This window comes from Nonomuraea deserti, assembly GCF_004348685.1.
Classification (GTDB): domain Bacteria; phylum Actinomycetota; class Actinomycetes; order Streptosporangiales; family Streptosporangiaceae; genus Nonomuraea; species Nonomuraea deserti.
This window is the reverse complement of record NZ_SMKO01000004.1, coordinates 54,562-110,808: the sequence shown is the minus strand read 5'-3', so window position 1 is coordinate 110,808 and position 56,247 is coordinate 54,562. Positions and strand designations below refer to the sequence as shown.

At 70.4% G+C, this 56,247-nt stretch carries 56 protein-coding genes and 3 pseudogenes (1 of these 59 only partly in view); 22 read left to right on the top strand and 37 right to left on the bottom strand.

Features of this window, described 5'->3' with window-relative positions; all coding sequences use genetic code 11:
- Window positions 1–2 precede the first annotated feature (2 nt).
- Window positions 3–1,211 (bottom strand): MFS transporter, encoded by a 1,209-nt coding sequence (locus E1292_RS03135; RefSeq protein WP_132591762.1) that lies wholly within the window; start codon window positions 1,209–1,211, stop codon window positions 3–5.
- 59 nt (window positions 1,212–1,270) lie between these two features.
- Between E1292_RS03135 and E1292_RS03130 the strand changes: the two genes are divergently transcribed.
- On the top strand, window positions 1,271–2,269 hold the full coding sequence (locus E1292_RS03130) for an ArsR/SmtB family transcription factor (RefSeq protein WP_132591760.1): 999 nt from the start codon (window positions 1,271–1,273) through the stop codon (window positions 2,267–2,269).
- Window positions 2,270–2,468: 199 nt separating this feature from the next.
- Here the strand turns inward: E1292_RS03130 and E1292_RS54775 are convergent, their stop codons facing one another.
- Window positions 2,469–2,621 (bottom strand): cytochrome P450, encoded by a 153-nt coding sequence (locus tag E1292_RS54775; protein WP_281284000.1) that lies wholly within the window; start codon window positions 2,619–2,621, stop codon window positions 2,469–2,471.
- Entirely contained in the window at window positions 2,590–3,216 is a 627-nt protein-coding gene (locus E1292_RS03120) for a hypothetical protein (RefSeq protein ID WP_132591758.1), read from the bottom strand. Before E1292_RS03120 ends, E1292_RS54775 begins: the two co-directional genes overlap by 32 nt.
- A 210-nt stretch (window positions 3,217–3,426) precedes the next feature.
- Between E1292_RS03120 and E1292_RS03115 the strand changes: the two genes are divergently transcribed.
- Window positions 3,427–4,632, top strand: coding sequence for a sensor histidine kinase (locus tag E1292_RS03115; protein WP_165974340.1), 1,206 nt, complete (start codon window positions 3,427–3,429; stop codon window positions 4,630–4,632).
- Complete coding sequence (locus tag E1292_RS03110; protein WP_132591754.1) at window positions 4,629–5,267, top strand: response regulator transcription factor; 639 nt, start codon at window positions 4,629–4,631, stop codon at window positions 5,265–5,267. The genes E1292_RS03115 and E1292_RS03110 overlap by 4 nt, the downstream gene beginning before the upstream one ends.
- Before the next feature lie 112 nt (window positions 5,268–5,379).
- Here E1292_RS03110 and E1292_RS56310 read toward each other — a convergent pair whose 3' ends face one another.
- A complete protein-coding gene (locus E1292_RS56310) occupies window positions 5,380–5,613 on the bottom strand; it encodes a hypothetical protein (RefSeq protein ID WP_500690519.1) in 234 nt (77 codons plus the stop codon).
- A 99-nt stretch (window positions 5,614–5,712) separates the two neighbouring features.
- On the opposite strand from E1292_RS56310, the gene E1292_RS03105 reads away from it, so the two are divergent.
- Together E1292_RS03105 and E1292_RS53410 are read left to right on the top strand one after the other, a co-directional pair.
- Window positions 5,713–6,249 (top strand): RDD family protein, encoded by a 537-nt coding sequence (locus tag E1292_RS03105; RefSeq protein ID WP_132591752.1) that lies wholly within the window; start codon window positions 5,713–5,715, stop codon window positions 6,247–6,249.
- Between the two features lie 61 nt (window positions 6,250–6,310).
- A complete protein-coding gene (locus tag E1292_RS53410) occupies window positions 6,311–6,556 on the top strand; it encodes a Clp protease/crotonase-like domain-containing protein (protein WP_246089888.1) in 246 nt (81 codons plus the stop codon).
- Between the two features lie 378 nt (window positions 6,557–6,934).
- On the opposite strand, the pseudogene E1292_RS55645 reads toward E1292_RS53410, so the two are convergent.
- From E1292_RS55645 to E1292_RS03050, 9 genes and pseudogenes are all read right to left on the bottom strand, one after another.
- Window positions 6,935–7,177 (bottom strand): annotated as a pseudogene (locus tag E1292_RS55645) (TetR-like C-terminal domain-containing protein); the annotation flags it as partial.
- A 185-nt stretch (window positions 7,178–7,362) separates the two neighbouring features.
- Window positions 7,363–12,234 carry a DUF4132 domain-containing protein gene (locus E1292_RS03095; RefSeq protein ID WP_132591748.1) on the bottom strand — a complete coding sequence of 1,624 codons (4,872 nt, stop codon included), beginning with the start codon at window positions 12,232–12,234 and terminating at the stop codon, window positions 7,363–7,365.
- A 13-nt stretch (window positions 12,235–12,247) separates the two neighbouring features.
- Complete coding sequence (locus tag E1292_RS50805; protein WP_165974338.1) at window positions 12,248–14,665, bottom strand: glycoside hydrolase family 2 protein; 2,418 nt, start codon at window positions 14,663–14,665, stop codon at window positions 12,248–12,250.
- A 94-nt stretch (window positions 14,666–14,759) separates the two neighbouring features.
- Window positions 14,760–14,999 carry a tautomerase family protein gene (locus E1292_RS03075; protein WP_220446637.1) on the bottom strand — a complete coding sequence of 80 codons (240 nt, stop codon included), beginning with the start codon at window positions 14,997–14,999 and terminating at the stop codon, window positions 14,760–14,762.
- A gap of 336 nt (window positions 15,000–15,335) precedes the next feature.
- Complete coding sequence (locus E1292_RS03070) at window positions 15,336–16,088, bottom strand: hypothetical protein (protein ID WP_132591746.1); 753 nt, start codon at window positions 16,086–16,088, stop codon at window positions 15,336–15,338.
- A 497-nt stretch (window positions 16,089–16,585) separates the two neighbouring features.
- Window positions 16,586–16,822: a hypothetical protein gene (locus E1292_RS03065; protein ID WP_132591744.1), complete on the bottom strand. Its 237-nt coding sequence runs from the start codon at window positions 16,820–16,822 to the stop codon at window positions 16,586–16,588.
- Window positions 16,819–18,012, bottom strand: coding sequence for a cytochrome P450 (locus tag E1292_RS03060; protein ID WP_132591742.1), 1,194 nt, complete (start codon window positions 18,010–18,012; stop codon window positions 16,819–16,821). The genes E1292_RS03065 and E1292_RS03060 overlap by 4 nt, the downstream gene beginning before the upstream one ends.
- Window positions 18,013–18,141: 129 nt before the next feature.
- Entirely contained in the window at window positions 18,142–18,588 is a 447-nt protein-coding gene (locus tag E1292_RS03055; RefSeq protein WP_132591740.1) for an ester cyclase, read from the bottom strand.
- A gap of 1,076 nt (window positions 18,589–19,664) precedes the next feature.
- Window positions 19,665–20,126 (bottom strand): MarR family winged helix-turn-helix transcriptional regulator, encoded by a 462-nt coding sequence (locus E1292_RS03050; RefSeq protein WP_132591738.1) that lies wholly within the window; start codon window positions 20,124–20,126, stop codon window positions 19,665–19,667.
- Between the two features lie 704 nt (window positions 20,127–20,830).
- Here E1292_RS03050 and wrbA point away from each other — a divergent pair.
- The 3 genes from wrbA to E1292_RS52170 all read left to right on the top strand — a co-directional run bounded on the left by wrbA (window position 20,831) and on the right by E1292_RS52170 (window position 22,189).
- Window positions 20,831–21,442, top strand: coding sequence for an NAD(P)H:quinone oxidoreductase (wrbA, locus tag E1292_RS03045; RefSeq protein WP_132591736.1), 612 nt, complete (start codon window positions 20,831–20,833; stop codon window positions 21,440–21,442).
- A 32-nt stretch (window positions 21,443–21,474) separates the two neighbouring features.
- On the top strand, window positions 21,475–21,918 hold the full coding sequence (locus E1292_RS03040) for a hypothetical protein (RefSeq protein ID WP_181958176.1): 444 nt from the start codon (window positions 21,475–21,477) through the stop codon (window positions 21,916–21,918).
- A 133-nt stretch (window positions 21,919–22,051) separates the two neighbouring features.
- Entirely contained in the window at window positions 22,052–22,189 is a 138-nt protein-coding gene (locus E1292_RS52170) for a hypothetical protein (protein WP_181958175.1), read from the top strand.
- 72 nt (window positions 22,190–22,261) lie between these two features.
- On the opposite strand, the pseudogene E1292_RS53405 reads toward E1292_RS52170, so the two are convergent.
- The 8 genes and pseudogenes from E1292_RS53405 to E1292_RS03005 all read right to left on the bottom strand — a co-directional run.
- Window positions 22,262–22,366, bottom strand: a pseudogene (locus E1292_RS53405) (NAD(P)-binding protein); the annotation flags it as partial.
- Window positions 22,363–22,761 carry an ArsR/SmtB family transcription factor gene (locus E1292_RS03035; RefSeq protein ID WP_132591734.1) on the bottom strand — a complete coding sequence of 133 codons (399 nt, stop codon included), beginning with the start codon at window positions 22,759–22,761 and terminating at the stop codon, window positions 22,363–22,365. The pseudogene E1292_RS53405 and the gene E1292_RS03035, both read right to left, overlap by 4 nt.
- Window positions 22,762–22,793: 32 nt before the next feature.
- Entirely contained in the window at window positions 22,794–24,032 is a 1,239-nt protein-coding gene (locus tag E1292_RS03030; protein ID WP_132591732.1) for an MFS transporter, read from the bottom strand.
- A complete protein-coding gene (locus E1292_RS03025) occupies window positions 24,029–24,301 on the bottom strand; it encodes a hypothetical protein (RefSeq protein ID WP_132591730.1) in 273 nt (90 codons plus the stop codon). The genes E1292_RS03030 and E1292_RS03025 overlap by 4 nt, the downstream gene beginning before the upstream one ends.
- 14 nt (window positions 24,302–24,315) lie before the next feature.
- Window positions 24,316–25,737, bottom strand: a complete 1,422-nt coding sequence (locus tag E1292_RS03020; RefSeq protein ID WP_132591728.1) for an FAD-dependent oxidoreductase — start codon at window positions 25,735–25,737, stop codon at window positions 24,316–24,318.
- 27 nt (window positions 25,738–25,764) lie between these two features.
- Window positions 25,765–25,914: a hypothetical protein gene (locus E1292_RS50800; RefSeq protein WP_165974336.1), complete on the bottom strand. Its 150-nt coding sequence runs from the start codon at window positions 25,912–25,914 to the stop codon at window positions 25,765–25,767.
- Window positions 25,915–26,171: 257 nt separating this feature from the next.
- Window positions 26,172–26,813: a response regulator gene (locus E1292_RS03010; protein WP_132591726.1), complete on the bottom strand. Its 642-nt coding sequence runs from the start codon at window positions 26,811–26,813 to the stop codon at window positions 26,172–26,174.
- Window positions 26,810–27,904 (bottom strand): sensor histidine kinase, encoded by a 1,095-nt coding sequence (locus E1292_RS03005; protein ID WP_132591724.1) that lies wholly within the window; start codon window positions 27,902–27,904, stop codon window positions 26,810–26,812. Before E1292_RS03005 ends, E1292_RS03010 begins: the two co-directional genes overlap by 4 nt.
- A gap of 114 nt (window positions 27,905–28,018) precedes the next feature.
- Here E1292_RS03005 and E1292_RS03000 point away from each other — a divergent pair, with 114 nt between their 5' ends.
- Together E1292_RS03000 and E1292_RS02995 are read left to right on the top strand one after the other, a co-directional pair.
- Window positions 28,019–28,711 (top strand): ABC transporter ATP-binding protein, encoded by a 693-nt coding sequence (locus E1292_RS03000; RefSeq protein ID WP_132591722.1) that lies wholly within the window; start codon window positions 28,019–28,021, stop codon window positions 28,709–28,711.
- Window positions 28,708–29,451 (top strand): ABC transporter permease, encoded by a 744-nt coding sequence (locus tag E1292_RS02995; protein WP_132591720.1) that lies wholly within the window; start codon window positions 28,708–28,710, stop codon window positions 29,449–29,451. The genes E1292_RS03000 and E1292_RS02995 overlap by 4 nt, the downstream gene beginning before the upstream one ends.
- A 492-nt stretch (window positions 29,452–29,943) precedes the next feature.
- Here E1292_RS02995 and E1292_RS02990 read toward each other — a convergent pair whose 3' ends face one another.
- Together E1292_RS02990 and E1292_RS50795 are read right to left on the bottom strand one after the other, a co-directional pair.
- Window positions 29,944–31,455, bottom strand: coding sequence for an RICIN domain-containing protein (locus E1292_RS02990; protein ID WP_132591718.1), 1,512 nt, complete (start codon window positions 31,453–31,455; stop codon window positions 29,944–29,946).
- Window positions 31,456–31,556: 101 nt separating this feature from the next.
- A complete protein-coding gene (locus tag E1292_RS50795) occupies window positions 31,557–31,727 on the bottom strand; it encodes a hypothetical protein (RefSeq protein WP_165974335.1) in 171 nt (56 codons plus the stop codon).
- 561 nt (window positions 31,728–32,288) lie between these two features.
- On the opposite strand from E1292_RS50795, the gene E1292_RS02985 reads away from it, so the two are divergent.
- Complete coding sequence (locus E1292_RS02985) at window positions 32,289–32,525, top strand: hypothetical protein (RefSeq protein ID WP_132591716.1); 237 nt, start codon at window positions 32,289–32,291, stop codon at window positions 32,523–32,525.
- Window positions 32,526–33,330: 805 nt separating this feature from the next.
- Here the strand turns inward: E1292_RS02985 and E1292_RS55375 are convergent.
- The 4 genes and pseudogenes from E1292_RS55375 to E1292_RS02965 all read right to left on the bottom strand — a co-directional run bounded on the left by E1292_RS55375 (window position 33,331) and on the right by E1292_RS02965 (window position 35,624).
- Window positions 33,331–33,750, bottom strand: coding sequence for an RICIN domain-containing protein (locus E1292_RS55375; protein ID WP_342775598.1), 420 nt, complete (start codon window positions 33,748–33,750; stop codon window positions 33,331–33,333).
- A 48-nt stretch (window positions 33,751–33,798) separates the two neighbouring features.
- Window positions 33,799–34,266: pseudogene (locus E1292_RS55370) on the bottom strand (alpha-amylase family protein); the annotation flags it as partial.
- Window positions 34,161–34,841, bottom strand: a complete 681-nt coding sequence (locus E1292_RS53395; protein ID WP_281283999.1) for a glycoside hydrolase family 27 protein — start codon at window positions 34,839–34,841, stop codon at window positions 34,161–34,163. The gene E1292_RS53395 and the pseudogene E1292_RS55370, both read right to left, overlap by 106 nt.
- Before the next feature lie 525 nt (window positions 34,842–35,366).
- Window positions 35,367–35,624 (bottom strand): RICIN domain-containing protein, encoded by a 258-nt coding sequence (locus tag E1292_RS02965; protein ID WP_246089887.1) that lies wholly within the window; start codon window positions 35,622–35,624, stop codon window positions 35,367–35,369.
- Between the two features lie 736 nt (window positions 35,625–36,360).
- Between E1292_RS02965 and xynC the strand changes: the two genes are divergently transcribed.
- From xynC to E1292_RS02950, 3 genes are all read left to right on the top strand, one after another.
- Entirely contained in the window at window positions 36,361–37,665 is a 1,305-nt protein-coding gene (xynC, locus tag E1292_RS02960) for a glucuronoarabinoxylan endo-1,4-beta-xylanase XynC (RefSeq protein WP_132591712.1), read from the top strand.
- On the top strand, window positions 37,662–37,808 hold the full coding sequence (locus E1292_RS53390) for an RICIN domain-containing protein (protein ID WP_246089886.1): 147 nt from the start codon (window positions 37,662–37,664) through the stop codon (window positions 37,806–37,808). The genes xynC and E1292_RS53390 overlap by 4 nt, the downstream gene beginning before the upstream one ends.
- A 140-nt stretch (window positions 37,809–37,948) precedes the next feature.
- Window positions 37,949–40,732, top strand: a complete 2,784-nt coding sequence (locus E1292_RS02950; RefSeq protein ID WP_246089885.1) for a glycosyl hydrolase family 95 catalytic domain-containing protein — start codon at window positions 37,949–37,951, stop codon at window positions 40,730–40,732.
- A 430-nt stretch (window positions 40,733–41,162) separates the two neighbouring features.
- Here E1292_RS02950 and E1292_RS02945 read toward each other — a convergent pair whose 3' ends face one another.
- Window positions 41,163–41,933 (bottom strand): FadR/GntR family transcriptional regulator, encoded by a 771-nt coding sequence (locus E1292_RS02945; protein ID WP_132591706.1) that lies wholly within the window; start codon window positions 41,931–41,933, stop codon window positions 41,163–41,165.
- A 150-nt stretch (window positions 41,934–42,083) separates the two neighbouring features.
- Between E1292_RS02945 and E1292_RS02940 the strand changes: the two genes are divergently transcribed.
- The 4 genes from E1292_RS02940 to E1292_RS02925 are packed head-to-tail and all read left to right on the top strand — an operon-like array spanning window position 42,084 to window position 46,323.
- On the top strand, window positions 42,084–43,322 hold the full coding sequence (locus E1292_RS02940; RefSeq protein ID WP_220446634.1) for an ABC transporter substrate-binding protein: 1,239 nt from the start codon (window positions 42,084–42,086) through the stop codon (window positions 43,320–43,322).
- Between the two features lie 4 nt (window positions 43,323–43,326).
- Window positions 43,327–44,322, top strand: coding sequence for a carbohydrate ABC transporter permease (locus E1292_RS02935; protein ID WP_220446633.1), 996 nt, complete (start codon window positions 43,327–43,329; stop codon window positions 44,320–44,322).
- Entirely contained in the window at window positions 44,322–45,149 is an 828-nt protein-coding gene (locus E1292_RS02930; RefSeq protein WP_132591702.1) for a carbohydrate ABC transporter permease, read from the top strand. The genes E1292_RS02935 and E1292_RS02930 overlap by 1 nt, the downstream gene beginning before the upstream one ends.
- Before the next feature lie 25 nt (window positions 45,150–45,174).
- Window positions 45,175–46,323 carry a mandelate racemase/muconate lactonizing enzyme family protein gene (locus E1292_RS02925; protein ID WP_220446632.1) on the top strand — a complete coding sequence of 383 codons (1,149 nt, stop codon included), beginning with the start codon at window positions 45,175–45,177 and terminating at the stop codon, window positions 46,321–46,323.
- Between the two features lie 77 nt (window positions 46,324–46,400).
- Here E1292_RS02925 and E1292_RS02920 read toward each other — a convergent pair whose 3' ends face one another.
- The 5 genes from E1292_RS02920 to E1292_RS02900 all read right to left on the bottom strand — a co-directional run bounded on the left by E1292_RS02920 (window position 46,401) and on the right by E1292_RS02900 (window position 50,722).
- Window positions 46,401–46,736, bottom strand: a complete 336-nt coding sequence (locus tag E1292_RS02920) for a FadR/GntR family transcriptional regulator (RefSeq protein ID WP_220446631.1) — start codon at window positions 46,734–46,736, stop codon at window positions 46,401–46,403.
- A 69-nt stretch (window positions 46,737–46,805) separates the two neighbouring features.
- Entirely contained in the window at window positions 46,806–47,480 is a 675-nt protein-coding gene (locus E1292_RS02915; protein ID WP_132591696.1) for a hypothetical protein, read from the bottom strand.
- A gap of 77 nt (window positions 47,481–47,557) precedes the next feature.
- Window positions 47,558–48,244, bottom strand: a complete 687-nt coding sequence (locus E1292_RS02910; protein ID WP_132591694.1) for a response regulator — start codon at window positions 48,242–48,244, stop codon at window positions 47,558–47,560.
- A complete protein-coding gene (locus E1292_RS02905) occupies window positions 48,241–49,326 on the bottom strand; it encodes a sensor histidine kinase (RefSeq protein ID WP_132591692.1) in 1,086 nt (361 codons plus the stop codon). Before E1292_RS02905 ends, E1292_RS02910 begins: the two co-directional genes overlap by 4 nt.
- A gap of 10 nt (window positions 49,327–49,336) precedes the next feature.
- Entirely contained in the window at window positions 49,337–50,722 is a 1,386-nt protein-coding gene (locus E1292_RS02900) for an alpha/beta hydrolase (RefSeq protein ID WP_132591690.1), read from the bottom strand.
- A 75-nt stretch (window positions 50,723–50,797) separates the two neighbouring features.
- Between E1292_RS02900 and E1292_RS02895 the strand changes: the two genes are divergently transcribed.
- Entirely contained in the window at window positions 50,798–51,340 is a 543-nt protein-coding gene (locus tag E1292_RS02895; protein ID WP_132591688.1) for a site-specific integrase, read from the top strand.
- 217 nt (window positions 51,341–51,557) lie between these two features.
- Window positions 51,558–51,845, top strand: a complete 288-nt coding sequence (locus E1292_RS02890) for a hypothetical protein (RefSeq protein ID WP_132591686.1) — start codon at window positions 51,558–51,560, stop codon at window positions 51,843–51,845.
- Here the strand turns inward: E1292_RS02890 and E1292_RS02885 are convergent.
- The 4 genes from E1292_RS02885 to E1292_RS02870 form a co-directional block, all read right to left on the bottom strand.
- Complete coding sequence (locus E1292_RS02885) at window positions 51,800–52,243, bottom strand: hypothetical protein (RefSeq protein WP_132591684.1); 444 nt, start codon at window positions 52,241–52,243, stop codon at window positions 51,800–51,802. The two genes, E1292_RS02890 and E1292_RS02885, sit on opposite strands and share 46 nt — an antisense overlap.
- Before the next feature lie 264 nt (window positions 52,244–52,507).
- The gene (locus E1292_RS02880; RefSeq protein WP_220446630.1) at window positions 52,508–52,987 is read right to left on the bottom strand and encodes an SDR family NAD(P)-dependent oxidoreductase; all 480 of its coding nucleotides are present in this window, start codon (window positions 52,985–52,987) and stop codon (window positions 52,508–52,510) included.
- A gap of 440 nt (window positions 52,988–53,427) precedes the next feature.
- Window positions 53,428–54,000 carry a dihydrofolate reductase family protein gene (locus E1292_RS02875; RefSeq protein ID WP_132591682.1) on the bottom strand — a complete coding sequence of 191 codons (573 nt, stop codon included), beginning with the start codon at window positions 53,998–54,000 and terminating at the stop codon, window positions 53,428–53,430.
- A 236-nt stretch (window positions 54,001–54,236) separates the two neighbouring features.
- The gene (locus E1292_RS02870) at window positions 54,237–54,743 is read right to left on the bottom strand and encodes a pyridoxamine 5'-phosphate oxidase family protein (RefSeq protein ID WP_132591680.1); all 507 of its coding nucleotides are present in this window, start codon (window positions 54,741–54,743) and stop codon (window positions 54,237–54,239) included.
- Window positions 54,744–55,083: 340 nt separating this feature from the next.
- Between E1292_RS02870 and E1292_RS52495 the strand changes: the two genes are divergently transcribed.
- Window positions 55,084–55,977 carry a helix-turn-helix domain-containing protein gene (locus E1292_RS52495; protein WP_220446629.1) on the top strand — a complete coding sequence of 298 codons (894 nt, stop codon included), beginning with the start codon at window positions 55,084–55,086 and terminating at the stop codon, window positions 55,975–55,977.
- Between the two features lie 183 nt (window positions 55,978–56,160).
- Window positions 56,161–56,247, top strand: the 5' end (the start) of a protein-coding gene (locus tag E1292_RS53385) for a DNA glycosylase AlkZ-like family protein (RefSeq protein ID WP_246089884.1). 192 nt of this gene lie beyond the right edge of the window; 87 of the gene's 279 nt are visible here — the first part of the coding sequence; its start codon is at window positions 56,161–56,163; the stop codon falls past the right edge of the window.

The following is a 56,247-nucleotide window of genomic DNA, read 5'->3' as shown; positions in this document are numbered from 1 at the left end:
TGCTACGCCCTCGGCGGCGCGAGCACGCGCCAGAGACCCCATACGGCCAGCAGGGACGCCGCGCCCGCCGCGCCGACGACCAGGCCGGGCGCTGACACCTCGCCCAACGCCCCGCCGCCGGCCGCGAACAGCCCCTGCAACGTCATGGTCCCTGTCAGCGCCAGCCCGAAGGCCTGGCCTCGGTTCGCCTCCGGCACCGCCTTGAGGAAGCGCCGGGCCAGCCCCAGCTGGTACGCGACCCCGGACCCGGACACGGCGAGCAGCAGCGCCGCGGCGACCGGCCCGGGCGAGAGCACGAACCCGAGCAGCGGCGCGCCGAGCAGCAGCGCCAGCGGCCCGGCCAGCCGTTCCCTTCGTTCCGGGGTGACCAGCCGGCCGATCACGAGGTCGCCGGTGAGCATGCCGAGCGCCACCGCGGTGAACAGCAGCCCGGCCGCGTCCGGCACGCCGATCTGGACGGCGTACGGGACGAGCACGCCCTCGGCGCCGACCACGAGCGCGGGCGGCAGCCACTGGGCCAGCAGCAGCGAACGGACCGCCGGCCGGCGCAGCAGTTCGCGATTGACGCGCCAGGTCTCGCGTACCGCGTACCCTGCGGCCGTGCCGCGGCCCGGCCGCTCGGCCAGCCGCAGGCGCAGCAGCGCGGCGGACAGCAGGCAGCTCGCCACGGTGATCCAGAGCGCGCCGTACGGGCCGAGCGCCGCGATCAGTATCCCGCCCACGGCGAAGCCGAGCACCTGCGTGCCGCCGGCGGCCATGGAGAACACGGCCCGGCCGAGCACGTACCGGTCGCCGTCGAGCAGTTCGGGCAGCAGCGCGCTGCGCGCCGCGGAGGCGACCGCGCTGGGGATGCCGGTGACGAACACCAGCATCAGCATCGCGGTGGGGGACAGCAGCCCGGCGGCGAGCACGGCGGCGACCGCGGCGCGGACCAGGTCGTAGCCGACCATCACGGCCCGCGGCGGCCACCGGTCGGCGTACGCCAGCAGCAGCGTGCCGCCGAGGGCGTAGGGCAGGAAGCCGGCGACGTAGGCCAGCGCGGCCAGCAGGGGCGAGCCGGTGCCCGCGTAGACGGTCACCGAGAGCGCGAGCATCTTCACCGTCTCGCCGCCGAGGAAGAGCGTGTAGCCGGTGAACAGCACGCGGAACTGGCGTACCGCGAACACCTCGCGGTAGGTGGCCGTCGCCGGTGCGGCCTGGAGTGTCGTCATGCGGGCCAGTCTCGGGGCGCTGCAGGCGGAGGCGTTAAGCTTTCGTGTGGAGGCGAAAGATGCTTGCCATCAAGGTAGGGCCGGTCGACGTGGCGCACACCCGCTACGCGATCTCGCCGCTGGGTGAGGCGATGAACGCGCTGCGGGTCGCGGCGGGCAAGCAGCCGGCCGGGCCCCTGCGGCCCTGGGTGGAGCGCATCGCGCCGCGGTACGCGCGGCTGCTCCGCGAGACGCCGGCGGTCGGGGCGCTGACAACGCTGTTCCGCCGCGGCGGCTACAACGCCGACTTCATCCATCCTCCGCCTTCTGGCCCGGGCGGCGACTTCGCCGTCGAACTCGCCGCGGTGCGGGCGACCCCGCCCCGCCAGGTTCGCGCGGAGATCGCCCGCAACCTGGTCGGGCTGCGCACGCCGCCGCGCCACGTCCAGCGGATTCTGGCCGCCCCGGACGTGCTCACCCGGCTTTCGGACGCGATCGAGGCGACCTGGCACGCGCTGGTCGAGCCCGACTGGCCGCGGCTGCGTACGGTGCTGGAGCGCGACCTGGTGCTCCGCGCCGGGCACCTCGCCATGTACGGCTGGGCCGCGGCGCTGTCCGACCTGGATCCGCGGGTGGGCTGGCGCTCCGAGGGAGCCGACGGTGTGATCGAGGTACGCACCGGCCCCCGGAACGCGTGGGAACGGCACCGGCTGGGCGGCAAGGGACTGCTGCTGATGCCGACCGTCTTCGGCACCCTCATCAGCTACGTCGAGCCGCCCTGGCCGTACGCCCTGGTGTATCCGGCGCGTGGCGTCGCGGACCTGCTCGGGCCGCCGCCCCCGCAGGGTGGTGCGGCGGCGCTGGCGCGGCTGGTCGGTCCGCACCGCGCGCAGGTGCTGCGGGCGCTCGCGGCGCCGGCGACGACCACGCAGTTGGTCCGCCAGCTGGGTCTCAGTCTGGGCGCGGTCGGCGGCCACCTGGCCGTGCTGCGCGAATCCGGCCTGGTCACGCGGACGCGGACCGGCCGATCCGTGCACTACGAGCGCACCCCGCTGGGCGAGAGCCTGGCCCGCGACTGAGCGCGGCCACCGGTGGCGGGCGGGCTGGATCCCACCCGCCCCATGAGTGCTGATGCGAAACACCGAGAGCACAGGTGCCGAGATCGCCGGCGATGCGGGGTGCTCGCCCGCTCTCCGTCCTCGGGCCGATCGGCTACGTTTGCCAGATAACCGGGAAACGAAGGTCTCAGCTACCGTCGCCCTCCGGTCGAGGATTCGGTCAGGACGCATTGGCCGGAGCCGACGCAAGCTCCATCCTGGCGAGGTTCTGGCCGAGGCACTGGTGCGGGCCGAAGCCGAAGGCGATGTGGTGGCGGGCCCCGCGCTCACCCTCGCCATGATCAGGGTACTCCTGCGCGCCCTGCCGACCCAGGGCGCGTGTCCCTCATGGCGGTCTGCTGATCTTGTAACCGCGTCATAGCCCGGGATCGGCTCCTGGAGCCGCGACCCCCTCGGGTGCGTCCCCACGGCTTGACGACGGACAACACCGTAGCGAGGAACAGGACGACCAGCATCACGACCGACCCCACGAGCAAGCCGGGCTCCAAAGGGCCGATGTCGGCCCCCGGGTCGGCCAGGGTCGCCGCGAGCGCGGCCTTCACTCCCTGGGCGGTGTACGCATACCCGAAGATCATCGCCAGGACGGTGAGCACCAGTTTGGTGACGACCCACCAGTGGCGCAGGACGCGCCACTTGGTGTACAGCGCCAGCACCAACCCAGTGACCAGGGCCCCTAGGCTCCCGGGAATCATGATCGCTGTGTCGCTGATGTGCAGCAGGTCGTAGGCCGCGGGCCGCAGCGGCTTTCCCGTGCGGCTCAGCGCCACGGCGCCCATGACAAGCATGGCGTAGCTGCCGCCAAGCCAGCCCACCGAAAGGCTCACGTGCAGCACCAGCCACACCCTGCGCCCGGTGGGCTTCATCGGCCAGGTGAGCGATCGTCTTGGTGTGGCGCGAACCGGCTTCACGAGGTGCCCTCCGTTGCGGTAGACGACGATGTCTCCAGCACACAGGTGACCGGCAGGTGGGCGAATCACGGCAGGTACGACATTTCTTGGTATAGGTGGCTGTCATGGCACCAGCGGAAAAAGGTTCTAAGCTCCGGCGGTGTGGAGAGCATGCACCCGCGAGAGGCGCTAAGGTCTCGTCCGTCCAGGCTCCTGGTCTCCTCCGCGCCCTTGCGCGCCTGGGCGTACGCGACGACCGGCGCCCTGCTCGGCGGCTGCACCATGGCGGTGGTGCTGATATTCGTCCTGGTGGGTGCGACACTGGCGCCTCTTGTCATCGGGTTCGTCCCGTTGACGGCGGCCGGACTGGCGGGGATCCCGGTCGGCGCCATCGAACGCCGGCGGCTGCGGTTGCTCGGTTTGCCGGCACACCCCAGCCCGCACAGGATCCTGCGCCGAACGGGACCCGTGGCCTGGGCGGGCACCAGGCTCCGCGAGAACGCCTCCTGGCGCGAGTTCGGCTACACCATGGCGCTGATCACCGGACTGTGGTTGCTCGACTACGTCGTCGCGGCCGTCCCGCTCGTCTGTCTCGCCTGCCTCGCCGCGCCAGTTGTCCACCTGGTGTCCGGCCCGGTGGACGTCCTCGGCTCCCACCTGGCAACGCCGGCGGACTCGCTCCTGGTGGCGGGATTTGCTGGGCTCGGACTGGTCGCCGCGGCCTATCTGGCCGTCGCGGTCGCGAGCATGCGCGTCTCGATCGTCCAGGCGCTGCTCGCGGCTCCCCCATACGAGGTCCCCGACATGGAGACGGTCGGCTCCAGCGGGCGGCTGCTCGACGCGTTCGACGCCGAACGGCGACGCATCGAGCGTGATCTGCACGACGGCACCCAGCAGCGGCTCGTCGCGCTCGGCGTGATGCTGGACATGGCGCGGATGAACGTGGAAGAGCCCGAGCTGCGCAGCCTGCTGTCCCGCGCCCATCGAGAGACCATCACGACGCTGGAAGAGCTGCGCGAGCTCGTCCGCGGCATCCATCCGCGTGTGCTGACCGAGCGCGGCCTCCCCGAAGCCGTCTCCGAGCTGGCAAGAGCCCATCCCATGAGGATCCGGGTGAAGATTAACGTACCGGGCAGGCTTGTGCCCAGCGTGGAGAGCACCGCGTATTTCATGGTGAGCGAGGCTCTGGCGAACGTCGCCAAACACGCCGAAGCCAGCGACTGCTGGGTCAGTGGCTGGATCGTACGTGACATGCTGATCTTGGAAGTGGGCGACAGCGGCAGGGGCGGCCTTGACTCGCGGACGGACGGAGGCGTTCAGGGCATGGCAGACCGGGTGGCCGCGGTGGGCGGCCAAGTGAAGTTCACCAGCCCCGGCGGCGGGCCGACCATCCTGCGCGCCGAGATCCCCTGCCTGCCGCAGACGGCGACGGCATGAGAGTCGTGCTGGCCGAGGACTCCGGCCTGCTACGAGAAAGCCTGGTCAATCTCCTTACTCACTTCGACCATCAGGTGGTGGCCACTGCGGCCACCGCCGGTGAGCTCCGCACCGCGACCGCGGTCTTTCGGCCTGACATCGTCGTCACCGACGTACGCATGCCTCCCGACCACACCGACGACGGTCTGCGGGCCGCGATCGCGCTGCGCCGCGATCGCCCTTCGCTGCCGGTGCTGGTCCTCAGCCAATACGTCGACAGCGCCGCACTTTCCGAGCTGCTGCGCAGCGGCGATGCCGGCACCGGCTACCTGCTCAAGGACCGGGTGGCCGACGGCGCCCAGTTCGTGGCGACCATGCGGGAGGTGGGTGGCGGCGCAACGGTGATTGACCCGGACGTGGTGCGGCGGCTGCTCAATCGCCGGGACGACCCGATGCTGCGGCTCAGCGCCCGCGAGCTCGAGGTGCTGGCCCTGATGGCGGAGGGCCGGTCCAACGCCGCCATCGGCAGGGAACTCGTCATCTCCGAGGTGACCGTCTCCAAGCACATCGGCAGCATCTTCACCAAGCTGGACCTGCCCGCCGACGAGATCAGTCACCGAAGGGTCCTGGCGGTCCTCAGCTACCTGCGCGGCTGATCACTCCGGGCGACTGCGCCGGTCGGCCCCGCCGCGGCGGCCCGGGTCGTCGCCCGGAGGCGGGCCACCGCCCCCGCCGAGGTGCGGAGCACCACGGGCGGCCACGGAGCCTTCACGACGGAGACCAGCATCCCGGTTCCACGAACCGGATAGCGTGGAGCCCGGCTCCCGTCGCGAACGGCAGGCATCGTGCCCCTGGACGATCCACGCCCGCCAGGACCTGCGGGACCCGGGGAAGCCGCATCGCAACCAAAGAGGCCACCAGCGGCTCCGAGCACGGCCGGGGGAACAGCAGGCGAGTCAGGAGTACCGGTGTGACGACCGAGCACAGGCCGTGCCAGGGCAGGATGTACAGCGCCCAGGGGATCCGCAGCCGGGCCACGACGCCCGAGGTCCCGTACGCGTAGGAAGCGTTGCAGGTGCAGGGCGGTAACGGGAGGTTGGGATGATGGCAGTCGAGGCGGCTTCCGGCAGGCGCCGCGTGGCCGCGTTGGGATGGGACTACCTGCTGATCGTTGGCTGGCTGGCGCTGCTGGCCGGGTCGTATCTGCTGGGGTTGCGACCGCTGGGCTGGTTGGCGGGCGCGCCTCTGATCGTGGCCGACCTGGCGATCACTGGGCTCACCGTGTTGCCCGTGTGGGTCTATCTGCTGGTGACCGAGGCCGGCACGGCGCAGGCTACGTGGGGAAAGCGGCGCGCGGGGCTGATCCTCACCGCCGCCGGCGGCGGCCGGGCGGGGCTCGTCCGGGTGATGGCCCGTAACGCCGTGAAACTGCTGCCGTGGGAGCTCGCTCACCTTGCCGTGCTGCGCTTGTGGACAGGAAAGGGCGACTCTGCGGTCGTGGTGCCCTCGCTGGTGCTCTGCTATGGACTGGTCGGTGTCACTGTGGCGCTGGTGCTGTCGCGCGGCGATCGGGCGGCGCTGCACGACCTCGTGGCGGGTACTCGCGTGGTCACCGGTAGTCGCGCAGCCGACAGTTGAGGGCGAGTGATGGCCGACCAGATGATTGGTTCCATGGGGTCGGGATCGGTGGTCGTAAGCGGTGAGTGAGCGGCCGGTCTGCGAGGTGCTGCCCGCGGCGACCGCGTTCGCCCGGCGCCTGGCCGCCGGCGCGCCGCTCGCCGTGCGCTACACCAAGATGGCCGTCAACCGGCTGCTCAAAGACGCGATGGCCGGGGCGATCGAGCAGGGCCTCGCCCACGAGTTGCTGACGTTCACGAGTGAGGACATGGTCGAGGCGCTCACCGCCGCACGCGACGGCCGGACGCCCACCTTCCACGGCAGGTAACCCCGCGGCAGTCCTCAGAGGGCCCGTCCAGGCAGCTCTCCAGAGCCGTACGGAGATGTTCGCTCGCTTCACCCCGACGGAGCGGGAAGGCCGGATGCGAGCTGCACCTCCGCTGGTTTCCACGGACGTGCCTTCTTCGAGCTGGACGGTTTTCCCCCGGTCCGTTCTCCACGAGGACGCCGTGGCCGGCCAGGCTCTGAGCTTGGCGCGGACGTTGTGGATGGTGTTGCGTCGCCATGGGAAGCCCTCCGCCGACAGGCCGTCGGCCTGATCCGCGCCGGGTTGTGTCGCGTCAGCGGTTGTCGTGCACGAGGGGGAGGAACACCTGGTCGATGATTCGACGAGGACGTTGGGAAGGACGGAGTTCGCCCCGTTGAGCGCATATTCGTTGCGCAGCAGGTCAACGGCGACGGTGGCCACGCGCGGCGTCAACGCCTCGGTGCCGATCTCGCCTCGCGCCGCAGCCCGGCTCAGGATGGTCGGCCACGGCGAGACCCCGGCTCGCGTGACCTGCTCGCGGATCTCGTGCAGCAGCTCCGGCTCGTTCCGCACACTGGACAACAGTTCGCGCACGACCTTCCCCACCGGGGACGTCATCCGGTCGTTGGCGCGGTTGAGCAGCGCAAGTCAGTGAGTCGGACCAGCGGTGGCGGTGTGCAGGCGACCAAGACGACCCGGCGGCGCGGTGCCGCTCTCGAACAGGCGATCTTGCAAGCGGGCCGCCGCCGAAAGCCCGCCGCGGCCGGATTACACCGGGCCCCGGAGCACCGGACCGCCTGCCACCATCCGCACCACCTCCGGGAACGTCACTCCAGCCGGGCCGCTGCCTCCAGCGGCTCGGACGAGCGGAGGAAGCGCAGGTCCTCCATGACCAGGGCGGCGTCGGTGGCGCCGCCGCGGCGGAGGGCCGGGGCCAGCGCGTCCAGGTCGGACCAGCGGGACGGGCGGAGGTGGACGCGGTAGCCGTCTCCGGCGGGCTCCAGGGTGAGGGCTTCGCCGATGGCGAGCCCGCTCTCCGGGAGGTGGGCCGCGGTCGCTCCGGCGGCCCGTTCCAGGGCGGCGACCGAGGTGACCCCGGCGGCGATGGGCAGCGTCGTGTCCGGGACGGTGACGTGTTCGTGCAGGTCACGCAGGCGGGCGGCGGCGGTCGTCCGGGCGGGGTGGTCCTCGGGCAGGCGGTCGGCCAGGAGCCTCGCAGCGCGGGCGATGTGACCCAGCGGCGGTACGGACGGACGCTCCCCGAGCAGGGCGATCAGCGCCTCCAGAGCGTCCTCGGCGCCGGAGGCGAGGGTGACCCACTCCTTGGTGGCGAGCGGGGTGAGCCTCGGGTGGCGTTCCGTCCAGTACGCGACCGCCCGGTCCAGGTCGGGGCCCGTACGCCAGAGGTCTGCGGGGTCGTCGGGCATGAGCAGTTCGACGACTTCGACGGCCTCGCCGGTGGTGGTGAGCGCCTCCAGGGAGAGCGCGGCGACGCGCAGTTCGGCCTCGGTCAGGTGGAGTTCCCGGGCGCGGGCGGCGTCGTTCTTGCCGAAGGCGGCGACGCGGCCCCGCGCCCAGCCGTCCGGCCAGGAGAGCGTGCGGGCCGAGGTGGACAGCAGGATCAGGCACTGGGCCGGTGACAGGCCGGTGGCCTCGGAGAACGCCTGTACGGTCGCCTCCCGGTCCACGGGCGGCGGGCCGTTCTCGGCGAGCAGGTCGAGCGCGCGCCGGAGCCGCTCCGGGTCGCCCCAGCCGCGGCAGGTCCGCAGCTCGACGACGCGGTTGCGGGTGAACAGGAGCGGGTCGGGGCCGTCCGGGGTGTGGAGGAGCGCCGTGACCGCGGAGCCGTGCCCCACCTGCTCGTGGTCGGCGACGGCGGCGGCCGCGATGGGGCCGCGGCCCGAGTGGATCTGCCCGAGTTCGTACTCCGGGCGCAGCCGGGCGACGTGCCAGGTGCCGTCGGTGCGGAGAAGCGCGGGGACGGCGGCCAGTTCCGGAAGTCGCGCGCGCCCGCCGCCCCACGCGGCCTCCATGACGGCGGCGCCGAGCCGGCCCAGCGTGTTCTCGACCCCCTTGACGGCGGAGGCGTCGAACAGCGCGATCTTCTTGTCGTACGGCACATCGACGGCGGCGCGGGTGAAGTGGACGATCCTCTCGTACACGTTCTCGGGCCCCGGATCGTCCGGCACGGGGGCCTTCCCGGACGGGACGGCGGGAGCCGCGGACGCGGGCGCCGGGCACAGGTGCGGCGGCGGGGTCAGCGCCAGGCGTTCCAGCAGGGCGAATGCGCGTTCGCGGCATTCGACGGCCGTCCACACCAGGAACGTGACGCCCTTCCGGAGCGACTCGTCGGTGATCTCCGGCAGCAGCGGGCGGAGCCGTCCCGCCAGCTCGTCGCGGGCGGCGTCCTTCTTCAGGTAGTCGTACTCGGGGTCCAGCGCCCGCATGAGGCGGGCGCCGAGCGCGGCGTCCGCGACGTCGATCAGGGCCTGCGCCTTCTTCTCGTCGACGGCGCGCAGCGCCGCGGAGCCCTCGGGGTCGCGCGGCCGCATCGCCGACCACCAGCCGGGCGGCGCGACCAGGCGGGTCCCGGACGCGTAGCGGTGGTGTTCGACCGTGCTGATGTTCTCGGCGCCGTGGTGCTCGGGCACCCTGCCCCAGCCGCGGACGTAGCGGCCGATGGTTCGCCCGGCCGGGTCCCGCAGCTCGATGATCCGCCCCCGGCCGCGCCACACGGTGGCCTCGGCGCCACCGGGGAAGGCGACCCGTTCGCCGTCGGCCGGTACGACGCGGCGGGCGGCCGGGTGCGCGCCCCCGTGCGGGCAGTGCGGGCCGCCGTGGTCCAGTACGGTCACCCGGCCGTTCACGGCGATCAGGCAGCGGTCGTAGAGGTCGCGCGCCTCGGTCCGCTCGTGGGACCTGCTGGAGACGTACTCGTACGTGCCGAAGCCGTGGGGCGGACCGACTCGATCCGGTGTGACGACGCTGGCGCGGAACTGGTGCTCCCAGAGCCGGCCGGACTCGATCAGGAGCAGGTCGGCGCCACTCTCTTCCAGGTAGTTGGTGATGGTGTCGACGTGGCCGGGGACGAAGGCGGGCAACTCCAGCTCGTCGAGGACGCCGCCGCTCAGCGTGGCGGCGAGGGCGCGGGCCGGGTCGGTCCCGGTCGCGATCGCCCGGACGCTGTCCAGGAGGGGGCCGGGGACCCCGGCGATGGTGAACCGTCCGGCGTCGCACAGGGCGGCGTGCGCGTCCGGAAGCCCTTGACGGGGGACCCGCTCGGCATGCTCGGCCAGGATGGCGGCGACGATCCGCGCCGTTCCCGGTGTCGCGGTCAGGGCCCGTACGGTCTCGGGGGCGGTCTGCTTCGGGACGGCGGGCTCGGTGACGTTGAGCTGGTTGGTCACGTTGCCCACGATCGCGGCGCGCAGCAGCGGAGCCCAGTCCGGGTCGGCGGCGACGGCGGCCAGGTCGGTGCCCGCTCCGGAGGCGAGCCGGTCGTACAGCTTGAACGTGTGCAGCAGCCGGGGCCGCGCGAGCGGGACGCCGCGGTCCAGGAGGAGGTCGAGGAGCGGGAGGTCGGCGGCGGTCTCCTCCCAGCGGTTGACCTCGTCCTCGTCCGCTCCCAGGACCGCCTCGTGGTCGTCGCAGGTGAGGCCCTCCGCGCGCAGCCGCGTACCGGCGTCGTGCAGGAGGTCGCCGAGACCGGCGACGGGGAGTGCGAGCCCCGCGTACCGCTTCAGGAAACGGCCGAGCCAGCCCTTCGCCGCCGCCCCCGCCAGCCCGGGAGACGTGGTGAACGGGGCGGTCAGGCCCGCGCCCGCGAGGTTGCCGAGCAGGAGCGACACTGCCGCGCTCTTCGCCTTGGAGGTGTCCTTGGCGGGCAGCGGCAGGATGCCGAGGAGCGCGCGGCCGATGCCCGCGTCCGCCCGTGCCATCGGGCCGAGCAACGGAAGGACGAACTTCCACAGGGCCTGCGGTGCCGACTCCATGCAGCCGCTGGCCAGCAGGGCCCGTACGGCGCGTTCGTCCTCGGGTCCGCCGAGCGCGTGCCCGGCGGCCTTCGCCAGCGCCGCCCAGCCGTCGGCCAGGGCCAGCGCGCCGTCCGCGCCGTCCGGGACTTCCTCGCACCACTCGGTGAGCAGGGCGCGGTGCCAGCGGTACGCGCCGGGGGCGGGGTGGCGGGCGGCGAGCCGCTTGCCGTGCTTCTTGAGCGTGGCCGGCCCGGCGGCGTCCGGTCCTGCGGCGAGGTGCGCCGCGACGAGCGCGGCCTCGTCGACCGGCAGCGCGTGCGCGTCCTCGGCGGCGCGGGCCTTCTCGAAGAAGGCGGCGGCGAAGCGGGCGCTGCCCGCGGCGGCCATGATCCGCGCGCACTCCTCGTAGAACGGCGGCAGCAGCTCGGGCGCGTGCGTCTCCAGGTCGTCGCCGGTACGGGTGAGCGCGGTGCGCGCGAGGCCGGGCTTGCGGGCTGCCAGGCCGCGGGCGGCCCGCAGGTCGGTGTGCGCGGCGAGGATGCGGGCGCGGTGCGCCGGATATTGGCGCAGGGCGGACGCGAGGAAGCCGAGCGGTCCCGCGTGCATGGCGCCGACGCGGGTCTCCGCCACCGGGTCCAGGTCGTAGAGCGACTTCTCGGCCTTGTCGCCGTCGACGGCCGCGCGCCGGACGAGCTCGACGACCGGCTCGTCCAGGACGGAGTGCTCGTAGCGGACGGCGACGCACGTGTCCTCGCCGGAGCCGGCGGGCGGGCCCGGCAGCACCGCCCCGGCGCGCAGCAACACCTCGCGCGTCGGCCCGGTGATGCCGGAGGGCGCCACGGTGCCGGGCTCGCCCTGGTGGGCGTCGCAGTAGTGGGAGTACGCCTCGGCGGCCTCCATCACCGGCTCCGTCTCGTCCACGGTGCGGTCCGCGTGCAGAGCCATGAGAATGCGGACGCCCTCGGACCAGGCGATGTCGCCGATCTCCCGGCCGCCCGCGGTGAAGCTCAGCCACGCCATGTAGGCCGGGCTCATCGGCCCGCTCCAGTCAAGGTCGATCTCGATGCCGAGCGGCTCGGGCGCGTGCACGGTGAACCGCGCCCTGTCGCCTCTGATGCGCCCGCCCAGCTCGTGCACGCGGCGCTCGAAGGCGGCGCCGCTCTCGTAGCGGGCGTCCAGGTAGCTGAAGGTGTCGACCACGCCGAACGTACGGTCCATGCTCGCGGGACGTGTCCACACCTCGCGGCGTACCTGCTCGACGACCTGCGTGAGGTGCCGTGCCCGCCAGATGGGCAGCTCGTCGCCGAGCAGCAGCGGGTGCGGGATCGCGAAGGCGTCCGCGGCCGTCCACGCGCCCTCGCGCAGGAGCGCGCAGCGGCCGAGGTCGGGCGCGCCGTCGACGATCGGGGCGATGACCAGGTCGGTGAGCGTCTCGCGCCACACCGGGTCGTCCCACACGGCCGCGAACACCGCGGCCGGGACGGGCAGCGACCGCACCATCCAGGACTCGACCTGGTCGTGCACCGCCCGCGCGCGCTCGCCGAGCCGGTCGCGGAGGGCGGCGAGCCGTACCGCGATCGGATCCTTCCTGACGTTGGCGGGCACCTTGGCCAGCACGCTGCCCGCGGCCGTCCGGCAGGCGAGCACCGGCCGCCGCGTCCCCTCGACGGTGAGCTCGTGGCCCGTCGCGATCCCGATCCATCCCATGGTGCCATTCTTGATCATCCCTAGGACATTGCTAACTGCCCGGCCTCTCCGGAAGGTGCCCTTGGTGCGGGGTGATCAGCTGAGGACCGACGTTCCAGCCGTCGAGCAGCACGCGGCGCTCCTCCGACGGTACGCCGTCCCACTCGCAGCGGAGCACCCGTTCTTCGCCGGGCAGCAGGTCGACGGCGTTGTCGTCCCAGCGCATCCAGCCCCGTGCGGCGGCCGGCCGGGCGTCGAGCAGGCGCAGGAACGGCGCCGCCGGCCCGTCCTCGTGCCGCACGCGCAACGTCCACGTCGTGCCGGCGGTCTCCAGGTGCGTGGAGACCCTGGCCTGGCGGAGGGTGAGCAGCTCGGCGAAGTCGGGGCCGGAGGTCAGCAGGTAGCGGTTGCCGGTGGACAGGTCCAGGAGGAGCAGCTCCCCGTCACCGGCGCACCGGATCTCGCCGAGCGGCCGCGGCGGGCCGCCTTCGGTCGTCCAGTGCTCCTTGGCGAGCTCGCTCCCGTCCAGGCGGAGGAAGCGGGCCGTGACCTCCGCCGGGCCGTCCGACCAGGCCCAGACCGTGGCGGCGACCTCGCCGTCCACGCGCTGAGCCGGGAGCGCGGCGCAGACGTGGACGTTCCGGTACGCCCGGCGCACGTAGTGGTAGACGGCCTTGGGCTCGCCGAAGTAGTCGACGGCGGCCGTGCACCAGCCGTTGGGGAAGGACTCGTTGAGCTGCCACGGCAGCACGCCACAGCTCTCGGGCCGTCGCAGGTTGGCCTCCACCGCGTACCGCAGCCCGTCGGCCTGGAGGAACTGGCTGGCCCTCGACATGGTCGCGAGGTCGCCGATGGCGCCCCCGAACGCCTCCTGGACCAGCGGCTCGTTGTTCCACCACCGGCCGAGGTGGTCCCAGACGGGGTGGCGGGTCGTCGGAAGGCGGCGCGCCTGCTCGGGCACGACCGACTCGATCGCCCGTACGTTGCTCATCCCCTCGACCCCGAACTCGCTGAGCAGCAACGACCGGCCCCGGTCGTAGAAGCCGTAGTGATCGGACAAACCCTGGTGCTCCCACGGGCCGTGCGCGTCGTGCGGGCTCGGGCCTTCGAAGGTGTTGCCGAACACCGGCCCGGACGGGGAGGTCGGCAGCCAGTGCCGGTCGGGGTCGAGCCGCGCCACGACGTCATGCAGGGCCTGGAGCACCGGGGATTCGGCGTCGGTCAGCGGGACGCCGTCGGCTCGCTGCAACTCGTTCCCGCCGCACCAGACGGCCAGGCTGGGGTGGTTGCGGCGGGCGGGCACGATGCGCTCGGCCTCCCACGCCATCCGCGCGACGAACGCCTCGTCCTCGCTGGGCACGCTGCGCATGCCGGAGCTGGACTGGGCGAACTCCTGCCAGACCAGAATCCCGTACTCGTCGCACAGGTCGTAGAACATGCCGCTCTCGATGAGCCCGCCGCCCCACACCCGCAACATCGTCACGCCGGCGTCGCGGGCCAGCGTGAGGAGGTGCCGTACCTTGGCCTCCTCCACCGCGCCGTAGAGAGCGTCGGCGGGCACCCAGTTCCAGCCCTTGATCGTGACCGGCTCCCCGTCGACGGTCAGCCGGTACGGGAGCGTGCCCGCCTGGTCGGCGCGGAACCGTACGTCGCGGAAGCCGACGCGTACCCGGCGCTCGTCGCCCTTCACCGCGGTGGTCAACTCGTAGAGGTGGGCCTCGCCGTGGCCGTTGAGGTGCCACCGGCGGGGCTGCCCGACATCGAGGACCGCGTGCTCGCCGGTGGCCGTCGCGACCACCCGGCCGTCGGCGTCCCTGAGCGTGTGCTCGACGTCCGCTTGCGGGCCGTCCAGCTCGGTTCTCACGACGATCTCCGTGCCCGCGGGCCGGGCCCAGACGTCGGCCAGCCTCGTGGGCCCGGTGACGCGCAGCCGTACGGGCCCCCACAGTCCTTGGTGCACGATTCGCGGGCAGAAGTCCCACCCGTACCCCATCCGCCCCTTGTGCACACTGACCTTGGCCGTGTAGCCGACCTGCGGCTCGCTGACGGGCGCCGGGTCCACGACCACGGCCAGGCTGTGTTCGCCCGTGATGAGCCCGGTCACCTCGACGACCAGCGGGACGTACGTGCCCTCGTGCGTGGCGATGCGCTCGCCGTCGAGGTAGACGGAGGCGGAGTGGTCGATGCCGTCGAACTCCAGGTACGCCCGCTCCCCGGGCGCCATGTCCGGCGCGCTCAGCCGGGTCCGGTAGACCCAGGTCCGCTGCGACACCCACTCGGAGAGCAGGCTCTGCCTGCCGACGTACGGGCTCGGCACCTGGCCGGCGGCCAGCAGATCCGCCAGCACGCTGCCCGGCACGCTGGCGGGAACCCACCCACCCGCGCCGCGGCCGTCCCTGGCGTGGAGCTGGGCCCGGTGCAACTGCCAGTCGTCCCCGAGGAAACCCCGAAGCTCCCATCGCTGATCCATGAGCGCCTTCCGTCCGATGTATGGGATCGTTCCCACAAAGATCCTAGCCTCGCCCGTACGGACGCTGGAGGCGAGGCTGTGTCGGCGAACCCCGTCACCCGGGTGGCGCACCGGCGGCCATGGCCTTCACGTCCGCGGTCGTCACCAGCCTCCCCCCGATTCCCCAGTCGCCGCTCTTGACCTCCTCGAGAATGACCAGGGTCAGGGAGCGCATGTTCTCGCCCTCGATCTCGACCATCGCATCGGTCAGCTTCTGTACGATCTCGGCCTTCTGCGCCTCGCTGAACACCCCTTCGATGACCTTCACATTGATGAGCGGCATGAGTTCCTCCATTCGACGCGATACGCGAACTGCACCCAGACGCCCGGAACCTGAGCTGAACGGTCTCTTCGAAGACCCATGACGTGCGCTGCGCGCCCGGGAGTCTGCAGGTGTACGAGATCCGGCTCGGCCCGCTCATCGAGAGCGGGTCATCGTGGTTCCCCTGAGCGGGCCCCCACCCGCTCGCCGATCGTTTCCCGCCGGACTTGTCTCTCAAGGCCAACATGCTCACGAACGCCTCCGGCAAACGCGGCCGTCCATGGGATAACCTCGGCAGGCCGCGCAGGCGGGCGCTACCAGCCTCCGACGGACCTCACTGCGGCTGGACAGGCCATCCTCGGTACGACGTCATGTCAGCTGCGAGGAGTGCGCCGGGCGGCGGCTTGTGCCGAGCGAGCTGGGCGTCGGGCTGCGGCATGCTAGCCGGTAGATCGCGGTGTCGAGCCCGTCGGCGAACAGTGCCAGCGGCGGCCCGTCCGCAACCTGCGCCAGACCGGACGGGCAGACGGTCATGCCGCCGGTCAGGCTGCGATGTTCTCCTGGTGAGCCGATCTCGGGCACGGCGAGGTCGAAGACGGCACGCCCCCCGACCGGGCTGGGCGGGGTCGTCGCCAGGTAGCACAGGTGCCAGCAGCCGTCTGTGTTCCACCAGGTGGGCGCGGACGCCTCCAACGCGGCCCGGCCGAGCGCCTGGACCTTGCCGGTCTCCAGGTCGACCGCATGCAACTCGCAGGACAAGCAGCCGGGGTCGAGCTCCGGGGTCGCCCAGCTGAGTACTGCGAGGGGGCCGCCATCCGGACGCTGCGCCATTTCGACGACGTGCCTGTCGCCGAGTCCCTCCACCATTCGCGCCCGGCCGGACTTCAGCTCGAGCAACCACAATCGGCCATAGGGCACCTGCTCTCCCCATACCTTGGCGTCGTCGCGTTCGGCCGTCCTGCGCTCGTCCTCATCGGTCGGCGGCGCCGCGGCCACTACCGCGATCCGCCGGCCGTCGGCGAGTGGCAGGTAGTCGAAGATCCCTGCCTGCCAGGTGGTCAGCGGCTCCGCCTCGCCGCCCTCAAGGGATATCCGATGCAACTGGATGGTGCCTCGCTGCATCCGATCCGATCCGAAGTAGAGCAGGTCGAATCCGGCGCCCAGCGCGGGATGAAGTCTTTCGCCGTTCCCTCGGTCAGCTTCCTGGGTGATGAGCTCTCGTCAGTCGCGGCGATCCAGATCGCACTGCTGGGATGGTCCTCAGTCCGCCCGACCGGGGCGACCGGGTAGGCGACCCAGCGACCGTCCGGGGAGATCACCGGATGCAACGGTATGGCACCTTCAACGACCAGTTGCGGCGTGATCTTACTCAGCAATCTCGTCCTCCAGCGTCAAAGGCGGCGATCGGGGCAATAGCGATCATGCCTTCCGTCTCGCGGCATAGACGGCTGGATGCCTCAGCTCGGCGGCTTCTACGCCCGCCGCGGTCTCGGCAAGCTCCGGGCCCGGCGCGAACGCGACGTCAGCTGCCCTACTTCGCCGGCCGCCGGCTCACCGCGGTGGGTGGTGGCCTGCCTGGTGCGTTGCAGACGCCACCACTCCACCGCAGGGTCACCTCATCAGTCCCAGGCGGGGTCGCGTCGCATCGTCCACACCTCCTTCCAGGACAGGCCGCCGTCCGCCGGTTGCGGAGGGCAAGATTCGGGCTGGTACGTCCGGGCGCCTCGGCGTGGTCGCACCATCGACGCGCCCCGCCAAGCCGCACCGAGCCCGCCGGAGTGCCGGTAGCGGGTCCTCGCCACCCGCAGCCGGTCATCGTCGCGGGCGGTGTCCACCTTCACAACCCGTGAGCTCACCAGGTCACCCGGAGCGAGTTCACGCCGTACACGACGCTGAAGACCCGGAAGTCCACCTGCTCGTCCGGGTCGGCCAGGGCGAGGCCGGGGAACCGCTGGAGCAGGAGGGGGAAGGCGATGCGCATCTCCATGCGAGCCAGCGGCGCCCCGAGACAGTGGTGCACGCCGTGGCCGAACGCGACGTGGCCGGCGGCTCCCCGGCTGATGTCGAGGGTCTCGGGATCGTCGACGAAGGCAGGGTCGCGGTTGGCGGCGGGAAACGAGCAGAGTACGAACGATCCCGCGGGAATGACCTGCCCGGCGATCTCCACCTCCGTCGTGGTCGTGCGCGGCGGCAGCAACTGCACGACGGACAGCCAGCGCAACAGCTCCTCGACGGCGGGCTCGACCTGGGCCGGATCGTCGCGGATCATGGCGAGCTGGTCCGGGTGCCGCAGCAGGGCCAGCGTGCCCAGGCCGAGCATGTTCGAGGTGGTCTCGTGCCCGGCCAGCAGCAGCAGTTTCGCGATGCCGATCAACTCGTCGGTGCTGAGGTCGTCGCCGTGTTCGCGTACCAGCATGCCGAGCATGTCCTCGCCCGGGTCGGCCTGGGCGCGGGCGACCAGGCCGGCCATGTAGGCGTGGTCTTCCCGCTGCGCCGTGACGCGCTGCTCCATCGGCAAGGAGGTGTCCAGCATGCGCACGGAGCGATCCTGGAACGCGGCGCGGTCGGCATGCGGTACGCCCAGCAGCTCGCAGATCACCAGGGAGGGCACCGGCAGAGCGAAGTGCGCCACCAGATCGGCCGGCTTGCCCGCCCGCTCCAGATCGTCCAGGGCCGCCCGGACGATCTCGGTGATGCGCGGCTCCAGCCGGCGCATCCGGCGTACCGTGAACTCCGGGGTGAGCATCCGGCGCAGCCGGGTGTGCTCCGGCGGGTCCAACCCGATCAGCTGCCCGGCCTGCATCTTGGCCAGCTCGTCGGGGCTCATCTGCCCGGATCCGGGGAACGGCGTCAGGGCACTGCTGAACCGGGCCGGGTCCGCCAGCACCCGGCGGACGTCCTCGTGGCGGCAGACCAGGTATGCGGGCAGGCCGAACGGCGTCTCCACGCGGACCACGCCCTCGCCGTCGCGGGCCCGGGCCAGCTCCTCTGCCGGGTCGAGCCCGGTGCGCCGTAGCTGCAGCGGCAGTTCGTTCGTTTGCGTCATCGTCCGTCCATCCGTCCTGTGCTTGGCATTCAGCGTCTTTGCGCGGTGTGAACCGCGGTCCCGAGGTGGTGCACGCGCCGGCGGACCGCCGCTGCTGTCGTGCTGCGCGGCGTCCTGCGGAGATGTGCGCTAGGCGTTCGGTCCCTTGAACACGCCGAGCTGCCGCATCTGCGACATGACGTCGACGACCGCCCAGGTCTCGGCGACCCGCCCGTCGGCGAAACGGGCGATGAGAATCTCCTTGTACGTGATGGACTTGCCGGTCGGCGGCACGCCCATGTACTCACCCTCGTGCGTCCCCGTCACCGTGTTCCTGGTGACGACCCGGTCCCCTTCCGCGATCACGTCCTCGATCTCGACGTGGAGGTCGGGGAAGGCCCGGCGCAGCACCGCGAGCACCTCCTTCATCGCCGACGTCCCCGTCGTCTCGATCGGCAGCGGCGTGCGGATCTGCACGTCCGGTTGGACGACCTCGTCGATCGTCCTGGAGATGATCTCCTCGTCGCCGGTGCTGACGGCGTCGTGGAAGCGGCGGAGCGTCTCCTTGTTGCGTTCCGCCGTGGTGATGATCGACATGTGGCCTCCTCGGGCTCCTGAGGGTTTTGGGGTGGGGGTGTCCGCCTGGGGCGGAGAAGTAGACCGTCTTTCAGCCGGTCCTCGGCCCGCTCGCTCGGGCCGTCCAGCATCCAGGGCAGGATCCGCGCGGCGTCCGCACCGACCAGGCGAGCGTTGACCTGGCCGAAGTACCGCCACTGCGACTCGGTGACGATCGCCTGGACCAGCGGCAGCACCTCATCCGCCTCATGCCTGAGATGCGCGGTCAGGCCGGACCTTCTTGAACCGCTCCCAGCCGGCCAGGAGCGCCTGCACGATCCACAGGAACATGTTCATCGAGGTGTTTCACCTCGGCTCTCGGCCTGGAGGGCGGCGTCGACGCGGTTGTGCCGCCGCGCGGAAGGCCCCAGAAATCGTCGCTCATATCCAGGCGACGAACGGGCGGCCTCCCGGGGGACACCTCGGACCCGGGAATCCGGAACTGTTCGTTCCGGCGGGTCGGGAACCACCGCTCGGGCGTCGAGGCCGCTTCACGGTCTCCTCGGGGCCCAGCAACGCGCGGGCGATCTCGCCGGGGGGTTCGCAACCCGCCTGCGCGGCGCAGAGGCGGGGGAGACGCCTGACGCACTCGCCGCCGTCCGACCGATCAGTGCTGTTCGACCCGATCGAGGAGGTGCGCACGGACCGCCGGCATCGCGCCGGGTGGTGCTCGTCGGCGACGCGGCCCGGTACGTGACGCTGTATGGCGGTCGGCCGGCGGCACCCGCCGCTCAGGCGCTCCGCCCTGGTGCCCGCCCGGACGCCGCGCTGACGTCGGCAGGGCCCAGGTCGGCAAGGCGGGCGGCGGCTCGCGAGCGCCAGAGAGGCTCCTGCACCAGATCAAGGAGCGGTGGAAGTACCGGCGGGCCTCCTCGGTGCGGGTCGCCGCGCCCGGTTTCGTCAGGATGTGGGAGACGTGCACGCCCGCCGTACTCGGCGAGATGTGCCCTTCCACCCATCGGGCTGGGCCTTCCCCGCTTTCTGACGACCCGCGCCCTTTCGCGCGCTCTCCCGCCCGCGACCGAGGTGCTGTCCTGCGAATCCGAGGGTGCCCGTGCTCAGGCGTCGGGCAGGAGGTGCTTGAGCAGGGTCTCACCGATGTCGCCGAGCTGGCGGACTTGTTCGGGCGTCAGGACGTCGATCAGGTGAGCGCGGACGCTTTCAAGATGGCGGGGGGCCGCGGACTGCAGGGCGGCCAGGCCCTCATCGGTGAGGACGGCGAGCCAGCCGCGCCGGTCGGAGGCCACATGTTGGCGTCGCACCCATCCGGCCTGTTCCAGCTTGCCGATCGCGTGCGTGATGCGGCTCGGCTTGGAGTGGGTCCAGCGCGCCAGCTCGTTCATGCGCATCGTCCGGTCCGGAGCCTCCGACAGCAGGACGAGCAGCTCGTAGTAGGTCGGCGGCATACCGGCGGCCTCCTGTAGATCCCGTTCGAGCCGGTCGAGCAGCAGCCGGGTGGCCAAGCCGAATGCCCGCCAGCTGCGCTGTTCCTCGGCGTTGAGCCATCGCGTCTCCGTCACTGAACCAAACTATCACGCTGGACATTTGCGTACTGAACCATTTGGGGCTAACGTTCCGAAGTGTTGTTCAGTGCTGAAATATCTAGGATGAAGTGTCGAGGTTCTGGATCATGCGCTTCTTTCGCCTTCCGGCCACCGCCGCGGCACTGCTGGCCGCTGCCGGCATCGGCGTGGCCTGCCCGGCGCAGGCCAGGAGCCCGCGCTGGCACGCCGATTGGGGCACCGCGGCCCAACCGGCCGCACCGACCGCGGGCTGGTACGGCCCCAACTGGTCGCGGGAGGGCTTCACCAACGACTCCCTGCGGCAGGTGGTGCGGCTCACCGACGGCGGTGTCAAGGTCCGCAGCCGGTTGTCGAAACGTGTACGGCACCAAGCCTCTGCGCATCGCCGGAGCCACGGTGGGCCGTGCGGGCACCGGCGCGCCCGTACGACCGGGCACCATGCGCGAACTGCGTTTCCACGGACAGCCCGCGACCGTGATCCCGCCGGCCGCGAGATCGTCAGCGACACCACGCCGCTGGCGACCTGGCCCCGCGAACAGCTGGCGGTGACGCTCCGGCTGAACGCGCCCACCGGGCCCGCCACCTCAAGACCGCCTACGACAGCGGCGACCACATTCACCTCAACGACACCGGCTACCGCGCCATCGCCGGCGCCATCGACCTGACCACGCTCTGAACGCTTCACTGGAAACGGAACCCTCATGGACACGTTCGTGAACATCGCCATCGTCTACTACTCCGCCACCGGCACGATCACCGAGATCGCCCGCGAGATGGCCGAGACCGCCGAGAAGTCCGGAGCCAAGGTACGGCTGCGCCAAGCCGCCGAACTCGCCCCGAAGGAGGCGATCGACTCCAACCCCGCCTGGGCGGCGAACCTCGCCGCGACAGCCGACATCCCCACGGCCACCGCCGACGACCTGGTCTGGGCAGACGGCGTCCTGCTCGGCTCCCCGACCCGCTTCGGCAACGTCGCCGCCCAGCTCAAGCAGTACCTCGACACCCTGGGACCGGTCTGGCAGCAGGGCCTGCTGGCCGACAAGGTCTACAGCGGCTTCACCTCGGCCGGCACCGGCCACGGCGGACACGAAGCCACCCTGCTGGCGCTGTCCCACACCTTCCACCACTTCGGCGGCATCCTCGTCCCGCCCGGCTACACCCACCCGGCCAAGTACGCCGACGGCAACCCCTACGGCACCTCCCACCTCGACCAGGGCGGCACCGCCCCCGTCGACGACACCACCCGGGCCGCCGCCCGCGTCCAAGCCGAACGCGTCGTCAGGTTCACCCGCGCCATCAAGGCGGCTGCCTGACATGCCGGCGGCCGGGCACGAGATGGTGAGCCATGAGCTCGCAGATCAGCGGGCGCATGCTCTGGCGGCCGGGTGACGAGGGTCTCGAGGAGACCTGTTCGGGGTGGTTGCTCACGGTCGAGCATCAGCCCGCAGTGGTCGCCGCCGACGCCGATGACGTGGCGGGAGCCGTCCGGTTCGCGGCGCAGGCAGTCCTCCCGATCACTGGCCGCACGTACGGCTTTGCCGCCGATCATGTCCGCTCGCTCGACATCGTCACCGCCGACGGCGAACTCCGCACCGTCTCGACCACCCAGGAGCCCGACCTCTTCTGGGCCGCACGGGGTGGTAAGAGCAACTTCGGTGTCGTGGTCGCGGCCGAGATCGAGCTGCTGCGGCTGCGTACCGTCTACGGTGGCGAGCTGTACGACCCGGGCGAGAACCCCGCTCACGCCGCCCATGTGCTCAGCACCTTTCTGGGCTGGGCGGGGCAGTAGCCCGATGAGATGTCCTCCTCCGTGACGCTGCTGCGTCTCCCCAACGCGCCGCGACTGCCCGAGGAACTCCGTGGCCGCTCCCTCGTGCAGACCCGGGTGGTTCACACCGGAGACAAGGAGCAGGGCGCACGACTTGGTGGAGCCGTTGCGTGCGCTCGGCCCGGAGAAGGACACCTGCGGCGCATTGCCATACGCACAGATCACCGAGATCTACCAGGATGTCTCCGGCGGACCGCGGCACTTTCACGAGCTGGTTCAACAGTCCGGTTGACGACCAGGCGGTTCCGGTCCGCAGAGCGCGAGCAACCGTGTCGTGCCGCAGCCCGCCCCTCGAGGGCGGCGGGATGACGAAGTCGGCTTTCGCGCGCCGCAGGTAGTAGCCGGCGGCCAGGCCCGCCGGCCCGCCGCCGATCACCAGGACGTCGACGGGCCGAGGAGCGGCCGTCATGCGGGGAGCAGCTCCAGCTCAGTGCGTCCTACAGCAGCCTGGGAGGCAGGCTCGGGAACGGACCCGGCGAGCGGGGCGAACAGGGCGCCGAGCTTGTTCACCGCCTCGGGGATGATGCGGTAGTAGACCCAGGTGCCGCGCCGCTCGCCGTCGATCAGCCCGGCGGTGCGCAGCACCTTGAGGTGGTGGGAGATGGTGGGGGCGGTCAGGTCGAAGGTGCCGGTCAGGTCGCAGACGCAGGCCTCGCCGCCGGCGTGGGAGCCGATCATGGACAGCAGGCGTAGCCGTACGGGGTCGGCGACCGCCTTGAGCATGACGGCGAGCTCGGCGGCGGTCTGTTCGGCCAGCGGTTCGCGGGCGATCGGGGCGCAGCACTGGCCGGTGGGGACGGTCATGACAACCCCTCCTGATTCGAAGTCTGTCGAAATTATAGGCGGTGGTAGGCCACCAGCGCGAACGCGGCGATCGCGCAGGCGGCGGCCACCGCGCCCATCACCCAGCCATAACCTGCGGCCTGGGCGAGGGCGACCGCGCCGAGCGGGGCCAGCGCCTTGTCAGTGACGGAGAAGACGGCGATGCGGCCGGCCAGCGAGGCGTAGGCGGCGGTGCCGTAGCGGCCGACCAGCAGGTGCGGCAGGGTGATGGAGGCGATGCCGAAGCCGAGCCCGAACAGCAGCACCGCGCCGATCGCGCCCGCCATGCTACGCCCGACCAGCGGCAGGAGGAGGGCGGCCACGCCTTGCAGGGCGAAGATGGCGGCGGCGATGTAGGCAGCGGGCAGCCGGGTCTGCAGGCCTGTGGTGACCAGTCGGCCGGTCACCGACAGCACGCCCAGCAGCCCGGCCAACGTGGCGGCCAGCACGGGTGGGTGGCCCAGATGGATCAGGTAGGTGATGAGCAGGACCGCCACGGTGGCGACCGCGCCGCCGTTGGCGGTGAAGGCGATCACCAGCAGCCAGAACGGCCGCCGGCGGGTGGCCGCCCTGACGATGGCGGCTCGCTCCTGCGCCGCGGCGGACGCCTGCGTCCTCGCCGTACGGGCGCGGCGGCGCAATACGAGGGCGTGCAGCGGGATCGCCGCCGTCCCGTAGATCAGGGCCAGGATCGCCAGCGCCGTACGCCAGCCGTACCGGTCGACGAGGACGCCGGTGAGCGGCAGGAAGATCGAGGAGGCGAACCCGGCCACGATGGTGAGCGCCAGCAGCCCTTTCGCCCGACCGCGCTCGTTGCCGGCGTAGAGGGAGACGATGACCGCGAACGCCGCCTCGTACAACACCATGGAGCAGGCGACGCCGATGGCGGCGAACACCGCGTACAACTGCGGCAGGCTCTCGACCCTGGACCAGGCCAGCACAGCCACGGTGCCCAGCAACGACCCGGCGGTCATCAGGGCGCGCCCGCCCCGGGTGTCCAGCAAGCGGCCGACCAGCGGCGCGCACAGGGCCGCGATCAGGATGGACAGAGTGAGCGCCGCGGCGATCTGGGCGTTGGTGGCACGCAGGTCGCGCGCCATCGGGGCGAGGAAGACGGAGAAGGCGTAGTAGAGCACGCCGTAGCCGATGGTCTGGGTGACGGCCAGCGCGGCCACCACCTGTCGGCCCTGCCGGTTGCGCGACGGAACAAGGCCCCCGATGGCGGGGACGGCGCTGTCGGCTCTGGCGCTCACGCGCGCTCGCTGGAGCAGGAGATGAGCCCCCGCCCGCTGGCGTTCGTCACCCATGCGCCATCTGCGGTTTCGGTGATGAAGCCTTGGGCTTGCAGGCGCCAGGTGAGCGTGCCGGCCATGCGGGCGATCGCCCTGGCGTAGCCGGGGTTGGTGCTCGGCCGCCGGACCTGGAGCAGATGGCGGCCCAGTTGCTCGGTCCCCAGCCGGCCGTGGCCACAGATGAGGCGCAGCGCCTCTCTCTGGGCGGCGGTGGGGTATCCGTCGGACATCGTTAGTGTTCCCTTCAGCCGCAGCAGCCGCCGCCGGACTCCGCCGAGGCGGTGGCGCCGACCGTAGCGAGCGGGAGAGGGGTGGACAGCAGGCCGCCGCTGATGCCGGTGGCCAGGCCGACGCGCTGCTCCTGGGCGTCGGCGAGGTTGGAGGAGCACACGCCGGTCTCGGGCAGGTCGAGCTGGACGTCGCGGGCGGCCTCCCAGTCTCCGGCCAAGGCGGCGATGACGGAGCGAACCTGCTCATATCCGGTGGCCATGAGGAACGTGGGGGCGCGGCCGTAGCTTTTGACGCCGACGGCGTAGTAGCCGGGCTCGGGGTGCGCGAGCTCGTCCACGCCGTGGGCGGGGACGGTGCCGCAGGAGTGCTGGTTGGGATCGATCAGCGGGGCCAGGGCGCGGGTGGAGCCGAGCACCGGGTCGAGGTCGAGCCGGAGTTCGGCGGCGATGGAGTGGTCGGGGCGGTAGCCGGTGGCCGACACGATCCGGTCCACGGTGACGCTCTGCTCGTGCCCGGACGGGTCGCGGCTGACCACCTCGACGCCCTGGTCGGTGGCGTTCACGCGGTGGGCGAAGAAGCCGGTCAGCAGCTGGATGCGGCCGGATTCGACGTGGGCACGCAGGCGCGTGCCCAGCGCCCCGCGGGCCGGGAGCGCGTCGGCGTCGCCGCCCCCGTAGGTGCGGCTCGCGCTGCCACCGCGGATCGCCCAGGTGATCGGCGTGTCCGGCAGCTCGGCCAGGGCCAGCAGGGTGGTGGCGGCCGAGTGCCCTGCCCCGACCACCAGCGTGTGCTTGCCCTCGTAGCGGTCACGGTCCGCGCCGAGCACGTCGGGCAGGGCGTGGTCGACGAACACCTCGTGCTCGCCGTGGGCGGGCAGGCCGCTCGCGCCGAGCACGTTCGGACTGGTGTAGGTGCCGGACGCGTCGACGATCGCGCGCGCCTGCAGCTCTTCGCCGCTCTCCAGGCGGATCAGGAACGGCACCTCCTCGCGGCCTGCCGTGCGCACCCGGTCGTAGCCGAGGCGGCTGATCGCGGTGACCTTCACGCCGAGGAGCACCCTGTCGTTGAACAGCTTGGCCAATGGGGCGAGGTAGTCATCGATGAGCTCGGCGCCGGTGGGTAGCCACTCACCGTCCGGAGCGGTCCAGCCGTCGGCCTCCAGCAGGCGGCGGGCGGCGGCGTCGATGTTGTACTTCCACGGGCTGAACACGCGCACATGTCCCCACTGCGCGACCGAGGCGGCGACCTGGTCGCCGGCCTCCAAGAGCAGGAAATCGATGCCGCGCTCGGCCAGATGGGCGGCGGCGGCCAGGCCGACCGGGCCGGCGCCGATCACGACGACCGGCAGCGCGCCGGTCTGCCCGGGGGCGGTCTGCTGAGAGGTGGTGAACGGCTCGATCTCGATGGCGGTGGTGCCACAGCAACTGTCACTCATGACTTGCTCTCCAGGTGGGCGGGTGGGTTAGCGGTGCGACAGGGTGAAGGTGCGGGCGCGCTCGACGGCGGCGCTGGCGCGGCAGGCGGTGTCGCACACCTGAGCGGACCTCTCGTCGAAGGTGACGCCCGAGGTGGGCGAGGCAGTCCGGCGCAGGCGGGTGAACAGAGCGCGCATCGCGCACCTCCTGAATAGAAGGCCATCTAAGTAGAAGCCATCATGCGCCACTGCTTAGAGGTTTGTCAAATTAGCCGAGTATCGAAGCAGCTGGTCAGGGACCGGCTTGGGTGGTGGCGTCCCGCACGTGAGCGGCCAGCGGGCCGACGACGTAGGCGGCATCCCTCCTAACGCCGCGCAACGTGTTGGAGGCGAACGAGCGCTGGAAATCCAGCTCTGAGCGCCCCCGGACTGGAGGTCACCCTCGGACGCCGAGCTCACCCTTCCAGGCCGTGACGGTAGGCATAGGTAACAGCCTGGGCGCGGTCTCGCAGGCCCGCCTTGGCGAACAGGTTGTTGATGTGTGTCTTGACGGTGGCCGCCGAGATGAACAGCTCACCGGCGATCTCCGCGTTGGACTTGCCCGCCGCGATCAGCCGCAGTACCTCGGCCTCGCGCGGAGTCAGGCCGTCGGGGGAATCGCTGGATCGGTGGGCCCGCCCGGCGACCTCCTCGGCCAGTCGCCGCTGCACCTCGGGATCGAAGTGCGCCTGCCCACCGGACACGGTGGCGATGGCCCTGGCCAGGGTCTCGGCGTCGGTGTCCTTGGTCAGGTAGCCGCGTGCCCCGGCGCGCAGCGCGGCGAACACCGATTCGTCGTCGGAGTAGGTCGTCAGCACCACCACCTGGATGCCGGGATGGCAGGCGCGGATCCTGCGGGTCGCCTCCACTCCGTCCATCCTGGGCATCCGCAGGTCCATCAGCACCACGTCGGGGGTTTCCGAAGCGGCCAGCCGTACCGCCTGCTCGCCGTCGGCGGCCGTGCCCGCGACCTCCACATCGGGCAGCAAGGCGAGCAGCAGCACCAAGCCTTCCCTGACCACGGTCTGGTCGTCGGCCACCAGCACCCGCACGGTCACGACGCCGCCCCCGCGGGCAGCCGCAGCAGGACACGGAAGCCGTCGCCCTCCGGGCCGGTGGTGAGCGAGCCGCCGAGCAGCTCGGCGCGTTCCCGCATGCCGACCAGGCCGTAACCGGCGCCGTCCTGCGCCGGCGCCGCGCCGCCGTCGTCGCGGACCTTCAGCTCGCACCAGCCGCCGAGGTTGCGCAAGGTGACCGTGACCGCCGCGCCGGGCGCGTGTTTGCGCACGTTGGTCAGTGCCTCCTGCGCCGTGCGGGCCACCGCCAGGCGGGCGCCGGCGGGCAGGGCGGAAACGTCGCCGCTGACCTCCACCTCACACAGCGCGCCGCCGGCCGAACGGTGCTCCACGGCCAGCCGTTCCAGGAGTTCCAACAGCCGTATGTCCTGGCCGCGCAGCGCCTCCAAGGCCCGCTTGGTCTCCTCCAGGCCGCTGCGGGCCAGCCGTACGGCGCGGTTGACCCGATCCAGGGCGGTGGGCACGTCGCCGCGCTCCAGTAACAGCCGCGCACCCTCCAGGTGGACGATCTGCGCCGACTGGGCATGGGCCAGGATGTCGTGGATCTCCCTGGCCAGGTGGGCGCGCTCGGCCTGGGCGGACTCGCGGGCCCGCGACTCGGCCAACTCCCTGCTCAGCGTGAGCTGGCGCAGCAGGAAGGCCAGGATTGCGCTGTAGCAGAGCCCCATCGTGGTTCCGAATGTCTCCGGGACGGGCAAACGGAGCAGAAGCGACACCAGGGTTGTCCCGCCGATGTCAGCGGCCACGAACGCCGCCGCCCACCTCAGCGGCAGCCGGTACGGTGCGGCGTAGACGACCACATACAGCACCGCGAGGCCGCTGTAGGGGGCCACGGCGTGCATCGCCAGGCCGCCCACCAGGGCCAGCGGCAGCAGATGGCCGGGGCCGGAAAGCACCGCACCGCGCACGCACACGGCGAAAGTGATCGCTGAGAGCACAAGCACCCCGACCCCGACAGCCCAGCCTGGCCTCGGCCACGCGTTCACCACGGCGGACACCGACCCGACCAGCAGGTACGACACCACCAGGGCGCGGAACGCCGCGCGAACGAGGGGACGGCGCAGGAGGGACACACTGGCAACGGTAGCCACACCCCGCGGGCGGAGCCATCCACCCCACGGTGGAGACCGCCATATCCACCCACGCGGCCATGAATCTCCCGCCCGCCACAGGCCACGCTCCGTACCATGGCAACAGCGATAACCGTCAACAACCTGAGCAAGTCGTTCGGCGCGGTCCGCGCGGTCGACGAGGTGTCATTCACCGTCGAGCCGGGCGCGGTCACCGCCTTCCTCGGACCCAACGGCGCGGGGAAGACGACCACCCTGCGTATGATCCTCGGGCTGGTCGCCCCCACAGCGGGCACGGCGATGATCGGGCGCACGCCATACATCCAGCTGACCAGCCCGATCACCAAAGTCGGCGCGGTACTGGAAGCGACCGCCTTCCACCCCGGCCTGTCCGCCCGCGCTCACCTCGACGTGCTGCGCACGGCCGCCGGCCTGGCACCGGCCCGCGTGGACCTGGTCCTGGACCAGGTCGATCTGACCCGTGCGGCCGACCGCAAGATCGGCGGCTTCTCCCTCGGCATGCGCCAGCGGCTGGCGATCGCCAGCGCGCTGCTCGGCGACCCGGAGATTCTCATCCTCGACGAACCCGCCAACGGGCTGGACCCCCGGGGGATCGCATGGCTGCGCGGGTTCCTGCGCGCCTACGCGCACGAAGGGCGGGCCGTCCTGGTGTCCACGCACGTGCTGGCCGAGATCGAGCGCATCGCCGGCCGTGCTCTGATCATCTCGGCCGGTCGGCTGGTACGGCAGGCGGAGCTCACCCCCGACTCCACAGACCTGGAAAACCTCTACCTGGAGGCGACCCGATGATTCGCAACCCGCTCGTTCGTGCCGAGTTGGTCAAGGCACGCGCAAGCCGTACCGGCCCGGCCCTCGCCGTGATCGCGCCCATCACCTGCGTGCTGTGGGCGACCCTGCAGGCCCTGGTCTTCGACGGCCTCGATGCGCTGCCTGCGGCCTCGCGGGTAGAGAACGTCTACGCCATGGCCCAGCAGGCGTACGTGTTCACGCTGATCCTCGGGGTGCTCGCGATGACCGGCGAGTACCGTCACCAGACGATCACCTGGACGTTCCTGACCACTCCGGTCAGGAGCCGGGTGGTGACCGCCAAGCTGGTGGCCTGGGGGCTCGTCGGACTGGCCGTCGCGTGCGTGTCGGCACTTGCCACGCTGGTTTCGGGGGCGGCGCTGCTTGCCGTGCGCGGGCTGCCGGTGCTGACCCCCGGCGTTCCGCTCGTCCTGCTCGGCGCGGTGCTGAGCACGACAGCGTACGCGCTGCTGGGCGTGGGGCTCGGCGCGCTCATCCGCAACCAGGCGGTGGCGCTGGTCGTGGCCCTGCTGTGGTTCATGTACGGGGACTACCTGCTCTCGTCGCTGGCGCCTGACATCGGGCGCTGGCTGCCCACGGGCGCGGCCCGCGCGCTGAGCGGCATGCACATGCAGGCCGGAGCGCTCCTACCGGCCTGGGCCGGGGGACTGCTGTTCGTCGCCTACGTCGCCGCAACCGTCCTCGCGGCCCGGCTGGTCACTCTGCGCCGCGACGTCACCTGAACACGCACCAGCCTGTCCGAGCCGGACCGCCGCACCGCCTGCGACAAGCGCCACATCGACAGCCATCCCGAGCGGGCAACCACAGGAGCCTGAACCGCCGAGACTCGCAGCGCGCACACGAGTGCGGGCATCCGTGCAGGCGACTCCTGAAGGTGACGCGCGCTGCCGACGGGCCGCCGGGGCGTTCGCCGCCCTGCCGAGTTCATCCGCTAGCCGATCGAGGGCACGCAGAAGGGCCTGGCCTCGGCGCATGCGCGACACCGTATGCCGACCGTACGTCGGAACTTACTTTGTAAAGGCGGTCGGAGCGTAAAAGCTATCCCCATGACACCTTAAAGGCACGGGCTGCGCCCGTACGTTCTCCAACAACCACAACGACCTCTCTGACGTTGGCGCCCCCTCCTACAGGATCCAGGAGCCGATCGGGGCTGCGGCGTGGATCTTCGGAGAAGCTCGGCCGCGCCTGTCGCCTGGCGGGTGAGCCGCGGGTGTCTAGGTAACGTCGACCGCCGTGCGCGACCACTGCTGGTTGGTGCCGGTGTTGCACGGATACTGCTTGAGGATCACGCCGTCCGCGGTCGATGCGGACGGTACGTCCACGCATTTGCTGCTGTGTCGTGCCCGGAGCTGGAAGTAGCTGCCGTTGGCGACCATCTGGAACTGCTGGTTGGTGCCGGTGCCACAGGTGTACTGGATGAGCTCGGCACCGTCGGCGGTTGAAGCGCTCACCACGTCGAGGCACTTTCCGCTGTGGCGGCTGATGATGCGCCAGTAGCCGCTGCCGGCGTCCTGGAACTGCCACTGCTGCCACGCGTTGCCGCCGTACGTGTACTGGCCGACGCGCGCACCGTTGTCGGTGTTCGGTTGTTGGACGTCCATGGCCTTGCCGCTGTGGCGCACGTTGATCCTGTAGGTGGAGTCGCCGCCGATCGTGTCGCCCCAGGCATACCGGATCCGGTCAGCGCCGGAGGTGTTGCGGACGGTCAAGTTGAGATTGGTGCCGCTGCCGCTCAGGGCGTACATCGAGTACCAGTCGTAGCCGATGTCGCCCGGCTTGCCGCCGAGGGCGGGCCAGTAGGTGCCGCCCATTTGGTTGTCACGCATGACCTGGGCCATGGCGCGGATGTGGCGCACGAAGTTGTCGGTGCTGTTCGCGTCGCCGTAGTTGAGGCCGGTGGACATCGGCGCGCCGAACTCGGTGGCGACCGCGCGGGAGGCGCAGTTGCCCAGACGCGTGTGAATGTGGCTTCGGAAGGCGTCGTAGGTCATCGCGTCGTAGAAGAAGGCGTAGTGGTGGAAGGACAGCAGCGTCGAGTTGAAGCGGCTGTCGTTGCAGAGGTCCCGCAGGTCCTGGCTGTAGCCGGTGCCGCCGATGAGCACCCGGCCGGGCACTGCCGAGGTGTGATAGCTGAGCCAGTTCGCTGCGACGTTGCGCCATTCCGCCGATGTGTAGCCGTGCGGCTCGTTCATCGGTTCGAAGTAGACGTTGCTGTTCGAGCCGTACGTGTTGGTCACGCTGGACCACATCGTGTTCCATGCGGCGATGTTGGTGATCTTGCCGCCGGAGGCGGCGCCGTCCTCCCAGTAGGCGAGGATGACCTTGAATCCGCGGGCGGTGGCGGCGTCAATGGCGCCGCGGTAGGCGTTCCACCAGGTCGTGTTGGCCACGGTGTGGGTGTTGATAGGCAGTCGGACGGTGTTGATCCCCATGGTGGAGGCCATGTCGTCGTAGAGGGCGTTGGCCTTGGCCCGTACTGTCGCGTTGCTGTCGGACTGGCGGAGGCCCTGGACGACGAGCGTGCCGGTGCTGAAGTTGTCACCCAGCACGGCCCAGTTCATGCCTCGGAATTGGCGGGTGGCGGCATTGGCCGGCGACTCGGAGACGAGGAGGCTTGCCGTTGCGGTGAGCGCGGTCACCACAAGGGCGATCAGAAATCGGCGCGACGAGTGGGTGCTCGGCGACGGTCCTGATGGGTAATTGTCAGACGCCGTGGTCAGTGTCATGGAATGTCCAATCACTAGATTCAGGTTCCTGGGTCGAACCCTCACTTGCGGACGTCATGTTGCTGATGCAGTGTCCGGGCCGTGCGCATCGTGCTGCTCCATCAGCAGGAGCGGCGGCTGTGGGACATGCTCAGTTCGGACACGTAGAGCACGCCGTTGACGAAGTTGTCTCGCCAGTCCGCCCGGTTCACGCCTTCGGACTGGTTGGTGGCCACCTGTGACTCAAAACTGGGTGCGGCTCCACTGCTTGCGTCACGGGTCAGTTCATTCACCAATGGAATGGTAGCGCTAACATTCATGCTGGTCCGTCCGGAAGGGCGTTGGATGATGGCCGGTGCGCCAAACGTTCAACCCGTTATGCATGGGGAGGCAGTCAGTTACGTCGGCGTCAAATCAGTGTGTTCGCTCACATCGAGTCGGTCAATACCCACTCGTTCGTGAATGGTTGATCTTCAGGGCGGCAGGGGGCGACGGGGTCGAAGTTTTCGCCCGAAGCTCGCCGACGGACCGGGAAATGAGCAAGCGGTCGACGATGTCATGGCCTGCGGGCGGCGGTATTGTCAGCGCGACGCCGGGCGTCAATGGCCGTCGCGGCCGGGATCGGCCTTCACCGCCTGGTGCGCCGAGCTGCCCGTGTCGACGATCGGTGTCGTGTCGTCAGACAAGGCAAGAGCGAAGTAGATCAGGGAGATCCTTCTACCGGCCGAGCTTTATGCGCGCATACTCCTGCACGGGGCATGGAGCGCATTTTCCGGGAAAGGACAGAGCGGACCGGCCGTACGAGTGCGCCGGCCGACGCAAGGCAACCGACCGTCCAAGGCGAGGAAAAGCACATGGATCCGACACAGCAGGAGACCGGCAGTGTCACCGGAACCAAGGACAAGGACTACAACCTGATCTGGTTCGTCGAGCAGTGCCTGAGCAACGTGCTGCGGCTGGAGAACTACATCGCCGACGCCGAGCGAGCCGGAGATGGAGAGCTGACCGAGTTCTTCCGCCGTGCTCAGGCCGAAAGTCGCAAGGGAGCCGAGCAGGGCAAGGACTTCCTGCGCCGACGACTGGCAGGATGACGCCGCGAGGTGCCGTACGGAAACGCATCAGGCGAACTCGCGGCGGTTTCTCTGCCGTTCTCGACTTCGGCGACCTCCAAGACGGCCAGAGCCCGGCCGCGCTGTCACGGAGGAATACTGGAGTCGGCGATGTCTGATTTTCGTCCGAGTGGAATCACCCGCCCGGCCTGACCGCCGCCGGGCGCCGGGCGGGCCGGAACGGCCGTCCCCCCGAACGACCGCTCCGGCTCTTTTCTCTTGCCCCGGGCTGGGTGCGGGAACTGGCGACGTTGAAATTGTTTCGCCGGATCGGCCTTATGGCGATTCGTGGCTGAAAGCCGCAGCCTCCTGGATCTCCCCGGGGTACGAGCCTCGGAGTTGCTCGGCATCCGACAGCGCGACGTCGACCCCGGCCGGCAACTGGTCAGCGTGGTGCCGCGACGCCCGCCGTGTGGCCGACTCCGGCCGGGCCGAGCTGCTCGGCTGCGCCCCGCTGGCCGACGCCACAGTGCTGCACCGGCGGCGTACGTGCCGGGCGACGTCGAGCTGGCACGGTGGGTGTTGGGGTTGGCCGTGCGCGGGGTGGCCAGGAAGGCATCGGCAGCCGCGGCGAGCGTGACGTGCCCGCCGCGCGGAGCGGAGACCTTCGGCGCGGCCGCCGTCGGAGTCCAGCCGTCCGCGCAGGCGATCCGTACCTGGGTGCGCCAGGCCGACGCGCTCAAGGCCGCCGCGCCGCCGCTGAACGTGACCGCGGTGGCGGAGACCCGGTGCGCCGGCCACCGCGTGACGGTCACGGTCCGCGGCAGCCCCGCCCCACGAGCGGTCCCTATATCCGGGACCAACGCTGGTTGGCCGCGCCGGTGCAGGTCCAGATCTGGAGCTTGGTGCCGTTGGCCGTGGCGTTGCCGGCCACGTCCAGGCATTTGTTCGCGCCGACGGCGGTGATGCTGCCGTCGGTGTTGAAGCGCCATTTCTGGTTGCTCTGACCGTTGCAGTCCCACGTGATGACGGCGGTGCCGTCGGCGGTGCCGGCGTTGTTGACGTCCAGGCACTTGGTGCCGTAGACGCGTAGTTCCCCAGCGGTGGTGGAGGTCCACTGCTGATTGTCCTGGTCGTGGCAGTCCCAGATCACCACTGGGGTGCCGTTGGCTTGGGAGGCGCCGTTCACGTCGAGGCACCTGCCGGAGCCGGCCCCCTGGATGCGGGTGGTCGGCGGGGTGGCGGTGCCGCCGCTGACCCGGAACACGGCGGTGCCGTGGGACGGGACGCTCGCCGAGATGCTTCCGGTCGTCGTGGTGACGGCGTTCGTCCAGGCGTCACGGAGCGTGAACGTGCCGCCGGTCAGGCCGATCGCGGATGCGGTGGTGCTGATCGTGGTGGTGCTGCCGCCCTGGTTGAAGAGCGCGACCGCGACGTCGCCGTTGCTCAGCCGCTTGGCCAGAACGCGGCGGGTTCCGTCGTTGCTGATCTGGATGGCTTGGAGGCCGAGCGGGTCCTGGTTGACGGCGATCAGATTCCGGTTCTTCATGATCGTCGCGGTCGCGTTGCCCATGTTCCGGACGTCGTTCCCGGCGATCAGGGGGGCCGCCATGATGGCCCAGAGGGCGAAGTGGCTGCGCATCTCGGTGTCGTTCATGCCGCCCCGGCCGACGACCATCATGTCGGGGTCGTTGAACTGCCCCGGCCTGGCGTTGCCCGCGAGAGGGACGTTGACGTCGACGATGTTCTGGATGCCCATCGGGTAGCCGTTGGTCTGACCCGTGTTCCAGGCGTTGGTGATGTCCTCGGTCGTGCGCCAGATGTTGGCGACGTCGCCCCAACTCGCTGCGGGCCGGTCTTGTCGTGAATGCTGTTGGGATTGATGCTGTAGAGGATCGGCCGGCCGGTCGCCGCCAGCGCGTCCCGCATCTTCGCGAAGGTGCGCACCTGATCGTCTATGGTGCCGGTGGGTGAGCACCAGTCGTACTTGAGATAGTCGACACCCCAGGCGGCGAACTGGCGGGCGTCCTGGACCTCGTGCCCCAGGCTGCCGGTCGCGCCCGGGTAGGCGCCGAAGTACTGGGCGCAGGTCCGGTCCAGCGGCGCCTGGTAGAGGCCGAACTTCAGGCCCCTGGCGTGCAGGTAGTCGCCGAGCGCCTTCATGCCGCCCGGGAACCGGGACGGGTTGGCCTGGAGGTTTCCGGCCGGGTCGCGGTCGGGATCGAACCAGCAGTCGTCGACCACGACGTACTGGTATCCCAGGTCGCGCATGCCGGAGCTGACGAGCGCGTCGGCCGTCTGCTTGATCAGCGTTTCGTTGATGTCGCAGCCGAAGGTGTTCCAGGTGTTCCACCCCATCGGCGGGGTACGGCCCACGCCGTTGTCCAGCGCCTGCGCTGGCAGGGGCGAGCCGACCGCGGCGGCCCCCGCCGTCAGGGCCAGCATCACGGTCAGGACGAGGGAGAAGGGCGTTCGTTTCCTGCTCATCGATGTCTCTCCTCAATGGGTCGGAGGTGGGCTCGGGGGACGGACCGCGGTCCGTCCCCCGACCCCGGCGGTCAGGCGCAGGTGATCGCCGGGGGTGGCCGCGCCGCCGCCAGCGGTGAAGCCGAGGGTGGTGCTCGCGCCGGCCGCGAGCGAGCCGTTCCACGACTCGTTGCGGACCGTCACGTTCCGCCGGAGCCGGAGCGCACGCCGCCCCAGATCTGGGTGATGCTCTGCGTCCCCGGCCAGGCCCAGCTGGCGGTACAGCCGGTGATCGACAAGTCGCCCGCACGCACGGTCGCCTCACCCTGGAACCCGCCCTGCCAGGTCAGGAGGGGCCGTCGCCGAAGGCAACACCCTTGACCTTGAGGTAGTCGCCGTTCTCGATGAAGCCCACGTTCATGCCGCCCTCGACAGACGGTTCGGTCTCGACCCGGGAGGCCCAGGCGACTGCTGCTGGTTCTGGTTGTTGCGGGCCCAGTGGGTGATGCGGCCGCCGTCAGCGGTCGAGAGGTTGTGGACGTCCAGGACCTTGCCGCTGTTGCGGTTGACCAGGACGTACCAGGCGTTGGTGCCGACCGTCGCGGCCGACGCCTGGGGGATGAGTGACACGCCCACGAACAGCAGGGACGCGAGAACCGCGAGCACGCGTCTCACAGGAACCTCCAGACGGTGAGTTAGCGCAAACAACTCGTCGAAGCCTATTGTTAGCGCTAACAATAGGCGGTACGGGGCTACACGGGCCTCCTCGGGTGAGGGCGTTGTCGCGGAGTACATCCGACGGTCGACCTGGCGTCAACGCGGGGAGCTCCTGCCGACCCCGGCGCTGCCGCCGGAACGCCTTCTCGCCTGGATTTTCGTTTCCATGGAGATCACGACGCACCGCCCGTGCATGTGAAAGTTTCACAGAAGTCACCCCTGCCAACAGATAACTTGCGAGAGATTCGAAGTTAAGTTGCCGAGGGTCGTACCCGCGTCGGTGTGCCGGCTCTGCCCATGCGGCGGGTCCTATTAGTCGCCGAGACCGGTTCGTGCTCTTTCGCTCAGACCGGTCCGGACGGCGCCGTGCCGTTCCTGACCTCGCGAAAGGAGCGCATCGGTGGAGCGCGCGGCACCTTCCGCATCGAAAGCGGCACCGGGCCGCGGTCGCCGTGCGAACGGGTTCGATCTTGGTTAAGTTTCTTCCGGCGAACGGTTGACGAGCCGCGTCAGGGGCCTTTACTTTCCTCCAGGAAGTCGGCCGAAACATCGTTCACCACCACCTCCCGTCACAGAGGACCACGGACGAGAGCCGTACCTGGGCGGAAGCACTCCCCATCGCCGATGTCGCCCGCGGCCCCTGAGCCGACGGGCCAGAGGGCGCGGATCAGCGCCGGCAGCCGAAGGAGTAGACATGACGCATGGTCCGAACGACCCCGGAAGCAGGGACCGAACGCGGCTGAGCCGGAGAAGCGCGCTGGCCGCCATGGGGCCCCTGCCGGTCATCGCCGCCGTGACGCGGGCCTCGCCCGCAGCGGCGTTCGCGGCGGCCGCCACGGCGGTCATCGATCCGTCGGCCCGGCGGCAGACGATCCGCGGCTTCGGCGGCATGGCCCACGCGGCCTGGATCGGCGACCTGACGGCCGCCCAGCGCGACACGGCGTTCGGCACCGGAGAGGGCCGCCTGGGGTTCTCCGTGCTGCGCATCCCCGTCCCCGAGAACCAGGCGGACTGGAGCCGCGACCTGGCCACGGCGCGGCGCGCGGCCGAGCTCGGGGCGACCGTCATCGCGTCGCCGTGGAATCCGCCCGCCCACATGGTCGAGACCTTCGTCCGCGGCAGCCAGACCAACGCCAGACGCCTGCGGTACGACATGTACGGCGCCTATGCCCGGCACCTGAACGACTTCACCGCGCACCTGCGGAACAACGGGGTCACCCTGTACGGCATCTCGGTGCAGAACGAGCCCGACTACGCGCACGAGTGGACGTGGTGGACCCCCGCCGAGATGGTCCGCTTCCTGCGGGAGAACGCCGGCCCGATCAGCACCAGGGTGATCGCGCCCGAATCCTTCCAGTACCTGAAGAACATGTCGGACCCGATCCTGAACGACTCCGCGGCGCTCGCCAACGTGGACATCATCGGGGCCCACCTCTACGGCACGCCGTACGCGAATTTTCCCTACCCCCTCTTCAAGCAGAAGGGCGCGGGCAAGGAGCTCTGGATGACCGAGGTGTACCACCCCAACAGCAGCGACTCGGCGGATCTCTGGCCGCAGGCGCTCGACGTGGGGCGGCACCTCCACCACGCGATGGTGGACGCCGAGTTCCAGGCGTACGTCTGGTGGTACATCCGGCGCGGTTACGGCCCCATGCGGGAGGACGGCCAGATCAGCAAGCGGGGCGCTTGCATGGCGCACTTCGCCAGGTTCGTCCGCCCCGGATACGTGCGCGTCGAGGCCACGGCGAACCCGGCGTCGAACGTCTACGTCTCGGCGTACCGGGGCGGTGACTCCACGGTCGTCATCGTCGCCGTCAACAAGGCGACCTCCGAGGTGAGCCAGCAGTTCGCCCTGGCGAACGTCACCGCGTCCAGCGTCTCGTCCTGGCTGACGGACGCGAGCAGGAACGTCGCTCCCCAGGGCGCGACCGGCGTGTCGAACGGCTCCTTCACCGCCACGCTCCCCGCCCGCAGCGTGACCACCTTCGTGACCGGGTGACCGGCACTCCCGGCGGGATCGGCGCCTGGTACGTCCTGGTCAGTCGCAACAGCAACAAGGCCCTGCACGTCCAGGGCGCCTCCACCACCGACGGCGCCAACATCGTCCGGTACGACGACTGGAACGGCGCCAACCAGCAATGACAGCTCGTCCGAGCCGGCTGACAGGCCGCGCCACTCGCACGCCTGCGCCGGCCGCGACCCTCTAGGGAACGAGAAGCGACATGTCCGATTTATCGCGAAGGCAAGTACTGAGATTCGGCACGGTCGGTGCCGGAGCCGCGATGTTGCCGCTGTCCTGGACGGCTGCCGCCCGGGCCGCCTCGGCGCCTCCTGCGGAGGTGCGCGCCGCGAACGACCTGGCCCTGTGGTACGACGAGAGCGCCGGCACGGACTGGCTGAGAGCGCTGCCGATCGGCAACGGCCGCCTGGGCGCCATGGTGTTCGGCAACGCCGACACCGAGCGGCTGCAGCTCAACGAGGATACCGTCTGGGCGGGCGGGCCCTACGACCAGAGCAACCCCCGGGGGGCGGCGGCGCTGGGGCAGATCCGGCAACTGGTCTTCCAGAACCAGTGGAACCAGGCCCAGACCCTGATCGACCAGAACATGCGCGGCACCCCGGTCGGCCAACTGGCCTACCAGACCGTCGGCGACCTGCGCCTCACCTTCGGCAGCACCGCCGGCGTCTCGGAGTACAACCGTTACCTGGACCTCACCACGGCCACCACGGCCGTGTCCTACCTGCAGAACGGCGTGCGGTACCGGCGCGAGGCGCTGGCGAGCGCCCCGGACCAGGTGATCGCCATCCGCCTGACCGCCGACAGGCCCGGCTCGATCACGTTCTCCGCGACGTTCGCCAGCCCGCAGCGGACGACGCGCACCAGCCTGGACGGGACCACCGTGGCGCTCGACGGCATCTCGGGCGACATGGAAGGCGTGGCCGGCTCCGTCAGGTTCCTCGCCCTGGCCCGGGCCGTCGCCGAGGGCGGCAGCGTCAGCAGTTCCGGCGGCACGCTGCAGGTGCGCAACGCTGACAGCGTGACGGTGCTGATCTCCATCGGCTCCAGCTACCTCAGCTTCCGCGACGTCAGCGGCGACTACCAGGGCATCGCCCGGCGCCATCTCGACGCCGCGGCCGGCAGGGCGTACGACGACCTGCGCAGCCGGCACGTCGCCGACTACCAGCGGCTGTTCCGGCGCACGACGCTCGACCTCGGCCGCACCGCGGCCGCCGACCAACCGACCGACGTGCGGATCGCGCAGCACGCGAGCACCGACGACCCGCAGTTCGCCGCGCTGCTGTTCCAGTTCGGACGCTACTTGCTGATCTCCTCCTCGCGGCCGGGCACCCAACCGGCCAACCTGCAGGGCATCTGGAACGATTCGCTGACGCCGGCGTGGGACTCCAAATACACCATCAACGCCAACCTGCCGATGAACTACTGGCCGGCCGACACCACGAACCTGGCGGAATGCTACGAGCCGGTGTTCACGATGATCAACGACCTCACGGTCAGCGGCGCCCGCACGGCCCGGGTGCAGTACAACGCCGGCGGCTGGGTGACCCACCACAACACCGACGCATGGCGGGGGACGTCGGTCGTGGACGGCGCGTTCTGGGGCATGTGGCAGACCGGCGGCGCGTGGCTGGCCACCCTCGTCTGGGACCACTACACCTTCACCGGCGACCTTGAGTTCCTCCGGCAGTACTACCCGGCCATGAAGGGCGCCGCGCAGTTCTTCCTCGAGACCCTCGTCGAGGAGCCGAGCCTGCGCTATCTGGTCACGAACCCGTCGAACTCGCCGGAACTGGCGCACCACTCGGGCGTCAGCGTCTGCGCCGGCCCCACGATGGACAACCAGATCCTGCGTGACCTGTTCAACGGCTGCGCCCAGGCCGCTCAGGCGCTCGGCACCGACGCCGACTTCCGGACGCGGGTCCTGGCCGCCCGGGACCGGCTCCCCCCGATGAGGACCGGCTCTCGCGGCAACATACAGGAGTGGCTGTACGACTGGATCGAGCCCGAGACCGACCACCGGCACGTCTCCCACCTCTACGGCCTGCACCCCAGCAACCAGATCACCAGACGCGGCACCCCGGCGCTGTACACCGCCGCCCGGCGCACCCTCGAACTGCGCGGCGACGACGGCACCGGATGGTCGCTCGCCTGGAAGATCAACTACTGGGCGCGCCTGGAGGAGGGCAGCCGGGCGCACGCGCTGCTCCGCCTCCTGGTACGCACGGACCGGCTCGCGCCGAACATGTTCGACCTGCATCCCCCGTTCCAGATCGACGGCAACTTCGGCGCCACGTCCGGCGTCGCCGAGATGCTGCTGCAGAGCCACACCGGAGAGCTGCACGTGCTGCCGGCCCTGCCGGCGGCCTGGCCGAACGGCAAGGTGCAAGGTCTCCGGGGACGCGGCGGCTACACCGTGGACATGACCTGGAGCTCCGGCGCGGCCACCGAAGTCCTCATCACCTTCGACCGCAGCGCGACGATCAACGTCCGCAGCCGCTCGTTCACCGGAACCCTCCAGGTGACCGACACCACGTCCGGCGGCACCGTCACCGTCACCAGACCCCAGCCGGACGTCATCACCCTGACCGGCCAGGCCGGCCGCACCTACCGCACCACGGTGTCCGCCTCACCGACCACCTACGTCCGCATCGCCAACGTCACCACCGGCCTCCTCCTGGACAGCGGCGGCAATGTCGCCTCCGGCTCGGTGCTCAAGCAGTGGACCTACGACGGCAGCACCAATCTGCAGTGGCAGCTTCTGGACCTGGGCGGCGGCTGGTACCGCATCGTCAACCGCACCAACGGCATGGTCATCGACAGCTGGGGCAGCACCGCGAACGGCGCGAACGCACGGCAGGCCGGCTGGAACGGCGGCAACAACCAGCAGTGGCGCCTCAACGCCGTGGCCAACGGGCGCTATCAGATCATCAACCGGGGCACGGGGACCGCTCTGGACGGGATGGGCAACAGCACCGCCGGCTCCACCGTGGCGATGTGGGCGCCGAACACCAGCACCAACAATCAATGGACCATCACCTCGATGTGACGGCTGCTTTCGGCAAGCCAACGCGGGATTAGGGGATCACCGCGAGGTGGTCCGGCTCATGAGTTCAGCGATTAGGCGGTCAGGCGCGGATCCACTCGGCCGGCTCTTATGCGGGGATGCCGGGACGAAGCGGTGCGCGGCGTTCTTCCGGTCGAATATCCAGGCTTCTTGGTGCATTTTCCGGGGCCACGATGTCAGCGCTCACTCGTTCCGCCTCAATCGGTTCTCGTTTCTTTCTGGCGGCTGATGGCGATGGTGCAGCGGAGCAAATCCGACGCGACAAGAGCTGTCAAGGCTCGGTCTGCTCGACGTCCAACGCGCCCGCCCGAGCGGGCGTGGCCGCCCCTCCGTCTGACCAGGACAAGCCGCCGCGGCCACCGCGGATCCGTGGCGATCAAACTCTCACGCCGGTGCACCGGAGACGGTCGTGCTACCGCTGCAGGCGTACGGGGTCGGCCGTTCCGCTGCGGCGCACGATCCAGGCCTCGGTGATGTGCTGGAACATCGCCTTGGCGGCGCCCTCCGGATCGTGGGCGGCGATGCGCTCGTAGATGCGGCGGTGGCCGAGGTTCGACGCCACGCACAGGGCCCGCTCGGTCCGGCCCAGGTAGCGGGCGGTGTTGACGACTTGGCCTTCCAGTGACCGCACGACGGCACGCGCGATGCGGTTGTCCGACGCCCGCATGATCGTGTCGTGGAAGGCGCGGTCGCTCTCGGCGTACGTGACCGGGTCGTCCACGAGCCCGTCCATCTGATCCACCAGGGCGCGCAGCCGATCGATGGTGTCGGGCCCGGCCAGACGGGCGGCGACGTTGGCCATGTCGGACTCCAGCACGCGCCGCGTGACGACGAGGTCGTCGAGGATCGCCAGGCTCTCGTCCTCGGCGATGGTCGCGGTGAGGACGAGCTCGTCGAGCATGTCCCACGTCGCCGGCGGGGTCACCATGGTGCCGGAGCCCTGGCGGACCTGCACCAGCCCCTTCTCCTGCAGGATCTTCACGGCCTCTCGCACGACGGTGCGGCTCACGGAGAACGCCTCGCACAATGCGGGCTCGGGGGGCAACGAGGTCCCCGGCGGGTGCACCCCGCGCACGATGCGCTCCACCAGCTCGGCCGTCACCGCTCTGGCGAGACTCGCCGGGCGGCGTACCCAGGCGGGTTGCGCCGGGACACTGCCGGCTGTTTCCTGCGATGCCGTCATATCGCCTCCGGTGACCTGGCAAGCAGTCTACGCGACACCCTCTTGCCGTCAGACGTCATACGAATTACGTTTGGGCGCAGTCGGCCGGATCCGGCGGCCACTCCCCGGAAGCGGGCAACGATGAAGCAGCGAGCGTTATGGTCGGCTTTGGTGGTCGCGGCACTGGCCGTGGCGGGCTGTGGGAGCGCCACCCGGACGGAGTCCCCGTCCGGAGGAGCGCAGCAGAAGCTCGTGGTGTGGGACTGGAAGTCCGGTGAACCGGTCGCCGCGGCCTACATCGAGCAGGCCAAGGCGGACTTCGCCAAGCGGCACCCGGGAGTAACCGTCGAGTTCGTCGCCCAGCCGTTCGACCAGTACTACACCCTGCTCGGCACCGCGATCCAGGCTGGCAAGGGGCCCGACGTCATGCTCTTCAACGGAGGGGGGCAGATCCGCGACCGGGCCGACGCGCTCCTCCCGCTGGACCAGTACGTGGCCGAGGACAGGAGCCGGCTGGCGGGCTGGGACGCGTTCAGCAAGGACGGCAAGGTCTACGCCGCGCCGGTGACCCTGCAGGGGCACCCGATCTACTACAACAAGGCGCTCTACGAGCAGGCCGGCCTCGACCCGGCCGCGCCGCCCAAGACCTGGAGCGAGTTCGTCAGCGGCTGCGCCGCCATCAAGAAGGCGACCGGGGCCACCTGCTTCGCGCTCGGCAACAAGGAGGGCTTCGGCATCCAGTTCTTCCTGTCGGGCCTCGGGTCCGGCGTCCTCACACCCCAGGAGTACGACGACTGGATCGCCGGCAAGCGCGACTGGACCTCTCCTGGCGTGAAGCGGATCTTCGAGCTGTGGAAGGACGCCGGCGACAAAGGGTTGAACAACGACGGCGCCAACTCCACCGCGATGTTCAGCGACGTGTTCCGGGTCTTCCAGACCGGTAAGGCCGCTCACATCATCGGCCTGATGTCGGACATCGGGCACTGGAACGACTTCAAGGAGTTCCTGCCGCCCGACAAGATCGGCGTCATGCAGGCTCCGGTCGTCACCGACGGGGCCGCCCCGAGCCTCCCGTACGACGGCGGCATCGGCTACGCGGTCGCGAAGTGGACGAAGGCCCCTTACCTGGCCGCCGATCTGGTGCGGTCCCTGACCTCGACCGACGCTCTGACGGCGTTCTACGGCAAGGCCGGCGCGATCGCGTCCGACACGACGATTGACGTCTCGCAGGCCGGCCCGGCCGTCGCCACGATCGCCTCCGAGATCAAGACCGGCAAGCCCGCCCTGCACGTGGCGCTGTCCTCCAAGACTCTCGACGTGATGGGCAGGCTGTCCCAGCAGCTCCTGAGCGGGTCGACCACCGTGGACAAGGCTCTGGAGCAGCTGGCCGCCTCCGACCGGAAGGGCTGACGGCGTGCGGATCGCAGGGCCGTCGTCGTCCGCCCGCCCGGCCGACCCGGGGCGGGCCGGGGAAGCGGGCGTCAAACGGCGAGATGTCCGGGCGGCGACCCGGCCGTTCACCCGCAAGGCCCGGCGGTTCCCCCGCCAGGCGCGCGCCGAGCGCCTGGCACCCTACGTCCTGGTCGCCCCGGCCGTACTGATCATCGCGGCGCTGCGGCTGTGGCCGCTGGCCCTGGGCGTCAACTTCTCCTTCACCGGCGACGGCGAACTCAACGGCACCCCCGTCGGGCCGGCCAACTACCTGGAGCTGGCCGGCGACCCGCTGTTCCACATCTCGCTGCGCAACGTCGGGCTCCTGGTGCTGCTGCTGCCCCTGGCGGTGGCGATTCCTGGCCTGCTCGCGACCTTCATCTACCTGCGCGTGCCGGGTCATCGGGTCTACCGCAGCGTCTACTTCTTCCCGGCCGTGCTCTCCCCGGTGATCGTCGGCGCGATCTTCAACCTCATGCTCGGGTACGACGGCCCGTTGAACTCCCTCTTGGGGGCGATCGGCGCCGGCCCCGTCGACTGGCTCGGCGATCCGGGCATCGCCATGTTCACGGTCGTCGGCGTGCACGTCTGGGCGACGTTCGGGATGGCCCTGGTGGTGTTCCTCGCGGGCTTCAGCACCCTGGACTCCTCGCTGCTGGACGCCGCCCGCGTGGACGGCGCGTCGCTTCGCCAGACCATCTGGCACGTGATCATCCCGAGCCTGACCCGCACCATCCAGTTCGTGTTCGTGACGACGATGATCGGAATGCTGACGTCCATGTTCGGCCTGCTCTTCGTCATGACCAGCGGAGGCCCGGAGGGGGCCACCTACCTGCCGGAGTACTACATATGGCACCAGCAGGGACAGATGAACCGGCCGGCGCTCGCCTCGGCCGCCTCGACGGTGCTCTTCGTCGTCATGCTCGTGGTGGGGCTCCTGCAGATCACGCTGCTCCGTCGCGCGGGAAGGCAGGACTGATGCCCGGGGCACGCCTGGCCAGGTGGGCGGCCGCCGTTCCGATGGCCGGTCTCGCGCTGGCGACGATCTATCCACTCGTGTTCACCGCCAACGTCGCGATGAAGACCCGTCGCGACTACATCCTCGACCGGTTCTCCCCGGCGGGTTCCCTGCGCTGGGACAACCTCGCCGAGGCGTGGACCGGCGCCGGGATGGCGCGGTACTTCGTCAACTCGCTCGTCGTCGTCACCTGCGCCGTGGCGCTGCTGCTCCTGCTGGGGTCGATGGCGGGCTTCGCGCTGGCCCAGCTGCGGTTCCGCGGGTCCTCGGTGATCTTCCTGGGCTGTCTCGCGGGGCTGTTCATCCCGTTCCAGGTGATCATGGTCCCGCTCACCCGGGTCATGGCCGACAGCGGGCTCATCGACACCTATCCGGGACTGATCCTGGCCTACGTCGCCCAGTACCTCCCCTTCACCGTCTTCCTGATGACGAGCCATTACCGGACCATCCCGGCGGAGATCGTCGACGCGGCCAGGATCGACGGCAACACGGTGTACGGCGTTTACCGGCGGATCATGCTTCCGCTGGGCGTGCCGGCACTGCTGTCGGTCGGCATCCTCGACGCCCTGTTCTGCTGGAACGACGTGCTCATCGCCCTGCTCATGATGCCGTCGCCGGAACATCGCACCCTCATGATCGGGGTCAACGCGCTGCGCGGGCAATACTCCGACGACATTCCCACTTTCGCCTCGGGTGTCCTGATAGCCGCGGTACCTGTGCTGATGATCTATCTGTTCCTCCAGCGGCAGATCGCTGACGGTGTCACCGCTGGTTCCACGAAAGGCTGACATGCGGATCACGGGGTATCGCACCATGACGACGGTTCAGGAATGGGGCCGTCCCGTCGGGGACGTCAACGGCGTCTTCGCCGACGGAGCCGTCCCGGTGCCGCTCGTCCTGGTGGACACCGACGAGGGGATCACCGGCGTCGGCCTCGGGCCGCACGTGGAGATCGAGACCGTCTTCGCCGCGATCGAGGGTGAGGACCCGCGCGGCGTGACAGCGCTCTACGACCGCATGCTGCGGCGGACCTTCAAGGCGGGCCACGCCGGCGCCGTCTTCGGCACGATCGGCGCGCTCGACACCGCCCTGTGGGACATCAAGGCCCAGGCGGCCGGTGAGCCGCTCTGGCGCCTGCTCGGCGGGCGCGATCGTGGGGTGCCCGCCTACGCCTCCGGCCTCGACATCGGCCTGACCGACGACGAACTCGTCGCGGTCTACCAGGTCTACGCCCAGCACGGGCTCCGCGCGGCCAAGATCAAGGGCGGCCTCGACATCGAACGCGACCGGCGTCGCCTGACGCTGGTCCGGGATGTCCTGACCGAGGCCGGGCGCGGCGCGCGGCCGGGCCTGATGCTCGACGTGAACGAGGCTTGGACCCGCAAGCAGGCCGTCCGGCACGTCTGCGAGCTCGAACGCACGCTGGATCTCACGTGGATCGAAGAGCCGGTGCGGCGGTGGGACGCCGAAGGCCTGGGTACCGTCGGTCGCGGGATCCGCGCGTCCGTCGCCACGGGAGAGAACCTCACCGGGCTGGAGCAGTTCCGCCCGCTGCTGGCCGCGGGGGCCGTGGACATCGTCCAGACGGCCGTCGTCTGGGGGGTGTCCCACTTCCTGCGGGTGTCCGCGCTGGCGCACGCCCACGACCTGCCGGTCAGCCCGATCGGCGCCACGCCCGTCGCGCTGCTGCACGCCGCCACGTCGGTGCCGAACCACCTGGCCAGCGAGCTGCAGGATCTGCACCCACCGCTCGGACTGTCACTCGACCTGCACGTCGAGGACGGCACGTTCGTCCTCGGCGACTCGCCGGGCCTCGGCGTCACGATCGACGAGCAGGCGATCAACGCGTTCCGCCGGCCGGCCGCCAGGGCAGCCGAGGGCCCCCACATCCGGCCGGAGCACGCCGGACGCCGGCTGCTGGCGGTCGCCCATCACTTCTCGCCGACGCGGTCACCGGGATGAGCCGGAGCCCGGCCCGCGCCTGCTCGCCTGGTCATGTCCGCCGGTCGGCCGGCCCGGACCAGTCCGGGCCGGCCGCCTCAGTGGGACGAGAAGAAGAGGCGCTGCTGGATCTCCCTGCGGTAGTCGTCGAGGGTGTTGTCGATGTGCGTGGCCGCGGCCTGGGCGGCCGCTTCGGGATCGCCGGCGCGGATGGCCTGGTAGATGGCGTCGTGCTCTTCGACGGCCTTGGCGGCGTGCCCGCCCACCGAGCCGCGCAGGCCGATGAGGCTCGACTGCGCCTGCAGCCTGCGGGCCTCCCGCACGGCGACCTGAAGGAACATGTTGTGCGAGGCCGTGGCGATGGCGGTGTGGAAGGCGTCGTCGCCCTCGTTGAACAGCTCCTCGCGTCCGGTCTCGAAGCCGTGGCGGCACACGCCGGCCCCAGCTCTCCGAACCGCCTGAGCGCCTTCCACGTACCTTCGTTGACCCCGGTCGTCGTTCGATCAGAGTGCCGCTCGAGCTGTGGTTGCGGCCAGCAGCCGAAGGTTCGGGAAGGGCTGTCCTGTCGACAACCGTTCGATGAGGGTTAGTACGGCCTCTTTCCCGCCCTTCCTCCCTGCCCAACGACTCACCTGGCAGGCGGCTTCGGCGTACACATGGGGATCCGCTGATGCCGCGACCAGCCAGTCGCCGAGCGTCGCCGGCAAGGGTCGGCGGGAGTCGCGCAGGCAGCGGTCGCCGGCCGGGGCGAGGTATCGGCGATCATCGCTTACCAGAACGGCCAGGCCCTCGTCGAACCACTGCGGGACTTCGGCGCCGTCCAGACGGGCGTGCAGCTCCACATGGGTCAGCTCGTGCGAGGCGATCACGGGATCGACGCCGCGCGGAGACAGCATCACCGACCGGTTGAGTACGGCGATGCCGCGTTCCCGGCCGCCGCCGATCCTGCGGTAGCAGTCGTCCGACAGGCATACGAGGATGTCAGGAGTGCTTGCCCGTCCGCCGAAGAAGGCACGTACCCGCTTGTTCGCCTGCTCGACGACCTCAGCCACGTGCCGGCGCTTGGCCGGCGCCAGGCCGGGTTCGGCGTACAGGCCCGGCCGGAGCCGCTCAAGGCCATAACAGCCGGGACAGGTGGTGGCCGCAACAGACGGGAAGGCGATCGCGGTCAGCGCCACGGCCGCGGCGAGGAGGACCGCGGTGACCGTGCCTGCGATCCACCAGCCTCTCCGGCGGCGGCTTGCCCGTCGACGGATCAAGGGCATGTGAACCTCCTTGGAGATCGGGTGTCTGAGTGGCGCGGGGCCAGGCCGTGCTCGTAGGCGTAGATGACGGCGTGCACCCGCGTGGGCAGCCCGAGTTTGCGCAGAAGACTCGCGACGTGGTTCTTGACCGTGCCTTCCTCGATGGTCAGGGCTTGGGCTATCCGCGCGTTGCTCAGCCCGCGAGCCAGGTGCCGGAGCACCTCGAGCTCACGAGCGGTGAGCCGCCGTTGCGCGTCGGCGGGGGACGCGGGCGACAGGCTCGCGAAGCGGTGGATCAACCGGGTGGTGACTTGAGGGTCCACCAGCCCGTGCCCGCGGTGCAGCGTTCGCAGCGCGTCCAGGAGAAGTTCAGGGTCGCTGTCCTTGAGCAGGAATCCCGAAGCTCCCGACTGGAGTGCCCCGAAGAGGTATTCATCGGTGTCGAACGTGGTCAGCGCGAGCATCCTCGGCGGAGCTTCCATGCCGGCCAGCTGCCGAATCGCGGAGATCCCGTCGACGTACGGCATGCGCAGGTCGAGCACCACCACGTCGGGGCGCCACCACAGCGTCTGGTGGACGGCTTCGGCTCCGTCGGCCGCCTCACCGACCACCTTGATGTCGGGCTCGCCGTCCAGTGTCACGCGCAGTGCGTCACGTACGGCCGGCTGATCATCGGCGATCACCACTCGAATCGTCACGCCGCTCTCCTTGCACGAACTGGCTGGATCGGCACGACGGCGTCCACCCGCCAGCCGCGCTCCTGCCCCGGGCCTGCCATGAATGTGCCGCCATGTTGGTCCACGCGTTCCCGCATGCCTCTGATGCCCCGTCCCTCCGCTCCGGCACGGCCGTGGCCGTCGTCGGTGATCGAGACCGTCACCGCGGCCGGGTCACACAACACGTGCACGTCCACATGGCTGGCGCCGGAATGGCGGGCGGCGTTGGTGAGCGCTTCCTGCACGACGCGGTAGACCGTATGGCCGACAGCGGGTGGCGGCGTGGTGCCGGGTCCGGCGCGGTGGACCGAGATCGGCAGCCGTGGGGTGGAGAGCCGCTCGGCCAGGCTCTCGATCTCTTCCAGGTCCGGCCCGGCGGGGGCCTCGCGTAGTGAGTCGAGAAGGGCGCGCACCTCCTGCAACGCGGTTGCGGACAGCTCGGCGATGGTCTCCAGCGCCTTGTCGGCGGACTGCGCCTGGCCGCGCAGCGCTCGGCGGGTGGCGGTGGCCTGCATGCGGATGGCGGTGAGGTGGTGGCCCACGCTGTCGTGGACGTCGCGGGCGAGCGCGGCGCGTTCCTCGGCCATGGCCCGGCGGGCCTCGGCGTGGTCGAGCCGTGCCGCCTGTGCGGCCCGCTCGCCGTACAGGCGCAGGGCGAGGCCGATCGCGACCGGAGCGACACCCATGATGACCAGGTCGGTGACCACGGAAAGCCCTGCCTGCGCCTGCGGGATGAGCAGGCCGTAACCGGTGGTCCAGACGATGGACAGGCTCATCACCAGCCAGGCGCGGCGCGGCAGGCGGAAGGCCGCCGCGCCGAACATGACCATGGTCACCAGCCGGCCCTGCCAGCCCGGGATCACCAGTCCGAGCAGAGCTATCGCCGCCGACAGCAGCGCTCCTGTCAGCGGAAGGCGGGCACGCAGCGTCAGGGGCAGGGCTGCGGCGAGGCCGGCACCCGCCAGGAGGGGGAGCCCAGGCCACGGCGGCTCGCCGTCGAGTATGGCGAATGCGGTGAGCGCGGCCGTGGCCGCGAGCACGAGGAGTCCCTCTCTGGCGTACACAGCGGCAACGCTACTTCGCCGGTCCGCAGGAGGCACCGCGCGGCGGCATCTGGCCCGCGGTCAGGTAGCGGTGCACGTGCTCGCGTACGCACGGGTGGCCGGAGAGGTAGAGCGCATGCCCGCCGATGGCCGGCAGGAAGCGGGCCCCGGGAAGCTGTCCGGCCAGCCGGCGGCCGTCCGCGGTCGGGGTGTTGTCGTCGTATTCGCCGCCCGCGACCAGCACGGGAGGTAGGCCGGGCGCCTTGATGGGGTGAGGCGCGTACGTCCTGGTTGGTGGGAGGCCGGCGCAGTGGTTGGCCATCGGCCACACGGCCCGCCACCCGATGCGGGGCGTATCGCGGCGCAGGACGCCCTCCAGCTTCTTGACCTTTCCGTAGCCGGGATAGGGCAGATCAGCGCAGAGGATGACGCGCGACAGGTCGGGGTCCGGAGCCCCTGCCGCCTTGGCGAAGAACGAGGCGTCGCCGGCCTGCGCCAGCGCGAGCCCGGCGGCAAGGCGCTCCCAGGTGGCCTCGAAGGTGAAACTGGCGCGGGAGGCGATCTGGGTGTCGCTGATGCGTACGCCGGGACCGGCTTCGGGGGCGGGGATGGGCTCGCGGCGGGCCTTGGCCATCACCTCGTCCCAGACGGCCACCGGATCCTCGTCGTGCAGCGCGCAGGTGGCGGTGCTCCTGCACCAGCCGGCGAAGCGCTTGAAGTTGGCCTCCAGGACCTTGGCCCGTGCCCTGAGCCAGATGCGCAGGTCGGGGGTGGTGTGGTCGAAGACGCTGTCGAGGTACATCCGGCCGACCTTGCGAGGGAACAACTCGGCGTAGGCCTGCCCGAGTACGGTGCCGTGCGAGTTGCCCAGGTAGGTCAGCTTGGCCTGTCCCAGGGCCTTTCTGATCGCCTCCATGTCGTGCGCGATCTGCCAGGAGTTGAGGCTTCCCGACAGCGGCCCGGCCTCTTTGGCGCATGCTTGCCCGAAAGCACGGTTCTTCGCAGCGTACGCGTCGTATGCGTCGTTGTTCGGAAACACCCACTCGGTGGCGAACGGTGCGGAGATAGGACAGTTGATCACGCTGGACTTGCCGAACCCTCTCGGGTCGAAAATCACCACGTCGAACCATTTGATCAGATCTGCGAAGGACTCCTTCGCCTGACGGAGAAGCGCGATCTGCTCGCCGGGCCCACCGGTGTTGACCAGCAGCACGCCCTTCTTGCCGGCCTGGTCCTGGGCGGGCAGCTTGGCGAGACCGATCGTGACCTTCTGCCCTGATCGGCGGGACCAGTCGGCCGGCACCTCGATCTGTGCGCACTGCAGACCGTCTCCGCAGTCCTGCCATGACAGCGGCGTGGCCGTGACCGGAGCGACGGCGGTGACCGCGCCCATGACGAGTGAGGCAACGATGTTCATGCCGGAAGGATCGCCGTGGCCGCCCCGTCCACGCGTCCCCCTTTCTGCATATCTTTGCCCGGGGAGCGACGGCAGATGTCAGCGATGTTCCTGCACCGACTGCGCCGGCTGGCCCGCGACCGCGCATCGGGCGCCTGCTGTTCTACTCCGGGCTGCGGATCCGTCGAGTCGGTCGCCCTCGACCTCGCCGGCGTGCCTCTATCAACTGGCAAGGGCAAGGTGCTCGTGCGCAACGGCAAGGGCGAGACCTCTCGCGAGGTCCTCCTGCTGGACGTCACCGTGCGCGAGGCCGTCAAGGACTGGAGGGCCGGGCGCGGACGGTCCGGCGCTGTTCCTCAACCGCTACCGCGGCGGCCGGCTGTCGGCCCGCGCGGTCGACCAGTGTCCGGGCTAGGGCTGGATGTGTCGGGGCTCGGGGCGGCGCTCGCGGCGACCATGGCGATCACGGGCATGACCAGTGTGGCCGGCCTTGCCCAGTACCTCATCATGTTCCTTCCTCTTCGGGGCGTCGCTCGGGCGGCGAGATGTGGCGCCGCGGGCCAACTGCGCGCCGCCGCGCGGGGCCGACCGAGGGCGGTAGGCCGGACATTCTCCGGACACTTCGCCGCGCGCTTCTGACGCCGCTCGAAGGTGAGTTCGGCCGGCGTCGCCCGCCGGACGGCCGGGGCCCCCTCGACCGGAGCACTCGTCAGGGGAGGCCCCGGGCCAGGACGCAATCGGCATCGCTGTCAGCGGGACCATCCTCGTAGCGCTCTTCACTGGCGATGTCGCCACGTCGAGCCGGGCCTGCGGCCGAACTGCCGGACCGCGACTCCGCCGCCGACGGGGCGTGCGCGTGGTCACGCCCGTGGCCATCGGCAACGCCGTCGTGGTGATGGGGGTCCTGCTGCGGGCCGTCGTCGAGGCGCTGCCCGATCGTCCTGGCGGCCGGTCCGGCCGTCCGGGCGGGGTTCTCGCCGCGAGTTACGGTGCTGGCATGGTGGTGCGGTTGTTATGGGAGCCCCTGCCCGACTCGTGGCCGGAAGCGGCGCCCCCGCGGCCGGCTGGGCAGCGCGGCCTGATCGCTCAGGTGCGGAATCAGCAGCGGTACACCGAGCGGATCTCCCACCTCGCGATCTCTTGACCGGGGATGTTTTGTTCGAGATACCACGTCCTGGGTCCCACGATGCGGGTGCCAGGCCACCACTCGTCATCCCAGAAGGCTGTGCTCGCGCAATACCCGGGGCCGATGTAGACGGCCTCGGCCTTCATCCATCCGAGACGGGTGTCCGTGCGCGTGCCCGACGGCAGCAGAAGGTCGTAGGTCCCGTTGAGATACTGATTGTCGAACAGATAGGCTACGCCGACGCTGAGGCCGGTCCCGTTGTAAATGTAACTCTCTAGCTTCGCAGCAGCGGAAGAGCCGGAATGTGAGGCCGAACGTGTGTCGCCTGCTTTCGGCGCAGCACTAGCCGGAACACCCAGTGACACCGCGACCACTACTGGCAGGGCCAGCACCGCCAACCTTTTCAAATACTTCATCGCACCCTTCCGATCGTCCAGAACACCAGCGACACGGACATCCAAAGAGGCGCCGCCTTGCAACGCATCGTTGATGAAAAGACCCTACGAGCGAGCAGCTTCATACCTGCTTCGGGCATGCGACGGTCCAACAGGCGGTCCATCAGGCGGTCCGGAAGCCATCGGTGAGGCACAGTGTGCATATCGTGACTTGAATTCAGCCGGCACGAGCCCACGATGGTGGACCGCCGCTGCAGTTTTCTGCCGCATGAACGGGAACAGGCGTCAGAAAAAGCCATGGTGCGAAGGTCCGTGAGTTCGCTGCGCGGCCTCGCCGGTCGCCTGGTCCGCGGCGAAGCGGGCCTGCTCGGCCACGGCGGCGGCAGTGACCGTCTGCTCCCGCCGTTGGTGGTCGTCCTGCTGTCCGAGTTCGGTGATGCGGGCGGCGGCGGCCGTGTGCAATCCGGCGAGTCGGCCGGCACGCTGCCGGGCCGCGTCGCAGTCCGTATCGGCCTGGTGCTGCTTGGCGGTAGCGCCCTGCCCGCGCAAGATCGGAACGACCGCCTTCGAAACATTGACGACGCCGAAGAAATTGGTATCGACCTGCGTCCGGAACGAATCGATCGTCGTGTCCTCGAACGAGCTCAGGTCGCTATAGCCGGCGCTGTTGACGGCGACATCGATGCAACCGAACCTCTCCACGGCCTGAGCAACCGCGCGCACAGCCGCGGCATGATCGGTCACGTCCAGCCGCAGCGGAAGCACCCATCGCCGTAGGTGTCGAGGAGATCCCGCAACCGCTCTGGATTACGCGCCGTCGCCACCGCGCGATCACCCGCTTCGAGCGCGACCTCGACGAACGCGCGACCCAGACCGCGCGACTTCCTGTCACGAACCACACCTTGGACATGGGCACTCCTAGCTATTGATCGAGTCGCATGACAAGCTCGATGCTCCGGTGGACATGCCCACACGTGTCCTCGACATCGACGCCGGTGGTGTTCCCGATCGCGTCCGCGGGCCAAGGGCGGGCAGCGTGGTGAACGGGGCAGATGCGGACCCGCAGGCGTCCGACGCCTCACCAACGGCACGCGGGGTTCAGGCACGGTCACGACCGCGGGAGATGGGTGCGGAGGACCACCCGGGAGCTTCTTCTTCCGTAGCGGGAGTTCTCCGGCGTGAGGCGATGGCGCTGGTCGCCGTGGTCACCGGCCGGCACCTGAGCTCACCCGATAGCGCAAATGCGTGACACCGGGCGCGTCGAGCACCCGGGTCAACTCGAACTCGACGCGGTCCGCGCCGAACAGCCGCCGCCCGTCACCGAGGACGACCGGGATCAGGTGGATCTCCAGCTCGTCGAGCAGGCCCTCGCGCAGCAGCGACTGCGCGAGTCCGGCACCGTGCACCATCACGTCCTTGTCGCCGGAGGCCGCCTTGGCCTCACGCATCGCCGTCGCGACGTCGGGCACGTAGTGAACCCAGCCGCTCCGCGGCGCCGGCGGGACACCACGCGTGGGTACGAAGATCGGCACACCGTGATGATCACCATGCCAGCGGCCGGCGTACTCGAACGTCTTGCGGCCCACAACGACCGCACCCGTCGCCATCAGCTCGCCGAACACCTGCCCGCTCAGCCCCGGCGGGTCGAAGTACGGCGGGTCGGAGACGGGCTCGCCGAGCCACTCGTGCAGCCGGAGGCCGCCGATCCCTAGCCCGTTGCCCGGGCCGGTGATGAACCCGTCGAGCGACATCGACATGTACAACACGGACTTCGTCATACGGTTTCCTTTCTGTCGGTGCGGGCAAGCGCACCTGGCCTGACCATGTGGCCTGCCCGCACCGTCGCCGAGATGTGAGGTAACGGCCACCCACTCGCGTCTGAAGGTGTCCTTGTTCGAGGCCTGCCGGAGCGTCGCTCCCGCGGCAGTTGGGTACGGAACGCGGCGAGCGGGACATGCCCCGCTGTCGTCCACGCGATCGAGGCGCGCACCGGGACGCCTGTCGCCGTCGAGCACTAGGCCGGATGGCGCCAGGGCATCACGGGCGCGCGATGGTCGGCGGCGAGGCCATGCAGGGGGCACGGCTGGCGCGGCTCGCGGGGGCACAGCACGAACGCCTCGCTGATCGTCGCGCGATACAGGCGCCACGCCGCCGGTGCGGTGACGTCCTCGAGCGACAGGGTGGCCCCACCCCGGCTGGGGTCTCCGGGGAAGATCTCGATACCGCGGTCCAGGTCGCGGCCGGTCAGCTCGGCGGCGGTGCCGGACAGGTACACCGCCCGGCCGTGGTAGGCCGGCACCGTTGAGTCGAAGATCACCATGCTCAGCCGGGGACGCGCGGCGAGGTTACGGGAGTGCTGCGTGTCGGGGCTGGACACCCAGAAGATCTCGGCGTAATCGGCGCTCGCGAAGTAGACGGGCGACGTCCACGGGATGCCGTCGGCGTCGGCGGTGCCGAGGACCACGTACAGGTTGGCGTCCATCAGGCCACGGGCGTGGGCGTCCAGATCGACGTCGGTCATGACGCCGACCCCCGCTGGACCCGGTAGATAACGGTCATCGGGGCCCTTGCGGCGCGTTCGGTGGTGTTGCGTCGCATACGGTCGGTGAAGGGGTGGCGGCGATCGGCTCCGTCGGGCCAGTCCGCGGGCGGGTACCGCTCCTGAGCAAGCAACGGTGTCCAGTGGATCGAGAGCTCGTCCATGACGGTCACCCCGCTTCCGGGAACACGGTCGGGTTGTGCATCGTGACCTCCTTGTTCGACGGTGTAAAGCCAGTCTGGCGGGCGGCACGCATCTGGACATCCGTGCCGGACACTGAGCCGCTACGGAACGGTCGCTGACGTACGCCATCCTGGTAGGCGTGGATTCGACGAAAATCTCGACGCGGGAGGCCGAGGTGCTCGCCGCCGTGGGCGGGCACCTGTCGAACGCGCAGATCGCCGGCCTGCTGCGCATCTCGGTCCGGACGGTCGAGAGCCACGTCGCGGCGCTGCTGCGCAAGCTCGATGTCGTCGACCGGCGCGCCTTGGCCGCGTTGGCTGAGCGGTCCCGTACCGGGCGGTTCGTCGGCTTGCCGACCAGCCGGACGACCTTCGTCGGGCGGACGGCGGACATCGCAGCGGTCGAGGCGGCGCTGGACAAGTCGCGGCTGGTGACCGTGGTCGGCCCGGGCGGGGTGGGCAAGACTCGGCCGGCGGCCGCCGTCGCCGAGCGGGCGGTGTCCCGGTTTCCCGCCGGTGGCGCCTTCGTCGATCTCGTCCCGGTCCGGACCGCGGCCGTGGCCGGCGCGGTCGGACAGGCCGTCGCCGATGCGTTGGACGTGACCGAGGGCCCGACCCAGTCCGTATCATCGCGCCGAGGTACGGCGAGCAAGACGCTGGCGCCCGGGCTCCGGCTCGGCCGGCTGATCCTGCCGAGCCGTCTGGGCGAGCCGATGTCGAGGGCCAAGATGATCGGCGATCGCGGCTCGCCGGTGTTCGACCAGCTGACCTTCGAGGACTTCGTCGCGCGGGGTGAGCGGCACCGGCGCCGGATGCGGCCGCGGTACCGGCAGTTGCGGGACACGCTCGTCGGCCGGCTGGCCGAGCGGGTGCCGGACCTCGTGCCGATGGGAGTCTCCGCGAGCCTCCATGTGATGGCGCGGCTGCCACTCTCCGTCTCGTCCCAGCGGGGTAGCTGGGCCAGCGCGGCGTGCGGGTTCGGGGCCTGCGCGGCGAGGATCTCGACGGCCCCGGCCACCTACCGAGCCCAGTGATGATGGGGACCGCCACCGAAGCGGAACGGAGCGAACGCCGACACATGATCAGAGCTGCCAATCTGTCCCGAAGTTTCGGGCTCCCGACGGCGACCGGCTTCGACGTGCGGACCCAGGCTCCGCTGGTGCGCGAGCGCATCGGCTGCGCCTTGATCTGTCGGCCCTCCTCGCCAGGATGGCCCCATGCGCTTGGTAACCGATGAGGAGCGCCGCACCCGGTTGGGCGTGCGGCACGCTCTCGCCCCCACGGCCAAAGCGGCCTCTGCCGAG

Bases quoted from the DNA above. Each gene is read 5' to 3' on its own strand.
- E1292_RS03000 (WP_132591722.1), top strand. From the start codon at position 28,019: ATGGCAACAGCGATAACCGTCAACAACCTGAGCAAGTCGTTCGGCGCG.
- E1292_RS53395 (WP_281283999.1), bottom strand. From the start codon at position 34,841: ATGGGGTGGAACACCTGGAACACCTTCGGCTGCGACATCAACGAAACG.
- E1292_RS02900 (WP_132591690.1), bottom strand. From the start codon at position 50,722: ATGAACATCGTTGCCTCACTCGTCATGGGCGCGGTCACCGCCGTCGCT.
- E1292_RS02990 (WP_132591718.1), bottom strand. From the start codon at position 31,455: ATGACACTGACCACGGCGTCTGACAATTACCCATCAGGACCGTCGCCG.
- E1292_RS03130 (WP_132591760.1), top strand. From the start codon at position 1,271: ATGCTTGCCATCAAGGTAGGGCCGGTCGACGTGGCGCACACCCGCTAC.
- E1292_RS03025 (WP_132591730.1), bottom strand. From the start codon at position 24,301: ATGTCCGACGGATACCCCACCGCCGCCCAGAGAGAGGCGCTGCGCCTC.
- E1292_RS03105 (WP_132591752.1), top strand. From the start codon at position 5,713: ATGATGGCAGTCGAGGCGGCTTCCGGCAGGCGCCGCGTGGCCGCGTTG.
- E1292_RS03060 (WP_132591742.1), bottom strand. From the start codon at position 18,012: ATGACGCAAACGAACGAACTGCCGCTGCAGCTACGGCGCACCGGGCTC.
- wrbA (WP_132591736.1), top strand. From the start codon at position 20,831: ATGGACACGTTCGTGAACATCGCCATCGTCTACTACTCCGCCACCGGC.
- E1292_RS02985 (WP_132591716.1), top strand. From the start codon at position 32,289: ATGGATCCGACACAGCAGGAGACCGGCAGTGTCACCGGAACCAAGGAC.
- xynC (WP_132591712.1), top strand. From the start codon at position 36,361: ATGACGCATGGTCCGAACGACCCCGGAAGCAGGGACCGAACGCGGCTG.
- E1292_RS03075 (WP_220446637.1), bottom strand. From the start codon at position 14,999: ATGGAGGAACTCATGCCGCTCATCAATGTGAAGGTCATCGAAGGGGTG.
- E1292_RS02930 (WP_132591702.1), top strand. From the start codon at position 44,322: ATGCCCGGGGCACGCCTGGCCAGGTGGGCGGCCGCCGTTCCGATGGCC.
- E1292_RS03095 (WP_132591748.1), bottom strand. From the start codon at position 12,234: ATGATCAAGAATGGCACCATGGGATGGATCGGGATCGCGACGGGCCAC.
- E1292_RS03055 (WP_132591740.1), bottom strand. From the start codon at position 18,588: ATGTCGATCATCACCACGGCGGAACGCAACAAGGAGACGCTCCGCCGC.
- E1292_RS02945 (WP_132591706.1), bottom strand. From the start codon at position 41,933: ATGACGGCATCGCAGGAAACAGCCGGCAGTGTCCCGGCGCAACCCGCC.
- E1292_RS50800 (WP_165974336.1), bottom strand. From the start codon at position 25,914: ATGCGCGCTCTGTTCACCCGCCTGCGCCGGACTGCCTCGCCCACCTCG.
- E1292_RS03020 (WP_132591728.1), bottom strand. From the start codon at position 25,737: ATGAGTGACAGTTGCTGTGGCACCACCGCCATCGAGATCGAGCCGTTC.
- E1292_RS03135 (WP_132591762.1), bottom strand. From the start codon at position 1,211: ATGACGACACTCCAGGCCGCACCGGCGACGGCCACCTACCGCGAGGTG.
- E1292_RS02950 (WP_246089885.1), top strand. From the start codon at position 37,949: ATGTTGCCGCTGTCCTGGACGGCTGCCGCCCGGGCCGCCTCGGCGCCT.
- E1292_RS50805 (WP_165974338.1), bottom strand. From the start codon at position 14,665: ATGGATCAGCGATGGGAGCTTCGGGGTTTCCTCGGGGACGACTGGCAG.
- E1292_RS02995 (WP_132591720.1), top strand. From the start codon at position 28,708: ATGATTCGCAACCCGCTCGTTCGTGCCGAGTTGGTCAAGGCACGCGCA.
- E1292_RS02870 (WP_132591680.1), bottom strand. From the start codon at position 54,743: ATGACCGACGTCGATCTGGACGCCCACGCCCGTGGCCTGATGGACGCC.
- E1292_RS02895 (WP_132591688.1), top strand. From the start codon at position 50,798: ATGTCAGCGATGTTCCTGCACCGACTGCGCCGGCTGGCCCGCGACCGC.
- E1292_RS02925 (WP_220446632.1), top strand. From the start codon at position 45,175: ATGACGACGGTTCAGGAATGGGGCCGTCCCGTCGGGGACGTCAACGGC.
- E1292_RS03035 (WP_132591734.1), bottom strand. From the start codon at position 22,761: ATGACCGTCCCCACCGGCCAGTGCTGCGCCCCGATCGCCCGCGAACCG.
- E1292_RS03040 (WP_181958176.1), top strand. From the start codon at position 21,475: ATGAGCTCGCAGATCAGCGGGCGCATGCTCTGGCGGCCGGGTGACGAG.
- E1292_RS02875 (WP_132591682.1), bottom strand. From the start codon at position 54,000: ATGACGAAGTCCGTGTTGTACATGTCGATGTCGCTCGACGGGTTCATC.
- E1292_RS02885 (WP_132591684.1), bottom strand. From the start codon at position 52,243: ATGAAGTATTTGAAAAGGTTGGCGGTGCTGGCCCTGCCAGTAGTGGTC.
- E1292_RS03070 (WP_132591746.1), bottom strand. From the start codon at position 16,088: ATGCAGCGAGGCACCATCCAGTTGCATCGGATATCCCTTGAGGGCGGC.
- E1292_RS03110 (WP_132591754.1), top strand. From the start codon at position 4,629: ATGAGAGTCGTGCTGGCCGAGGACTCCGGCCTGCTACGAGAAAGCCTG.